The sequence below is a fragment of the Fontibacter flavus genome, assembly GCF_042432905.1.
In the GTDB taxonomy this organism is placed as follows: Bacteria; Bacteroidota; Bacteroidia; order Cytophagales; family Cyclobacteriaceae; genus Fontibacter; species Fontibacter flavus.
Genome location: NZ_JBHLWI010000083.1, coordinates 115,344 through 173,014 on the forward strand (window position 1 = coordinate 115,344; position 57,671 = coordinate 173,014).

Genomic DNA, 57,671 nt, shown 5'->3' on the forward strand with positions numbered 1-57,671 from the left:
AGAAAAACAGGTTAAAATTAAGGAAAGCACGCTTCAATATTTTGGGCAAAAACAAGGAGGACAACCAAAAAGCTGTGTATGCAGAACAATATATACAGGAATTGATCCAAATCGTCCAAAATGAAAGTGACCAATACCTGGATAGAAGTTTAATGATGCTGGTTGATATCAGAAAAGTATCCAATTACCCTTCAGAAAAGAAGCCTAATACTCTTCCTCTGAATTTTGGATATGGAACAATTCCTTTCAAAAGATCTCTGGCCAGCACAGAATACCTTCACGGTCCATATGCAGGGCTTTCTCTGCCATTGGGGAATAAGACTTTCACCAAATTTCTTGGAAACGCTTCCTTTTCCACTGGGGTATTCTTACAAAACTTTGAATCCAGTCAAGGGGACAAAATTTCCGGCGATCTGGTAGGCATACCAGTATATGCAGGCCTAGGATATCGCATGTTCCAGGTATTTAGGCTGAATGTAGGGGCCGTAATGTTGAACTTTGAGCAGGCCAACACCTCAGTGAGTAACACTTACATCCAACCATTTGCGGGAATAAGTATTGAATTCAATCTTTGGTTGGGATTAAGAGATAGGAGGTAATGATGCGAACTTATCTTTTAATCTTAACGGTATTTCTTTCCACCTTTTCAATAAGCAATGGACAACAGAAGGATTTCCAATGGAGGCTTGGCGTCAGTGGTGGCTACAGCAACTATTATGGTGATCTAAGTCCACGTACTATAAAGGGTTTTTCCTCATGGGAAAGCATTCACCATCTACTCTATTTCAATGAGAATTATTTCAAGAAGCCTTCTTTCAAAATTTCATTGGAAAGACAATTGACCCCTACAGTAGGATTGATGCTAAATTACGGTGAATATCACTTTACTATGAGTGACCGGTATATCCGTAGAAATGGAGAGATCTGGTTAAATGCCCCAAACTTCTCCCGAGGCCTGAATTTCCAAAACGAAAGCAGGGACATGGGACTTGCTTTAGTCTTCAAGGCTGATAATGACAGATTGTTGTCTTCCCGTTCTTGGATTGCTCCATATTTCACTCTTGGAGTAGGAAGGATAAATTTTGATGTGAAGGGTGATTTACTGGATGCCGAAGGGCAAAGATATGATTACACGCTACTGGGACCAATTCATGACGGTATTTACGAAACCAGTCTTCCTTCTCTAAATACTGAATCTGATGGAGGCTATAAGACGGTTTCTTTTTACACTAACCTTGGCTTAGGATTTAGGATCAAATTAGGAAAACGTTTGGAGCTGTTTGCGCAAAGCGATTTGATGTACACTTTTACTGATTATTTAGATGATGTCAGTGGTAACTACAGAACAAGCTATGATAATGATTTCCAAGCTTATGCTGCCAAACCGGGCACCAATTCAGTTGATCCTGAAAATCCATATAGAGGAAACTCCGATTTGGGCAATGATTGGATCATATACCATGGCGTAGGGCTAAAATTCAATTTTGGGGCCAGCAAAAAAAGCTTTTCCGCGCCGAGATTAAGCACTTACACCCCTCATTACCAATCTTTTAGTGAACAATCTTTTCCTGTAATAAAAGATTCAAAGGTTAAAAATCTACCAGACAACATAAAGATAGAGTCATTAGAAACCGAATTAGCAAAAACCATCCGTAAACTGGACAGCACCGCCTACATAACCCAACTCTTAAACTGGGAACAACAAATTGCGCAAAAAGAAAATAACCTTCGCGCAATTGAAAACAAAAGGAAAAGTTTGCTGGAAATAGACAGGGTAATGCAAAGTCAAATAGATAGCCTCAATCAGAACAAGATTCTGGATACATCAACCCTGGACTCCCTAAGCCAATGGAGTAAAAAATCCCAGTTTAATCTGAGGTACAGTCTGGACAGCATCAGCCGAAGAGAGAAAGAGTTCCTATCAGAAATTGACAGTATTGCCCAAATGAAACAGCGATATTCAGCCAGTCCTTCGGCTTCATTTGGGAATAATACCATTTCCTCCTCCAACCCTAAAGACACGATATTCATATTTCCGGAAAAAGAGGAGAAATCAATTGTAGCCGGGCAAAAAAACACAGAAAAAGACAGTAATTCTGGTATTTTAAAAACTGAAAAATCAGAAGTCAAGACGCTCCCAAGTGCTCAAAGTGAAAGAAGTAGCAGAAGAGAGGAATCAGTGCTAAGTAATGCTGATCAGCAAGACGAGCTAAAAAGACTGCAACAAGAAAACCAATACTTAAGGTATCAACGAGATCAACTATTGACAAACCTGTCAAATGCACCCTCCACAAGCCAAAGAAGGGATAACTCTTCAGGTCAGGTTGTATATGAACGTCAAACCATAACGGATCAAAGAACTATAAGTGAAACCGAAATTAAAGAAAAGCCAAAAAGAAGGTGGTGGTGGCCCTTTGGTGCAGGCGCTGCCGTAGGAAGCATAGCAGTAAGCTCCCTACAATCTGAAAGCAAAGAAGATTCCACTGATGAATCTGTATTCATCCAAAATGAATTGAGAGAAATAAAATTAGCAGACAGCCTTCAACTCAAAAGTCCTTTAGCGGACAGTTTAGTCCGGTTGGATTTAAAATTGTTGTTCAGTCCAGAAGTAAAGGATTCCCTTACTTTCATTCCAATCAAGGAAAAACTGGATCTTGAGGAGAAGATCCTTCAAGATACAGTTTTTGCAGAAGGCAAAGAAAGAATTAGAATTTTACCCTCCAAAGTGATGGTTTTCTTCAAAGTCAACCAGAGGACTCCTGATAAAACTGAAATCGAAAAACTGACCGAGTTTGTGGATTTCGTTAAAAATAACCCTGAATATCAGTTGGTCCTTTCTGGATTTGCAGACAATACTGGAAATCTACATTATAACTTAAAGCTAGCGGACGACAGAATGAAATCAGTTGGAGAATCTTTGCAGCAAGAATATGGATTAGCATCCATTCAGATCAGGTACGAAACAGGAGGTCAAGTCCTCCGAAGTTCACAGCGCATTTCAAATGATCAGGATCGAAGAGTGGAAGCTAGGGTTGAAAAGATAAATTAAAAATTAAATTGAATTTTTTGCTGTCAATTTCTTTTGTCTATCCAAAATATTCAATGAAAGCTTCCATCCAAAATCAAATCGAAAACCATTTGCCTTTCATAATCTAACTTCTCGCATCTATGACGAAATATAAAACAGAGCGCTGATGATGCAGATTTGGCATGTTTTCGCAGTTTTTTATTCCGAAATCCGATTTTCGACATCCTACTTAATGAATCCCTTAATCCCCTAAACTCCTCAATGGTTCAAAAAAACCACCTATCCACTTCCGATATCAGCCTTTCGAAATTTGATGCTTACTTCTTGTTTATAAACTCTCGTTTCTCGCCTCTAAAAAATATACCCAAGATTCTTATGTATATAATTTTTTTATATATTTAACCATCCAATGCACATAAACACCATGTCGAATAACAATCTGATCAAGGGAAGCCTACAGACCATCATCCTCAAACTGCTGGAAGAGAATGAAAAAATGTATGGCTACGAGATAACCCAAAGGGTAAAAGAACTGACTGAGGGTGAAATCAAAATCACCGAAGGTGCCCTCTACCCTGCCCTGCACAAGTTGGAGGCGGAAGGCCTGCTGACCACCGAAATCAAGCAGGTAGACAATCGGGTAAGGAAATACTACAGCCTGACCAAGGACGGTCAAAAGGAAGTCAGTGCCAAGATGTCCGAGTTGCAGAGTTTTGTAGGAAACCTCCAACGCATCCTAGATTCTGAATGGAAGCCGGGTTTGGCTTAGATTAAACCTTTGAGGTTTTAAAAACCTCGAAGGTTTTGTCTGAACAGAATAGGCTTAACTATTAAAAACATATGGAAAATTTACTAAAAAGAATTACGATCAATCCAGATATCGCGCATGGCAAACCAACTATCAGAAATACACGATATGGTGTTGCGTATATCCTTGAATATTTGGCAGGGGGTGATACTGTTGAATATTTATTAGAGGAATTTAAGGATCTTGAAAAAGAAGATATAATGGCTTGCTTGGCTTATACAGCACAGATGGCAAATACGAAAGGCTTCCAAATCAGTGCATAATAAGGTTTGTTTTGGATAAAAGTATGATTAGACAGTAAACTTAGCCTATTCTTTAATAAACAAGAAAATGTAAAACCTTCGAGGTCTCGTAGACCTCAAAGGTTAGATTCAGACGATGCGCCAACTAACCGACATAGAACTTCAAGAAATCCGCAAAGCCATCATGCGGAAAGAGATATCCTCAGGTGAGATTCTGATGGAGGTGTACGACCATTATATCAGTCACTTGCAGGAGTTTCCCGAAGAAGGATTCAATTCTCAGCTTTTTGATTTGGAACAAAAATTCACCTATGCTTACTGCCATGCACTTCAGTTCCGATTCAACAAGGAGGCCAAAGAAGACATCCACAAAACCCAATGGTTAGTAATTCGGAAATATTTTTGCACATCTAGATGGCTCTATTTGGTGGGGATTCTGGCGATAGTCTATTACATCTCCAGCCAAGCAAGAAATGAGCAGGAATACACGCTGCTTTTGTTGTCTCCTATGATCCTACTTTTTGTATCCAACATTGTTTTCGGTATCCAAAACAGGAGGAAGTTGCGTCCAATAAAAAAAGCATTTAAAGGGATAGGAATTCCTATCAATTCCTCTCTGGCCTCACCTATTTCCGAGCGATTGTCTTTGCCAGTCCTGATGGCCCAAGTGTTTATCTATTTGCTCAAACTGATCTTCACCAACATTGATCTAACACCTTACCTTTCCGCTGGTGCTGGGATGGTGACAGTTGTACTTATAATGTACACCTTATCCGTTTGGGAAGTCTGGGAAATCAAATCTAAAACGGCATTGGTATGAAACTGACCGAAAAAGATATCGAAAACCTGCATTACCATATCAATGGAAAGCATATCCAATATATTGAAGTACGGGATGAAATATTAGACCATTACCTGACAGCCCTGGAAATGGAAGAAAAAAGGTCTTTTGAAGAGGTTTTAGCTGAATTGGATCAGACTTTTTCAATTGGATATTGCAGACAAACCGCTAGAAATTACCTTCAAAATCTAAAGGCAGAGTACGCAGTTCGATTCAAAAAGGAATTATTTGCGTTTTTTACTACAAAAAAAATCTGGCTGAGCTTAGTAGTACTTGGGTTGGTAATAAGCATCCCAAATTGGTTCCCCCAAAGTGGGAAATTGATCCATATTTTAAATAGTATCCTATTGATTTCTATAAGCTTTGAAAACTGGATTATTACAAAGACTTATCCCAACAAGGATCGAAAACACCATTATCGACGTATAGATAAAAAACCTATTTTAGCCATAACCAAAGCAGATTCTCCAAAAGGTTTTGCCATTTTACAGATGATTTGTTTTGTAACTATCATGATTCCTTTGTTTTTATTCAGCGAAGAAAATCTATATAAGCCCCCTTACTTTTATGCGACTACTATTGGGATTTGGTTATTTCTGCTAATGACAATTGTCAGATACCGCACAAAAACCAACCTTTCAAAACCTCAAATAAGCTAATCCCTACTTTCATGAGAATGCTATCTGAAAACGAAATCCAACTAATCAAAGCCCGCTTGGAAAGCCTTAGCCTTTCTTATATTGAAATATATAATGAACTCTATGATCATTATGTTACCGCACTGGAAGCAGTTTCAGAAGAATCTTTTGAAAGCAGGAAAAATGAGCTGGATGAGGAGTTTGCATGGTCCGTGGTACGAGAAATGGAAAAAGAGCTACTGAAAAACGTCAGTGAACAACTAGAACAATCACAATTTGAAGCTTTGAAATTTTGGAAAATGGATTTTTGGAAAGTCTTGGGCATTTTCATCTACACTGCTTTGTTGATTACAGTTTATGAATTTATTAGCCTTGACGTCATGTTGGTTTTTTCTTTCGTACCAGCATTGGGAATTATGATAGCCTTACTTAATCAGTCCGGAAATTACTTCTCATTTTCCCTTGACCCTAATTACTTCAGACCAAGAAATGTAATCCTTCAAGCAGCTTTGGGAAGGTATTCATTGGTACTAAACTTTAGTAATTTCTTTTTCATCTTAACATCTATTATCCTAAGCAACAATGGCTTTGAAAATTGGGCAATGTTATTGGTGCTTCTCTATAGTACGATTTTAAATGTCTATGCACTTTCATTATACGGTTCAATCAATCTCAAAACATTAAAACTGATCAAGCCATGAAACTAAATCACGAACAGCTGGAAACGATCAGGCTAGAATTGTTAAAAGTCAAGATTTATTACACCGACATTCAGGATGAATTACTTGACCATGTAGCTTCTGAGACCGAGCAACTCATGCAGAAAGGCATGGATTTCAACACCGCATTTTCTCAAGCCGCCAAAAAGGTAAACCCGGAAAAATTTCAGATGGATGTACTCATCACTACCCATTTGGCAAAGATGAAGTCAATTTTCAAATCATTCATGGAACCGATGATTTTAATCAAATCCCTATTGTTGGCAGGTTTTATACTGGCTGTTGTGCATGGGATTGGTTTTGATGTACCTTTTGCTATCAAACTTTTAAAAGCTTCTTTTGTAGGGATTGGTGCTGTGTTGATGTTGGCAAGCTTCAAGCTCAAAGCGCTCAATAATTCCAAGCTAGTAGCTTCTTGGAATTCAGCGTGGTTGATCTTCTGTCTTTTCTTGCCTATCACTAATTTCGGTTTGTTACGTTCCGTTGGATTTGATCCTCATACAATCCTGGCATTTACCTCTGTTTACGTATCATTTTTGTTTGTAAACGGCCTCACGCTGACCATCCGTGAAGCACAAAAATTGAAGACGGTATGAAACTGAACAACGAGCAAATCGAGCAACTCAAAAAACTGATTTCCTACAAGGGTTATCAGGAGATTAATGTACAGTACGAAATACTGGACCATGTGGCCTGTAAAGTGGAAGAGTTGATGGAGAATAATCCAAAGCTGACCGTAACCGATGCTTTTCAAAAAGTGCATGCTTCCTTTGGGATTTTTGGGTTTTCAGGACTGGAGGAGTCCTATAAAAAGATGATTGAAAAAAGACTTTGGGGTTATTATTGGAATGAACTCAAGCAACTCTTTACCAGCTACAGAATTATCTTTCCATTGGGGTTGCTTTTTATCTTTTTCCAATCCTCCGCTTTATTGCAGGATTCCAAAGCATGGATCTTGATGATGATAGGCTTTCTGTTCTTTTCATTTATATGGGTAGTAATCCGCTATTGGAATACCCACAAAAAGTATAAAATGTATGCTTCCTATATGGCTTCCAACAGTGTTTTCCAGCTGATTAATTTTGGAGTATTGGTTTGCACGCAGGGACATGCTTTTGTTTACAGACAGGAAGGTGTACAAGATGGCATATTTGCTAATATGCTTATTGGAGCAATTTTGACAGCGATATCCTTTCTTTTCATCAGCATTTTCATTTTACCAAGGGTCTTGGACAGGAGTATTGCAGATACGGAGGGCTTGATCCAGGTTTATGGGGAGGGATGAATCCCTTTATGATTCATGTCAGCCATGCCTATGGCATTATCCACCACCGTTTCCTGCCCTTAACAACGGGTTGAAACCCGTTGTTAAGATGTCGGCCGCTCCGATGGAGCTCAATATCCTTAGGCAAGAATGAAGACATTCCAAATAAAAAGAGCCCTGCTAGAATTGTTGAAAATCTCAGCTATCAGAGCCACCCGCACCAGTGCCAGAGGCACGGCCGACACCTTACCCGTGGGTTTCAACCCACGGATAAACAGGCATCTCACCTACCTAATAAGTCCCGTAGGGATGGATGACATTAAATTAACCGATTAATTCAATCGCAATGCTTCCACGACAACAAGATGATTTTTATTTTTATAGGAGTATCCATTTTGTTTTACCTAACCTTTTTTCAACATGGCCAACACCTACTCCTGCTTGGTAGTCCAAACAGTTTTTGCAGTCAAGTACAGAAATGCATTGATCCAAAATCCATGGAAAGAGGAATTATTCTCTGTAATTGGGAACCTAATCAATGAGACAGAATGTCAATCTTTAATCGTAAATGGCGTATCCGATCATGTGCATTGTTTATTTGGCTTAAAACCAAAACACTCCCTATCCAATGTAATGCAATCCGTAAAAGCAAAATCCTCCAAATGGCTTAATGAATCGAATTACCTACAATCAAGATTTGAATGGCAGGATGGTTTTGGTGCTTTTTCATACAGCAATGGTCAAATAAATAAGGTGTATCATTATATCAAAAACCAAGAAGCACATCACCGTAAGACCGCCTTTTTGGATGAATATGAAATGATGCTAAAAAAATACCGTATTGATTATGATGATAAATACCTTTTCAAATTACCTGAATAATATCGGCCATGCCTATGGCATTTGCTCTACCTCATCCTGCTCTGATCAACGGGTTAAAACCCGTTGCTAATCAATCGGCCGCTCCGATGGAGCTAAATTTTTCTGTTAAATCATATTTGAATCCTTTAGGAAGGAAAGCCTGAGACAAAGATTAAAAACCTCAGGCACCACAGACCGACCCCTAACCTAGTGCCACCGGCACGGCCGACATCTTACCCGTGGGTTTCAACCCACGGATACCCATGCATCACTCCCCAAAAAGTCCCGTAGGGATGGGCGATATACTCTTAAATTTTACTATCAATACAACCCTATCCCTATAAAATCTGCCAAACCTACACCATTTTAACCCGTGAAATCCCGTTGTTAAGATGTCGGCCGCTCCGATGGAGCTATATTTTTCTGTTAAATCATATTTGAATCCTTTAGGTAGGAAAGCCCAAGACAAAGATTAAAAAACCTCAGACACCACAGACCGACCCCTAACCCAGTGCCACCGGCACGGCCGACATCTTACCCGTGGGTTTCATCCCACGGATACCCATGCATCACTCCCCAAAAAGTCCCATAGGGACGAACAACAACTACACCTAATTCTGTCATACCTGCATTCTGCAGAAAGGCTTATGTCATTAGGCCCGAAAAATATTCCTTAACCATCTAAACCTTCCTTTTCTTTCTTCAACCTCTGCATATCGGACACCAATTAAATATTTGGGCAAAAATGGTGGGAATATGGTAAAATGGCTTGGTGACAAGGAAAACCTAAGAATATCTTTACCCCCTGACTTTTCCTGATACAACGCCAACTTTTTTTGAGGAATATCATTGATATCAGCTGTAAAAGCTATGATTAGGTACCCGGGAGCAGCCAGCATGTTTTCACCTGAGACATCAATAGAATTAAAACCATCTTTGAGCTCATCTAATAAAATCGTTTTTGAAGTGAGTTCATTTAATTCACTTAAGGACATGTTTTTAGAAAATTCCGGCTTATCATCTGTATTGAATACCCTCATATAAAGTTTATCAGGATAGCCTTCTCCCTTGAAAAAATGAAAGCTAACGTCATTTAGTTTGATCTTTTTTTTCAACCTGAATGCATTGCCATGAAATTCACCGCTGCTTTCCAAATTCATCATCATGGGCATAAAGCCTTCATTTTTATCAACAGATCCATACAGTTTCAATCCATCCGAACGCTCATGCCAATTGATTTCGCGTTCATTGAGTGGTACTACTTCAACTTCACTTAATTCAAAAATCCGTTCCTCTAATTTTATCAATTGTGTCCCCCTTGTACTTTGGAGGTAAATATTTTGATGATGATAAGCAGAAGCGCTCACATGAACATAAAGAGAATCTATATCTTCAATCAATTGAATCTTAAAATTACCATCCTCATCAGAAATAGCACCAAGATTTTGATAATCAATGGACCTAACGGTAGCAAATGAAACCCCCTTTCCGGTTTGCCTATCTAGTATTTGACCATAAATAGTTTGTTGAGCTACTCCCGGCAGCATGCCTAAAAGCAACATAAAGAAAAATAATACCCATCTCATATTTTCTTCAAGTTTTCGATGACTTTTCTAAAATGATCAATTTGAAAGAATTCATTTCAAATAGAATTTAAATAAAAACAACTTTTCTTTTAAATCAGGAAACTCAACATCACTGGCATTTTTTCCGAAGGGTTTCGAAACCAACTCATAATCATCTTTGGACAAATACCCCACACTATAATAAAATTCGTCCCCTGAGCCATAAGGCACAGGTACATTTACCTCACTGAACATTTCATTCCATGAAACCGAAACATTGTCTCTAAAATCTGATCTATTGACCCTTGCTATGCCATGATTTTCTAATCCACGGTGGTAAAGGAAAAAATAATGGTCACCATACTCCATTCCGTTAAAAGTACAGCACTTTTTTTCAGACTCTTGGATAAAGGAATTTACCTCATAAATATCAGTTGTACTGAGCATCTTTGATGGAATCCCTTCCTCGCTGAAAAAAACCTGAAACAAAGGCATAAATTCACCAGTATTATCCTCATATCTTACCAGCTTCTCTTCCAAGGAGAGGTGAAAAAACCGAGAATGACTGTTGAAAAACCTAGGTTCCATAGAGAATGGAATGACAGGGAATTTTGTGTGCAATATCGGTTCTAGTTTACCTTCTGTTTGCTTGAAGGCTAACACATAACCATCTGGTTCTTTGATTAGATCATCGGGAAACAACAATAGCCCTTCCCCATTTTTCAAATGAGCAATATTGCTGTAATATTTATCAAGCTTTTCTGATCCTATGAAATTGAAATTCGAATCAAAATAAACTAATTTTAGTAAGGATCGATCCAAAACCAACATTTCATTCCTAGCCTCATCAACGCTAAAAATGTAAGGACTATTAAACCCTTCAGGGGCATCATTAACAGAATTAATCTCAGCAATAAAATTTCCTTGAAGGTCAAATTTTACAATCTTCTTACCCTGAGACTCATCCATTAAATAAATGTAATCCCCAACAATTTTGTAAGAATCGATATTTCCTATCCAAAATTCTTCATTGCTAAACTTTAGTTCAAAAAAATCCATGTCCCGAAAGAAATCTTTAAAATTCATTTTAGAATTTTCTTCGGTGAGCTCAACTTTTTCAAACTCAATTGGCTGAATTACTTTCCAGCAAGAGTTTAAAAATATGACCATTATCAAAAGTAAAATCAAGTTTCTGGCCTTCATGATCTTAAATTCTTGTCCACCAATACCCTAAAATTTAAAATTCCTTCCAATTTAGATTTAAATTAAAGTAGTATATCTCGAAAGGGATATCCTACAAAACCTAAACAATATTTACTTAACTACAATTGGACATCTAACAATGACACAATCATGACCAGGCTTATTTTTGCGACCTGACAAACAAAGAATGTCACTACCTGTCCCGGGAACACTTCAAAATTACCAACGCCCCAAAAAAAATCAGTTAAACTAATTTAAAAAGTAAATTCAACTATTTTTATAAATCAAAGCTTTCTTCTGGCTTTTAGCTGTGAAATGTATTGTGGTGTGACATTGAAATAAGTAGCCAGGTGTTTCTGGGGAATCCTTACCCATAACCCGGGATTTGTCTGCTTAAAATATTCCCACCTATCAAGGAAAGTCTTTTTCCCATTAATCAATTTCCATTGAAGATTATGCTGATACTTGATCGTCGAGACCTCTTTAAATACATCGAGTAATACTTGAGGGGGCAAGAAATCCTGTTGGAAAAAGTCCATACTTAAGACCAAGATCCTACTTTCCTCCAATGCCTCTACCGTAAACGAAGATTTGATTTTTCCTCCGAAATAAAATCCGGTTAAATAATAATTACCTTCTGCTATGAATGAATTGGTAAATTCTTCATCTCCGTTTTCATGATATTCTCGCAGCAATCCTGATGCTACCCAAAATAAGTTATTCAAAAGTTGGCCTTGGACAATCAAGGATTGGCCTCTTTTGAGTGAGATGGTATCCATCGAAGAATCAGCTTCTAGACCTGTCAATTTTCTAAAAACAAAATCAAAACCTTTCATAACAAAACAATTAAACAATCACCTAATATATTATTCTTAGTCAATAATTAAAAATTAAATCCAGCAAATAATATCAAATTCATTCCTTCCTGCCAATCACTCAAATCTGCTACTTTAAGAATTTACGAATCTTAAAGAGTTTAACTTGGTAAGCCTTCCTCCAAAAAATGAACAAATCATTAAATCTTAGAGACTTTTGATGCAAATCAGACTGAAACCAAATTTTCTTCCTACCTTTGCAGCCTAATTCAAATTTACAATGCAGAATATTCGGAATATCGCGATTATCGCTCACGTTGACCACGGTAAGACCACCCTGGTGGACAAAATCATCCATGCCTCCAAAATTTTCCGTGAAAACCAACAGTTTGACGATTTAATCCTGGATAACAACGACTTGGAAAGAGAAAGAGGGATTACCATTCTTTCCAAAAACGTATCCGTACGATATAAAGACCATAAAATTAACATCATTGATACTCCTGGTCACGCCGACTTTGGCGGTGAAGTAGAAAGGGTATTAAAAATGGCCGATGGGGTAATCCTATTGGTGGATGCTTTTGAAGGTCCAATGCCTCAAACCAGATTCGTATTGGGTAAAGCCTTAAATCTTGGCTTAACACCTATTGTAGTAGTCAACAAAGTGGACAAACCAAACTGTCGCCCTGATGAAGTACATGAGGCAGTTTTTGACCTGATGTTCAATTTGGATGCCACAGAAGAGCAGTTAGAATTCCAGACCCTTTATGGCTCGGCCAAAAACAATTGGATGGGACCTGACTGGCAAAACCCAACTGACTCCATTCTTCCACTTTTGGACGCCATCATTGAATACATTCCAGAACCTAAAATTGAAGACGGTTCTCTGCAAATGCAGATTACTTCCCTGGATTACTCTTCTTTCGTAGGACGTATAGCCATCGGAAGGGTAAAAAGAGGAACTATCACAGAAAATGCCCAATTGACCTTATGCAAGGCTGATGGTGTATTTAAAAAAGTAAGGGTTAAAGAATTGCATGTATTTGAAGGCTTGGGTAAAAACAAGGTATCAGAAGTACATGCAGGAGATATTTGTGCAGTTACAGGAATCGAGGACTTCGAAATCGGCGATACCATCGCTGCTCTGGAAAACCCTGAACCACTTCCAAGAATCGCCATCGATGAACCAACGATGAACATGCTCTTCACGATCAACAACTCTCCTTTCTTTGGTAGAGAAGGAAAATTCGTGACTTCACGTCACCTGAGAGACAGATTGATGAAGGAAATGGAGAAAAACCTTGCTTTGAGAGTAGAATCTACAGATTCTGAAGATAAATTTCTTGTTTACGGAAGAGGTATCCTTCACTTGTCTGTCTTGATCGAAACCATGAGAAGAGAAGGTTACGAACTTCAAGTAGGCCAGCCTCAGGTGATTTTCAAAGAAATTGATGGCGTTCAGTGCGAACCAATAGAAACCTTGGTTGTAGACGTGCCTGAGGAGACAGCTGGAAAAGTAATCGAATTGGCTACTCAGAAAAAAGGTGAATTGTTGATCATGGAACCAAAAGGTGACTTGCAACATTTGGAATTTAAAATTCCTTCCAGAGGTTTGATCGGTCTGAGAAACAATGTTTTGACTGCTACCCAAGGTGAAGCCATCATGAACCACAGATTTTCCGCATACGAACCTTATAAAGGAACCATTGCCGGAAGAATCAATGGATCCTTGATCTCGATGGAAGGCGGTCAGTGTACTGCTTATGCCATTGACAAATTGCAGGACAGGGGTGTTTTCTTCATTGAACCAGGTGATGAACTGTACACAGGTCAGGTAATTGGAGAACATTCAAGAGACAACGACCTAGTTGTAAACGTGCAGAAAGGCAAGAAATTGACCAACATGCGTGCTTCCGGCTCTGATGACAACACCAGGATCGCTCCTCCAAAAAGATTCTCCTTGGAAGAAGCCATGGAATACATCCAAAAAGATGAATACCTTGAAATCACTCCAAAATCCATCCGTATGAGAAAAATCTATTTGGATGAGAATGAAAGAAACAGAATGGCGAAGAAAGATGCGTAAGAGAAGTGGGAGATTAGAGGCGAGAGTTTAGACTAATCAGTCGAGAGGTTATTATCTTATAGTGATTGAAATATGAATTGCGGAATAATAGAAATAAGCCTTCGGCGAAATAGTAAGATGCGTTTAAAACTATAGATCTCTCTTAAAAGTAAATTTCACGTAAATACAAGACAGACCTCAGAAGTTGAAAGACTTTTGAGGTCTTTGAAGTTTCAGAAAAAAAGAACCTCTCAATTAATCAAACCTGTAAATATCTAACACGACTTCATCTTCATTGAGCCCTTCATAAAAAGAATTGGTTCGGGAAAGGTAAAGCCCATTTTTACCTACAAAAGAATTGTATGGTTTATGAATCTTCCCAGGAAACCGTTTTTCAGTAAGGAAATTAAAGTCTTTATCCAATACAATGATGCTGAAATCATTTTTCATCTGTGGAAATTGGTCAACCAAATCAGAATCATCCATTTCTCTTCCGATTGTAACAAACCTGTAATAAACCTCCCTATAGGCATCGTAAATAATTGAATAGTATGTTGTTTGGGTGACTATTTCCCTGATTTCAATATCATTAGGAGAACCAGAAACCGCGGAATACTTCAGCGGTTTGGCAAACTCACTTTTGGCATAAACTGATTTTAGCTGATTCCAATCATTATCAAAAATCAACAAAGAATCTAATGCAGACCAAGAATAAATCCATAAATTCCCTTGCCTGATTCTTGAATAATTTCCCAAACCTATGGGCCAAACTTTCCCGTGATAAAAATCCGGAACAGTAATCTGATCAATTCTTGAAACCTCATTGGTAACCAAATCGACCCTCACTGCAGGACGAAATGCTTTCATATCTTCATCGGAATTCAAAAAACCATTCAGGCTCATGTCTGAAAAATACAAATTACCATGTTCATAGATAGTCATGTTATTGGCCCTTGAATAATGGTTTACCAAGCTTTTCATCCATTCCTGGGGGCTAGTCCTATCTACCTTTTGTGGACTGAATTGAGTGATCACTTCCCCATTACCATTCAATAGCGAAATACCGTTCAATTGCATTTGATCAAACAAAAAAATTGAATCGGAATTATGATAAAAGAAGCCATATAAAGCACGTATAGGAAACTTTTCATCCTTTACAATATCGATCCTTTTTAACTTTTCCCCCGTTTCCAAGTCATAAAAATCAAATGAGAAATTTACCCTGTTCATCACCAAAAGCAGCTCCATCCCTTCTTCATTGATTACTTGAAATTCAGTGAAATTAAAATCTGAAATGGAATCTATCTCCAATTTGAGTTGCCCAACATTAGTAAAGCTCCCATCAAAAGTTTTCTTTCCAGAATATCCATCTTTCTCCGAACACGCCAATACACTGATTAAGAGGACTATAAATTGCAATAAATATTTATTCATAATTTTAGCTGATACAATGAACATTAAACTAAAGAAATAATAAATAAATTACCAATGTCAATCAATATTTTTTTAGTTTATTGATCAGTCCCTTGCCCATTAGATCCTATAAACATGAAAATATTTTATCAAACCCTAACCATTTTCCTGATTTTGACTGCCTGTTCCAAAAAAACTGACCCAATCAATACTATCTTCCAGAATTACCAAGGAGAAAATCCAGGGGCATCAGTAGCCATCATTCAGGATGGGAAGATCGTTTATCATGAGTCATTTGGAATGGCCGATAAGGAGAATCAAGTGCCAGTCCAGGCAAACTCCAATTTCAGGTTGGCATCTGTCAGCAAGCAATTTACCGCGACAGCTATCCTAATTTTGGAATCAAGGGGTTCGATAGACCTAGATTGGAACTTAGATCAGGTTTTTGAGGAATTTCCAGCTTATGGAAAAACAATAAAAGTCCATCATTTACTAAACCATACCTCAGGTATTTGGGATTATGAAGATTTTGTCCCTGATGATGCCCCCCAAGTTACTGATACCGATGTGCTTGAATTCATCAAAAACCATCCATCGGTGTATTTTGAAGCAGGGACTGAATTCCGCTATAGTAATACCGCTTATGCCCTTTTGGCCCTGATGGTAGAAAAATACTCCCATCAGACTTTTCAGGATTTTTTGAAAACCGAGATTTTCAACCCTTTGGGAATGCAAAACACCCTTGCTTTTGTACCTAACTACAATGAAGTCCCTAACAGGGCTTTCGGGTACAGTAAAGAAAACGGAGCGTGGGTTCGAAAAGACCAAAGCAGCACCTCAGCTGTTTTGGGTGATGGTGGGATATATTCCAATGTACCCGATCTTTTCCTTTGGGACCAAGCCTTGTATGAAGGAAAAATCCTTCACAAGGAAACCATCGAAAAGACATTTATTAAAGGAAAGCTCAATGATGGCAGGGAAATCCCCTATGGCTTGGGTTGGCATATCAAAGAATACGAAGGAGAAAAGGCAATATATCACACCGGCAGCACCACTTCTTTCAGAAATATTTTTTACCGAATTCCTCAGAAGAATTTAAGCATTATCATCCTGACCAATCGAAACATTCCTGAGGAAAATAAAATGGTAGATTTGGCTGAAAAAGTTCTCAAATCTTATATAGCTAATTAATTATTAACGCAAAGCATCACCCTAAGATCGGCTTCATTAACAGCACTTTAAGCTTAAAATCAAGCTCAATCTCTTCATTATACAGATTCGGATTTCTCCAAATTCAAAACCTTAATGCTAAAAAAGACGTGAGGAAATAGAAAACCCAACTATGAAAAACATTCTAATACTCTCCTTTTTTTACGCATTTACGGTTAATGCGTTCGCGCAAACTCAATTAGACAGAATTCACCTAAAAGATGAAATCAAAGAAGTACTGGTAGAAGAAGTGGGATCCAATTACATCAAATTCAAATACCCTAATGAAAACGCTTCTTACACAATCAGCAAACATCAGGTGGATAAAATCATCTTTTCAACAGGAAGGGAAGAAGTCTTTGAATCAGCATTTAAAACAGTGACCTCTGTACACGACTACGAAAATGTCTACATTTCTTATGTTCCTCAGGATGTAGAAGGCCTTAAATCATTGGGTCAGGTATTCTCAAAAGCTACTGGTGTAACGACACTTTCCAGCATCAATAATGTAAACAACAGGGCTGTTAGAAAAGTGAAAATGGAAGCTGCAATGTTGGGTGCAAATGTAGTACTCGTTGGAAATACTTTCCAACGGGGGAATCAGTACGGTAATGAAAACATCCCGGGGAATGCTACCATGACAAGTATTTCCGGAACTGCATATACTTCAAATGCAAAAAACTTCAACCTTGACGAGGTAAAAAATTATTTGAATGATTATCAATATGCCTTTTTCCAAAAAGACCAATTAAACAGGAATGCTTTTGATAAAAGAACTACGGTTGAAGAAATGTATGACAGAAACCTGAATGTTAAACTTTTCCGATTTGACGAAGTCTATGAAAAAGATGGTCAAGTATATGTAAAATCAAGTAATCTAAAATCAAAATCAGGTGAACTAAGGGTTTTGTTCGCCAATGAAGAAAATATCACGCTCGTAGAACAGCATAACAACACCATTTACAACTATTTCCTGCTAAGTGAGAAAGAACCAAGAATAGTTCAAATGATGGCCATCAAAGACAGGAACACAAAGTAATCTTGAGAACCATCTTATTAAATTGGGAACCTAGTAAAAGCCTTACCCGAAAGGGCTATTACTAGGTTCACCATCTTCGCCTAATCTCCTTTCTTCTTTTCATTTGGGCAAAAATGGGTTAAATTCGTGACCCGTTTATTTGGGAATGAATTTTGCCCATAATTGAAAAAAACAATATATGAGAATTGTATTCCTCCTGACCCTGTTTATTTCCGCATTTTCCTTACAAGGTCTTGCCCAAGATCAATTAGCGGAATACAAAAGAGCCAAAACCTTGATGGGTTATGGAAATTATGCAGATGCCATGGAATCGTTTCGTCCTTATATGGATTCGAATAAATTTGGTGGTTTATCCAACTATGCTTCCTATCATTTTGCATGGTCAGCTTATCAAAATGGGCAGTATGTCTTGGCACAAACCATCCTTAAAAACATCTCTGAGCAGACTTCCTGGGCAAAAAAAGATGAAACAAGATACCTGTTGGCCTTAGCTTATTTTCAAGAAGGCAAAAATATTGAAGCCTTGGAGGAGATCGGAAAAATAAGATCTCCAGAAATCAAAAAACAGGCTGAAAACGCCTCATATAATTTCCTACAAAATGTTTCTGTCAGCTTTTTAATGGGAAATATTCGGAAATTCAATGATAACAAAGGCTTTATGCTGGCCCTTAAGGAAAAAATGGAAAAACAAACCATCATGACCAATGAGGAAAGAGCAGTGTATAACCAAATTAAAGATATTCAGACAGGAGGCAATCAAGAAAGCTCAAAAGAATCTAAAAATCCACAAGCTTTGGACATAGCAGTGATTCTTCCCTTCAACTATGCAGGAGGAACAGGTGTAACAAATCTTGGCAATGGTAACTTTGTATTTGAGCTTTACCAAGGCTTGGAATTTGCTGCGAAAGAATTGAAAAAAAGTGGCTTAAAGCTGAACATCAGAACTTTTGACACAGAAAGAAACCTGTCTAAGGTTCAAAATATTTTAGCCGACCCATATTTAAAACAAGCAGATATCATCATTGGACCAATTTACCCAGATGAAACTGAATATGTGATGGCTTTTGCGGAAAGGAACAGCATCCCATTTATCAACCCACTCTCAAATGTCGATGACAAAATGCAGGGCACCAATTTCTCCTACCTTTTCCGCCCTTCCATCAATTCTTTGTCAGAAAGTATCATTCAATTTTCCAGAAAAAACAACACTGGCAAGAGAATCGCCATAGCATACTCAAATACCACTAGAGACGAGCTTTTAGCAAAAAACTTGGGTGAAAAGGCCCAAAAAAACGGATTCACTGTCATCAGAAACCAAAAAGTAGCAGGTAGGGAGATAATTGATCTTTTTGACCAAATCCAATTGAAATTTGATTCAGCTGCAAGAGCGGATATGGTAGTAGTCCTCAGTGATGATCCTAATACAGCTTCACTCGTTTTTGGTTTTATGGAATCACAAAATATTAAGACGCCTGTCATGGTTTTGGACAGTTGGCTCTTTTTCAATTTCGCCAATTATGAAATGTTGACCAGCCAAAACTTCCGGTTTATCGGAAATAACACCATCCGTTTTGACAGTAAAAATCTCGAAGGGTTCAGGGAAAATTTTTATAAGACATATACTAATTATCCCGCATTCAATACTCATTTAGGTTATGAATTAATGCATTGGGTTGCTGGCACTATAAATCCTCAAAAAGGTTTTGACTTCAGAAAAAACCTGGATGCTGCAGGTTTTAATACTGGAAAGATAACCTATGGCTTTGATTTCAACAGACAAAACAACAATACCCATGTACCTGTTTTGAGAATGGTTAATGGTATCTTGGAAGAAAATTAAACTTAGATTCATGCAGATTACAAGAAGTAAAGCGCTATTCGAAAAAGCGAAAAATTATATTCCAGGTGGCGTAAACTCTCCTGTCCGAGCATTCAGGGCTGTAGGAGGTGATCCCATTTTTATCAAAAGAGCAGACGGAGCCTTCATTTATGATGAAGACGACAATGCTTACATTGAATTGATCAATAGCTGGGGACCAATGATCCTTGGACATAACCATCCAATGATTCGGGAAGCCGTCATCAAGGCCATGGAAAACGGGACTTCTTTTGGTGCGCCAACTGCAAGGGAAGTTGAAATTGCTGAACTGATCACGCATATGGTGCCTTCAGTAGAGAAGGTCAGAATGGTAAATTCAGGCACAGAAGCAACCATGTCGGCTATCCGTGTGGCCCGTGGATTTACAGGCAGGGATAAATTCATCAAAATGGAAGGCCATTATCATGGTCACGGAGATTCATTCCTGATTTCGGCAGGTTCAGGAGCTATCACCATGGGCAATCCTGATTCTCCGGGGGTCACTAAAGGTACAGCTAAAGATACCTTACTCGCTCCTTACAATGACCTTGAGGCGATTGAAAAACTCGTAAGAGCAAACAAAAATGAAATTGCTGCCATCATTTTGGAACCAGTTCCCGGAAACATGGGCCTTGCTATTCCACAAAAAGGTTACCTAGAGGGGCTAAGAAAAATCTGTGACAGAGAAGGAATCGTACTGATATTTGATGAAGTGATGACAGGATTCCGCTTGGCCAAAGGTGGTGCCCAAGAACTTTTTGGAGTTTCTCCGGATATGACCACATTGGGAAAAATTATCGGAGGTGGCATGCCTGTAGGTGCATATGGCGGTAAAAGAGAAATAATGGAACATGTCTCTCCTGCCGGTCCTGTCTACCAAGCTGGAACACTTTCCGGAAATCCAATTGCGATGGCAGCAGGGCTAACTATGCTAAATTATCTGAACGAACATCCCGAAGTTTACAATCAATTAAATGAGATTGGCAACAAACTCACTCAAGGAATTCGAAAATCATTGGACAAATTAGGGTTGAAATACACGATCAACCATTTAGGGAGTATGTACAGCCTTTTCTTTACCGGTCAGCAAGTCTTTGACTTTAACTCAGCCAAACAATCCAACACTGTTCTATTTGGAAAATACTTCCAAGAAATGTTGAAAAGAGGGATTTATTTAGCACCATCCCAATTCGAAAGTTTATTTCTTTCAACTGCCCTAACAGATGAATTGATCCAAAAAATTCTACATGCAAATGAGGAGTCACTAATAGCGCTCCATCATTAATCCGAAACCGCAGGTCAAAAACCTGCGGTTTTTTCTAATAATTTCAAAAATTATGAATTAATTTTATACCAATAACCATTTCATGGTTAGATTGAAACATTCTTTTGGTTAAAAACCACTCAACTTGTACATATACTTATTTAAAGTTTGAATTAAAAAAAATGAAGCTATTTGTTTACGGCATCAAAAACTGCAATACCATGAAAAAAACCTTCGATTTTTTAAATGAGGAAGGTATTGCCTATGAATTTATAGATTACAAAAAAACAGCCCCTAACACAGGATTGCTGAAAAAGTTTATCGGTCAAGTTGGGTTGGAATCGCTGATCAACAAACGGGGCACTACCTTTAAAAAATTATCGGATACTGAAAAGATGGCCTTGGAAGACAAGGATTCTGCTGTAGGCATTTTAACCAAAAAAAGCAGCATGATCAAGAGGCCAATTATTGAATTTCCTGATGGAGAATTAGTTTTAGGGTTTGAACCAAATCAAATAAAAAATAAATTCAATCATTAATCATTTAATTTAAATACTCTTCAATATTGATGTTTTGAAATATTTGTGAAATAATTACGATTAAATAGATGATTTGGACAACTTCATAAACTCTTCCTAAGCTTTACAGATTAAATCTGGAATCTTGAGATGCTGTGGAGATGGATGTTAAAAATGAAATTTTTAAAAAACGCATGCTCTTTTTGAATGGAAATTAAAACTAATAGATTATACTTCCTTGATTGGTTAAGGGTTATCTCCATCTTCTTGGTCTTCCTTCACCATGTGGGTATGCCATTCAGTGGGCAAAGCTGGCTTGCTAATTATCAGGAACCAAGCGATACACTTCTAGCGTTCATGATATTTTTTCAGCAATGGAGACTAAGCTTACTGTTTCTAATTTCTGGAGCAGGTACTTATTTAGCATTTTCCAAGAGAAGTTGGCTGCAATATTTTTGGGAACGCACCAAGAGATTGTTAATACCCCTATATTTTGGAATATTCTTTATAAGCCCGCCACAAACCTTTTATCAGTTTTACGATCAATATCAAAGTTATTGGGATCTATATCCCGAAGTTTTCATAAATAGACCAATACTGCATCTCTGGTTTATAAAAATGCTTTACGCATTTTCTGTCGTCATTATCCCCTTTATTCTTTTTTTGAGAGCCGAAAAACAAAACTTCTTTAAAGATAAAATTTCAACATTATTAAAAAATCCTTGGGCTGTTTTTAGCTTAGGTCTGGTTTTCGTCTTGATTATGGTAATTGTAAAGAAATTATTCCCTTATAATGCCGATGCTTTTCTTACCAACTATAGCACAAGTGTTCCTTTCTTTCTTTACTTCACCACTGGCATTTTATTGGCATCAAATGCAAAATCTTGGTGGGGTCTATTTGAAAGGAGGCAGTTTTTCCTATCAATGGCTGTGGCAAGTACAATTGCCTTCTATACACTTTACTTCAATCGAGAGTATTTCGCGTCTTTGGGGATTAGCCAAGAGGTGCTTGAAGTAATTTGGAACAGCATCAGTGGAATCATGGGCTGGCTGGTTATCCTCAGCATCATAAGCTACTCCATTAAATTCCTGAATTTTTCTAATAAATGGTTAAAACCACTTAATGAAGCTATCTATCCTTTTTATATCATTCATCAGACCATTTTAACTGTATTGGCATTTTATATAGTTCAAATGGATCTATATTGGCCCATCAAACTCTTTATGGTCATGATTGGAACACTAATCGGGTCAGCAGGGGTATACAAACTCATTATTTATCCTATAAAGCCTCTTTGGTTTTTCTTTGGCATGAAATCAAAAACCGATAAAACATTCAACAAGTCAAGCAACAAAAAAGAAGTTAGTTCAGAGTTGGTCTAACCCAACCATTATTGATATTAAAAAAGGGCAGATCCATTTTAGACCAGCCCTTTTTCTTATTTAAAATTCACCATATAAGCAGGTAAATTCTCAAGGATATCTGCTGTCATCTTTTGCAAATCATACTCATGCTTCCATCCCCAATCTGCTCTGGCATGACTATCATCAATGCTATCGGGCCAACTATCCGCTATAGCTTGCCTAAAGTCAGGTGCATAACTGATGGAAAAATCTGGATAAGTTAATTTTATGCTTTCATAAATTTCTTTAGGTGAAAAGCTGATAGCAGACAAATTATAGCTCGATCTTATTTTCACATTCTCTTTAGGAGCATGCATCAAATCCAACGTGGCTTTGATGGCATCATGCATATACATCATTGGCAGATACGTGTCTTCACTCAAGAAAGAAACAAAATGTTCTCCTGCAATAGCCTTATGGTAGATATCAACGGCATAATCAGTAGTCCCTCCACCGGGAAGCGACTTATACCCAATCAAACCTGGATACCTTAAACTTCTCACATCCACACCATATTTTTGAAAATAGTATTCACACCATCTTTCCCCTGCCTGTTTGGATATTCCATATACTGTATTGGGCTCTTTTACACAATACTGTGCGGTATTGACTTTAGGGGTGTTAGGCCCGAAAACAGCTATAGAGGAAGGCCAATAAACTTTATCAAGCTTTTCTTCTTTTGCGAGTTCAAGTACAAAAAGCAAACTTTCCATATTCAGATGCCATGCAAAAAGTGGATTCTTCTCGCCTGTTGCCGATAAAACTGCAGCTAAATGATATATTTGCTTGACTTGCTCCTTTTTGACCAGATTACGGACTGAATCTTTGTCCATGATATCTAGAACAGTTGATTTGCAATAATCAAACTTCTCTAAAGCTTTGGGATTAATATCGGTGGCTATTACATTTTCACCACCATACATGTCAGATAAGGCCTTTGTAAGTTCCGACCCCAATTGACCTGCTGCACCAATTATTAAAACTCTTTCCATGTTTGAACTTTCCATCTCCGAATCCAGCCGGACCCTTGATGTTTTTTGATTATATTTGGGACTGAATGGGGCAAAAATAATGAATTCAGATGATGAATTTCATTTATTTCCCCTCAGACTTCTTTTTAATTCCATTCAAACTGTCAAAATATGTACGATACTTTAAAACCCAAATTAGAGAAAGAGTTAAAGGAGATTGAAAATACTGGCCTTTTCAAGAAAGAAAGGATTATTACCTCACCTCAAGCCGCAGAAATCACCATATCAGGCGGTCAAAAAGTCCTGAATTTTTGTGCCAACAATTATCTTGGACTTTCCTCCCACCCTAAAGTCATTGAAGCAGCGAAAAACGCAATTGATACCCACGGATTCGGTATGTCTTCCGTTAGATTTATATGCGGAACTCAAGATATTCACAAGGAACTGGAAGGCAAGATTTCCAAATTCCTTGGAACTGAAGACACTATTTTATATGCTGCCGCATTTGATGCAAATGGCGGAGTCTTTGAACCAATCTTTGGTCCAGAAGATGCCATCATTTCAGATGCGCTGAACCATGCTTCGATTATTGATGGGGTAAGGCTTTGTAAAGCCATGAGATTCCGTTACAAACACAATGACATGGAAGACCTGGAAGCCCAACTCAAAGATGCGGAAGCCAAAGGCACCCAACAAAAAATCATTGTGACCGATGGTGTATTTTCCATGGATGGAACCATTGCTCAATTGGATAAAATAGTTGAATTGGCAGAAAAATACAATGCATTGGTGATGTCTGATGAATGTCACTCAACAGGATTTATGGGAAAAACCGGAAGAGGTGTACATGAATACAGAAATGTGATGGGCAAAATTGATATCATCACAGGTACCTTAGGTAAAGCCCTTGGTGGGGCATCAGGAGGTTTTACTTCAGGCCGGAAAGAAATCATTGAAATGCTCCGTCAGCGTTCCAGACCATACCTTTTCTCTAATACCTTGGCCCCTTCTATCACAGGTGCATCCATAGCAGTTTTTGACCTGCTTTCGGAGACTACCGAGTTGAGGGATAGACTTGAAGATAACACCAAGTATTTCAGGTCCAAAATGACCGAGCTTGGGTTTGATATCAAGCCAGGAGAACACGCTATCGTACCCATCATGTTATATGATGCTGTTTTATCACAAAAAATGGCCGAAAAACTACTGGAAAAAGGAATCTATGTAATTGGTTTTTACTATCCGGTAGTTCCGAAAGGAGAAGCCAGAATAAGGGTTCAGATCTCTGCCGGGCATGAAAGACACCATTTGGATAAGGCTATACAGGCATTTGCTGAAGTTGGCCGAGAACTGGGAGTGATCAAGTAACATGAATGAATAATCAAAAAAGCCTTGAAGTGAACTTCAAGGCTTTTTTGATAGTCAAATATCAAGAATATTTGAAAAAGGGGAAGCAATAAAAAAAGGGGCAAAAGCCCCTTTTATATTTTTTATCCAAGTTTGAATCTGATAGGAAGTCTCATCCTAACCCTCACTGGACGACCTCTTTGCTTACCTGGTGTCCATTTTGGAGCGCCAGAAACTACTCTAAGTGCTTCTTCATCGCAACCTCCACCAATACCCCTAAGGAGTTCAACATCCTGAATAGATCCATCAGTGTTTACAACGAATACCACATATACAGTACCCTCGATCCCCATTCTTCTAGCTTGAGTCGGATATTTAAGGTTTTTCCTCAAATACTCATTCCATGCTTCCATACCTCCTGGGAATTCTGGAGAATTCTCAACCACGTCGAAGATTTCATCAGCTTTCTCAACAACAGGAGCATCTGCGATAACTACCTCTTTGATCACTGTCTCTTCTTTAACGTCCAAGTCAAAATTTACTTCGATTTTTTCTTCAATTTCAACTTCATCTGGAATTTCCTGGATTACAGGCTGCTCTACCGGTGGTGGTGGCGGAGGTGGTTGCTCTGTGATCGGAATATCCAAGAGTTCCTCAAAATCATCGGCTACTTGTCCTAAATCTTTCAAAGGTCCTATATCATAAGACTTATATTCGAAAGCAAAGAGAACAAGACCGACGCTGATGAGGAGACCAAGGTTCAGGAACATTCCTGATTTTTTGGTCAAATCCGCATTTGGCGTCTTTTTAGCTTCCATGGTTGTACTTTATAAAGGTTAATAAATTTTACAATTTAAGAGACAACAATTCTAGCCATTTATTTTTACTTATACAAGCCTGCTGTTTGCCTTGTATAAAATAATAAAACCGATAAAACCAATTATCCCTCCTATAAGATTTGCAGCTATGTCTTCAAACTCAAAAGAGCGGTTAGGAACATACATTTGCAAATACTCTACTAATATAGGAAAAATTATTGTAAATACTAATATATTAGTCAATAAATTTCCTTTTTTTAACTTCTTTTTACCATCCATGGTCCCTACTCGGCACCATAAAAAGGTCAAAATTCCAAAAACACCGAAATGGATGAGCTTATCCGCATAAGGAAACAACGGCACATTTGGAAGACTATTTCCTGGTGTCAATAGGGCTACCAAGATAAAAAGCAGCCAAACTACAGCGGGTAATAATCTTGGTAAATTCAAGCCGATTAAGCTCCTATTAGCTCAGCGTATTCTGCCGCAGTCAAAAGATCTGAAGGTAAATCTCCTGATACTTTTACTTTAATCATCCAGCCTTTCTCGTAAGGTGACTCATTGACCAATTCAGGAGAAGATTCCAATTCTTCATTGAATTCGATAATTTCTCCTTCAATAGGCATAAATAGGTCTGAAACTGTCTTCACGGCTTCAACGGTACCGAACACCTCTCCTGCAGCTACAGTTTCACCTACAGTTTCCACCTCTACATATACGATATCTCCAAGTTCTCTCTGTGCAAACTCAGTAATCCCAATTGTGGCAATACCATCTTCCATTCTTACCCATTCATGGTCTTTGGTATACTTTAATTCTTCTGGTAAGTTCATATTTGAATTCTTTTAAGGTCGTCAAAAATACAAGGATTCATCAAATCAAAAAACCTATTGTGACAAATTAAATCTTAATTGTCCACCAAAGGCTGTTGAGCTACGTCTAAAGGCAGTCGTCACCCTAGGATCATTCACTGTCCTGTCAAAATAAATCTGAATATTTAAACTTTGATTGATGACGTAACCTATAGTAGGACGGATTTGCAAGTTCAGGTTCCCATTTGTTACGGTGCTTACTTCACCAATTTTCCTTTGGACCTGCCTGGTATCTACTACTCTAGTGCTCAGTCTTAATTGAAGATCATTCTTAAGAACTTCCTGTCTGCCCTGAATCTTGAATGGAACCTTAACTCCTGCTTTGGTATACCCAAGATCAAATCCGAAATCCCTGCTGTTCTGTTCTGTCACCTGCGCATTTGAAAAGTTCAATCCGATATTCCTTTCTGTATTGTATTCCATCGTGATATTTAACCTGTCTTTGGTCAACAAATTGACCCCAACCAAAGGGGCAAATCGCTCTGTTAGTATCACTTGATTTAAAATAAAAATTGGAATGTACTGCCCAAACTCATTGGTTAAAGATGCGCCCGGAATATTCCTCACCCTGTTATAAAGCTCTAGTCCATTTTGATACAACAATGAATTGGAGAAATTACTCACTTCAAAAGTAGAGGAATATCCATGGGTCAAATTGATAGATGCAAAATATTCTCTCAAAGCAGGAACTTGTGACAAGCCTTTATAATCTACCCTCCAATTTGGAATAGGGATTTTAGGGAAAGGATTTAAGTTAATGGCGTTGGCATCTTTACCAGAATACGCAGACAAAAATGCTAAGGTCAACACGTCCTGTCCGTTCAAAGCATATTCTCCTCCTGGATTTTGGGCGTTTAGACGGGACTGTATAACAGCCCTATTGTTTTCAAAATCTGTAAATACCGGTGATATATTATTCCTGTCATCCCTCTTAAAAGTGGTTCTGATAATGGAGTGGGTAATACTATATGCTCCCATTCTATTAGGGCTTAATGAATTATAACTACCAGGGTTTTCAATTGAATTCCTGAAAATCTCACTGTATTCTCCCGTTTCTCGCTTCCTTGCTTCAAACGTAATTCTAAAATCTTTGAAAGGTTCCGCTAAGGCATTTACCTGTAAGTTGATGGACTGATTTTGCCTAAAATATTGGGTTAATTCTGGACTTGGAGCCATTAACCCATTGTTAGCCAATCCAAACCTAATATTTGGGTCCTGGCTTCCAAAAATAAACCCAAATCCTGGATTCATGAAACTCCGATCCAAGCCAAGTAAGCCTGTATTTTCCATATATCCAGGCAAAAATGTGCCTTCAACGATGGAATATCTAAAATTGATATCCTTGACCATTGTGAGCAATTTGATCAATTTATTGGTAAATGGAGTACCAATTGTATCCTCAGCATTGACTACTTGCCTACCGGGAATACTTGGCCTTTTTGGGGCATACAATGCTTTTAGCTTTGCATTCTTATTATACAATTTTACCAAATCTATCTTGCCGTTCAGAGATTGGTCCCTGGTGTTTTGAATAACATTCCCCAATGTGTCACGTTGACCAATAGAACCAGTTAACCATGAATAATTGGCAGAATACCTATAATCTACTCCTATCCAATCCAACGCGGCGACTTTATCAAATGGCAATTTGTAATTCATCATCAATTGATGATTATAATTGGTTGTTCTTCCGAAATTCCTCAAATTAACTCTCACGGAATCCCTCGCTTCCTGAGTATCACGGGCGCCTTCCGGCTCATCAATAACTGCCAATACCCTGCTCATGAAATCGACCCTAAGATTTTTTGTTAGATCCCAATTCACATTATAATTCCTGTTGAGGAAAAAACTCTTTTGAAAAAATGGGTCAACACCATCAGTACTTAATTGGTCATTTCTATATTGGGTGCGCATAAACCGCCTGTCCACATCCAATCTAGCAGAAACAGAGGTTGGAGCAAAATTGAAATTCAGGTCCTTGATCAACTTGAAATTATTCCCTCCTGCCCATTCTGCATTTTTGAAAGGCTCAAAATTCAAAGGTTTTGGCTGATAAACATAGGCTACATTCCCAACCTGTGTTTCAAACTCATAACTCTCTGTATTGATGTTACTTTGTTTGACTGATCCATAAGCATAAGAAAAAGAAAAATTACTTAAATCATAAAGTTTAGAGTTCTGTCTTTCAGGGTTTTTGTTTTTTCTAACATTTGAAAACCCAATATTCCTTCTTCTGGCAAGATCCAATACCTGACTTCGATAAATTTCCCTTTCCGCATCGGTCTGAAATTTATCCAAAGCCAGTCTCAGTGGAACATCCGGATTCAATGGGTCATATTCCGGTGTGACCGTTGTGTTTTCAATACTGGCATACATAGGAATGGTCATATTCAAAGCTTCAGGTAGAAGCTTTTCAACATTCACATTTGCCGAAATATCATATTGAGTCGCGGCTACTAAAGATCTTTGTGACAACCTTGTTTCCAAGCCACCAAATCCAACTGAGCTGTGCCTGATGGAAGTAGAAATGGTAGCCACATCAGCAATCTGCGCATTCAAAATGGCATTGGCGGCCCATCCTGTAGACTGCTTAAATCCAGTAACTCTCAATTCATTGGCCCATACACAAACAGACTTGGAGGCACCTCCTGTTTCGCCTGGATTACGGACACCAATCATCATCCCCTGTACCAAAGTCAGCTCCGGCCTGCCCACTACAGTCACCTTATATTGTCTGATATCCTGGCTAAATGCCAGGTTGAGGGGAACCCTTTGATTATCCCTATTGATCTTTACCCCGACGATTTCATCTATGGCAATGTCCAGTTCATTTTCCAATGGCCAGATTTGACGGGGGTCTCTTGTTCCTCTTGGAGTTAACATCAAAGGAACTTCTATTTCATAATAATTATCAGTGTAATCTGTACCTAATCTTAAAAATGCTGTGAGTTCTCCATTTTCAGCGTTTTCGGAATCCGCATGGAAGAACATTTTAATTCTTTCATATTGGATCAAATCTAAGGAACCTGTATTCTTGAAAACAGCTCTGGCGTCTCTAGCCTGTAAATCTTCTACGCAAAGCCTTAATGACTGCTCGTTCAATTGCCTTTCAACAGCTGCAAGGTTATCTCTGTCCCTATTGATACCCGGAGGCAAAACATAAGGACTTTGATTTGGCCCACCTTGACTGTTTTCTTCAATATTTACCACCCCAACAGTCAAATTTGAATTATCCGGTTCGGGAATTTCAAAAAATCCTCTTTCAAATAAAGACTCCTGGAAAACCCTCCACTGACTGGCTACCAACCTAAAATTTGCCATCCTCAAAACAACCGGTTGTTCAAAATCCGTCAGATATGTCCTCATAAATCGAATCGACTTAAATCCAGAGATTTCTCCCTGGACCCTGTCGGGATTTCGAACAGGAATTCTGAACAAATACCAATTGACCTCATCTCCACTTTGGGTGGAAGTCACTTTATCGACAATATAATTTCTACCTACTTCCAATTGACCTGGGCGAAGATCTATCTCATATTCATAATACGCCTCCAATTCATTAATGGTATTATCATTATTCAGATCCTCATTATCTGGAAGGTTTGAACCGGATGGTGTATAAGGCAGATTGACATTGGCGGTGATAGGTGTATTGCCTTCCATTCCGTTGAACCTTTTATGACGTTCAAGAATCTTCACATCACTTTGATCATAACTTTCATCCAAATAGTATCTAAAATTATCAGCCGATGGGTCCGCCACAATTTCCTGTAAAACATTCGGCGCAACATTTAACCTATTGATATACCTATCTCTGAAAAATTCAGCTTCCTGTTCGGAATTCAAACCATCCAAACCAACATCCTGGTTTACCCTCGCTTGAGGGGAATTATCAAAGGCAGGTATCAAAAATTGTTGCCTGGTTATCCTTCCCCATTCCGTAGTGGAAGTAGAAGCAACATCTCCATCCGCAGGAAGTCCATTTTCAAATCCATGTCTTCCATCTTTGATCACATCTTCGGATATCTCACCCAAGTTGAATCTCAGCTTACCTCCTGTGGTATTATTCTGATTAAAAACCCCATCCAATACTCTTCCATTAGGCCCTTGAATAAAAGGATCCAATAACCAAAATTCTATGTATTCAACGTTAGTCCTATCAAAATCCACTTCTGTTGTGATCGCCCTTGTGACACCACCATAATTTTGGCGTGGATTTGGCAATAAACCATCAGAAGTCAATGATGGATTGTAATTGTACATGCCACGTTCGCTAGGAAAATAAGCAAACTCAAAAAGAGGTTCCGGAACGATGATAACATCCCTATCCCTAAATTGAAATATCTCCTGAGGAATTACTCTCCTTACATAATGGTTCTGTCTGTCTTCTCTGGTCAGATTAGCAGGAACACCTGGCCCTCCTTCTCTATAAAAAACATTATCAATATTATACCAAGCTACTCTAGCCCTTCTGTAAGCATTACCTAATCGATCTTCTGTTTGACTACTCAGGTCAAATTCCTCTGTAGGTGTTTTTGGAGTAGCCGCTAACTTCCACGTTTGAGCAGCTGCATTGCCAAGACCAAAAGGTGTTATCGCTGTTTCAAAATCATCCAGATAAACCGTAGGATCTCCCGCAACCCTATTGGACGTACCAGGAAGCAGTTGTGCAAACTCACCACTGAACTGTACCAGTGATTTTTCCTTAGTATTTGTGAAAGGCAAGGCATCGGCCAATTTGGTCAAAAATCTGGATTCATCACTGAAGTTTGCATCCAATCCCCACATACTGTTTCTCAAAGTCTCCGAGCCGGCGGCGATTCTGGTAATATTCGGTCTTTCATTTAGGTAAAGGAAAGTACCGCCTAAGTTTAATTTTTCATTAACCATGTAATCCAGCCTTGTACCCAAGAGACTCCTTGTTTGGAAGGACACCAAATCGGCTTTTTCAAAACTGATGGAAATTCTTTTCCCTGATTGAAGAATAGACTCATTGATGATATTGACCCTACCGATATTGTAATCAACTGTAAAATCAACACCTTCAGTCAAAGGTATATTCCCTGCCATCACAATTACTGAACCTGGGGAAATGTTCAATCCCGGTAATATTATTTCAGAAGCAGATCCGGCTGTCAGCCTTCCTTTTATAAAAAACTTATCATATCGGGTGACCAGTTCAGCGTCAGCCTGTGTCGTCCTGTACAAAGTGTCGAAGACATATTTATCTGCCAGGTTTCTTTCATTGGGCAGAAACAAATTCCTCAATGTCCTACCAAAAGGCTCTAGGACAGGAAAGACCAACAAGCCTCTTTCCGGAAATATCGTAATTCCTGGTACAAAATCGAAATTCCCATCCGGGGCAGGATCATTTTGAGGGTTAAGATTATCCAATCCCATCAACCTGATCAGTGGCCGGTTTCTTAAATTCTCCCCTTCCAATAAAGTGGGGTTATCCAATCCTGTCCTATCATCCCTGTAAATTACCTGCAACTGAAATCCATCCTTCATTACTTGGTTGGCATTGAGGTTATAAATGTTTTTCATCATCAAATCCCAAGTTGGAATATTGATATTGATCCTTGCAGGACGTAGCATCTTCAAAAATATCAATTCATTTTCGGGCCTGTTCTGATAATCTTCTGACAATTCCCCAACCTTAAATACCTGCCCATTATAAGTATATTCATAAGAAACTGCCAACACCTCATCATTTTGCAGCCTTCTGGTTAGGGATATGAATCCAAGTTCCCTGTTAAAGAAAAACTCAGTCGGAGCAAGCTTCCTGGCGCCGCTTACTTGTTCAAAATCTATACCTCTGGTAATCTGTAGAGAAGATTCAATAGCACTTGACCCAGTATCAAAAGGCCTAAAAGAAGGATTACTCGTTAGATTTCCAAACAAGAGGTTGGCATTATTGGATGCTGGAGCTGCTGGATTACCGGTACCGATATTTGGATTGTTTGGTTTAAAAATCCTGCTCCCTTCACCCATGTCCATAAATGCCACAAAATTCCTCAAGGTCTCTGTATTATTTGCCCTATTCATAATGTAAACCTCTACCCTTGTCACATTCACACCAGAGAGGATTTGGGGAATCCCCCTTAACCAACGTTCATAATTCTCTCTAAAAAAATGTCCTAAAAAGAAATGCCTGTTTTCATCATAATTGGACCCTTGGATTTCAAACTGCCTTCCCTGTCCTCCTGCCTCTATGATCAGCTCATCTCTTCTTCCCCTCTGGGTGGAAGCCACTGAGGTCACAAAAAGGTTACCAAACTGCATCTGAGTCTTCACACCAAATAAATTCTGAGCGCCCTGTATGAGACTGTTCTGAACCGGCATACTCACATTTCCTATTTCTATAGACTTAATAATATCTTCCTTAAATCCCTCGTATTCCACTTTCAGCTGGTTCTGGAAATCAAACGAATTATTGGAGTCAAAATTAGCCCCTAACCTCATTTTCTGACCCAGACTACCATTAACCGCCATCTGAATCTGTTGATTAAAGTTGAAATTACCATTCTGTTGCTGACGGATAGGGATAGAAGGGTTGTCTATCCTCCTGAAAATTGCTCCCAGATCAAGGTTTACAAATCCTGTAGGTACGATACTGATCTGATCACCTCCAAAAATTCTGTCAAATTGTGGGGTACTGGTCAATGGTCTATTGATACTCCTACCTGACACAGGGCTTTCCCCATCCATTCCCCTTGATCTACTTCTCCAGTATTCTTGCCTTACTTTGAACTCCTGTAAGGTGGAAAAATCTTCAAAATCATATAAAGCCCCCGAGCCAACTCCAACAGAATCTACTTCTTCCAATATCCTGTACTTCAAAGTTGAATCCATTTCCACCTGTACCCTTTGTTGGTAAAATGGTGTAGGGTAAAAGGGAGAATATTGCGTCTGATATGGGTTTCTACTTGGGAAAAGTGGATTTGTCTTAAGACTTGGCCATAATAAAAATGATGGGGAGACTCTCCTCTTATTCAGCGAATCCAATCTACTGATAGCAACAGAGTCCTGTTCAGCAACTTGTGCAAGAGATTGCTGAAAAGACAAAAACAATAACATCAACAGTAATAATACTGCTGGAAGAGATTTAGCATTGCCTCTTAGAAAAATATGTAGCCCGTACAAAAGACCAAGTATTTAATGGTTTACTAAGGTGTCTTTAAAGATGCTTTAATTAATTCTTCTAAAGAAATTTCTGAGCCTGTTTTTTTCAAGACAGCGGCAATGTTTTTTTCGGCCGTCGCTTTTGGAAATCCTAGAGTAATCAAGGCTTGTAACGCTTCCTCTCTGATTTTATTGTTAACGCCAATAAATCCGGTTTGTACCTGTCCTTGATCTAGGAGAACATCTTTGCGGATTTTATCTTTTAATTCCAATACTATTCTTTGCGCTGTCTTTGCACCTACCCCTTTCACATTCTGGATAGTACGGAAATCTTCCTGTGCAATAGCAGTCTCCAATTCGTCCGAGCTCAGAGAGGACAAAATCATCAAACCTGTATTGGGACCTACCCCTGAAATTGAGATCAGATGCAAAAAAAGCCTCTTCTCATTTTCTTCTTTAAAACCATAGAGGGTGTGGGCATCTTCTTTGATATGCAAATAAGTGAGGAGCATTATATGCTCCTCATCTTTAATTTTTGAATATGTCTGCAAGGAAATCTTGACATGATAACCTACACCTGAAATATCGATAATAACAAAAGTAGGATCTTTGTAAACAAGTTTACCTTTTAAATATGCGATCATAATTGGTCTTGAGTTTGTGCATCTACCACTGCGATAGCCACCATATTGACAATCTCTCTAATGGAGCTACCCAGCTGTAAGATATGAACAGGCTTGTTCATTCCTAAAAGTACCGGCCCAATTGCTTCCGCATGACCAAGTTCAGATAAGAGTTTATAAGCAATATTTCCAGAACTTAAGTCAGGGAAAATCAAGGTGTTTGCCTTGTTGCCGATCAAGGCACTGAAAGGGTAATTTTCAATCTGGATTTCCTCGTTTAGGGCAACATTAGCCTGCATCTCCCCTTCAATTGTCAATTCCGGATATTTCTCTTTGGCCAATGCCGCTGCTTTGGCTGTTTTGGTAGCCACACTTCCTTTCGCAGAACCAAAATTAGAATATGATAGAATGGCAACTTTAGGGTCAATATCAAAGAATCTAACACCATTAGCTGTCAAACCTATGATTTCTACCAATTGTTCTGCAGTAGGGTCAACATTAACTGTTGTATCTGAGAAGAAATATGGGCCTCTATCTGTATTCATGATATACATACCCGCAACTCTATCGATACCCTTTTTAACTCCAATAACATGAAGCGCTGGAAGAATTGTTTTTGGGTAATCTTTGGTAAGACCGGAAATTAAAGCATCTGCTTCGCCCAATTCGACCATCATAGAACCGAAATAGTTCCTGTCCCGCATCAATCTGTAGCATTCTTTTGGAGTCAAGCCTTTTCTCTTTCTCTTCTCAAAAAGAATTCCACCATAATGTTTCAATCTTTCCTCGTCCTCGTACGGATCCACGATTGAAACACCACTAAGGTCAAGGTTATTCTCTTCTATGATCTGATTGATTTTTTGCTTGTTGCCCAAAAGAATTGGAATGGCAACTTTTTCATCTCGCAACAATTGTACTGCCTTCAAGATTTTAACATTATCAGCCTCGGCAAATACTACACGTTTAGGGTCCTTTCTGGCTCGTGTGATAACCCTAAGCATTAACCTTTGATCTATTCCAATTCTTTCTTGCAATTCGAGATTATAAGCTTCCCAATCTGTAATAACAGTCTTGGCAACACCTGATTCCATCGCTGCTTTTGCAACAGCTGGTGCTATGGTCGTGATCAACCTTGGGTCAAAAGGTTTTGGAATCAAATAAAACTTACCGAAAGACATTTTAGCATCCCCATAGGCTTTATTCACGATTTCCGGTACCGGCTCTTTCGCCAAAGCTGCAATTGCTTTTGCCGCAGCCAGCTTCATAGCTTCGTTAATAGATGTGGCCCTAACATCCAATGCCCCTCTAAAAATGTAAGGGAAGCCCAAAACATTGTTTACCTGATTAGGATAATCAGATCTACCGGTAGCCATAATCAGGTCTTCTCTGGAAGCCATTGCCAAATCATAAGCAATCTCAGGATCCGGGTTTGCCAAGGCAAAGACGATAGGGTTTGGCGCCATTTTCTTAATCTGCTCCGGACTCACAATATTTCCTGCTGATAAGCCCAAGAATACATCTGCTCCATCAAGAGCGTCTGTTAAGGTGTGAATATCTCTATCAGTTGCAAATTCTCTCTTGATGTCGTCCAAGTGTTCTCTGTCAATTCTGATCGCTCCCTCCTTATCACACATCACAATGTTTTCTTTTCTTACCCCAAGAATCATGTAGAATCTTGTACAAGAAACCGCTGAAGCGCCGGCACCGTTGACCACCAACTTGATGTCCTCAATTTTTTTATCGACTACTTCAAGCGCATTCAATAATGCTGCCCCTGAAATAATAGCAGTACCATGCTGGTCATCATGCATGACAGGAATTTTCATTTCCTTCTTTAGCGTTTGCTCTATTTCAAAACATTCAGGTGCCTTGATATCCTCTAGGTTTACGCCACCGAAAGTAGGTTCCAGAGATTTAATAATCTGAATCAGTTTCTTAGGATCCTTTTCGTCAATTTCAATATCAAAAACATCAATTCCTGCGAATTTTTTGAACAAGACACCTTTCCCCTCCATCACAGGCTTAGAAGCCTCGGGCCCAATATCACCCAAGCCCAACACTGCGGTACCATTGGAAATAACTGCTACCAGATTCCCTTTCGCTGTATATTTATAAACATTTTCTTTATCTCTCTCGATCTCTTTACACGGTTCTGCTACTCCGGGCGAATACGCTAATGCAAGATCTAATTGGCTGGAAAGTGGTTTGGTGGGTACTACTTCAATTTTTCCTGGTTTTCCTTGGACGTGATAATTCAATGCGTCCTCTTTACGGATTTTAATAGCCATATAGGTTTATTTGTTAAATGAAATCAGCTAGAAAGTCCTTCTTTATTCAAGACCTCTGAAGCCAACAATATAGTTTCGATCTCCCGAATGGCTTCTCTGTGCCCCTCATTGGGATAATAAACAAAGCCCTCCATATAATAGAGTTTGCCGTTCTTATCATCTACAATGACAAAAGCTAAGAATGAACCACCCATACTGAGATTGTTTGTTTTCCAACCCCCGCGGATTTCGACTGCAAAATTATCGTTTATCTTGAAATTAGTAAACACTGGACTTGGATCTACACGCTCCGTTACCAAAAAAGAATTCCTGTTATCGGGGTTCCCATAGATATGCTGCTTAGTAATGGACTCCCTCAACTCTAATAGAGAGGATGGAAATAGCTGCTCCTCTGAAACATAAGCAGTCTCATAAAAAAACAAACTGATATCCGGTTTATCTGACCTAGGAGTCGGCTGCCTCAGCCACAAAAAGTCATTTTCCGCTTTCGCAATTTGATAAGAAGCAGGAACATTGATATTCAAACCAAGCTGTTCTCCTGCAACTTTTGCTTCTGAACTTTTTCTATTGAGGATGACCCTTTGCAATCTTCCTCTTTCCCTAACATGAAAGAGATTCTGCAATTTATTTTTATTGGCTTTTAAATTTCGGATCAGCTCTTCATCATTATTTCCAAACAAATAAATCACTTCCTGTCCCTGCGCGAATTCATCAGCACTCCTCAGTAAATACAATGATGGATCATTAGCTGCTTTTTCTTTAGCTTCTTTACTAAATAACGCATTAATGTTTTGGCTTGCAGATTTTTTATCGTCAAAGGTGGTCACATATACAATGTTCGTGGCCATTTTCAGGATCCTGGTCATACCTCTAGGATCTACTTTACGGACATCAAACATACTTTCATCTCTGATTAAACCCTGCACATCCTCAAGAAAGATATCTTTCAAAGTCTCTCCTACTGGTCCTTCCCACTTGGTAGAATCGATTGCAAGAATAATTTCCCCAATGGAACCTCTGGCTTTGGGCTTAGTGGAGTTTTTTCCCTCTGCATTCTCCTCACATGCTTGAAATCCCGCCACTGAAAATAAAAGGACAATGGCTATGCTTATTTTTCTGATATTCATATGTTTTGAATTTATTACCTCCCCAATTTAGAAATTATTCCTAAGCTTTAAAAAATTTTACTAACAAAATAGTTATCCTATGATTAGTTTCTGCCCCGGCTTGATAGAATTGGTGTTGAGGTTATTTAAACGTTTTATCTGGTCAACGGTAACTCCGTTAAGTTTTTTGGAAATCAACCAAAGAGAATCTCCTGGCTGAACAGTATAATATCTTGGATTATCCCCTGATTGACTGTTGTTATCCGCCAAAGTATTCGAAGAAGGTGCCCTGTTTGAATATATGTGCAGAATTTGCCCCACCTTGATCGTATTGGAAGATAAGTTATTCCATGATTTGATATTCGTCACAGTAGTACCATGTCTTTGGGCAATAGATCCCAACACATCTCCGGATTTTACTTTATAAGCAATTCTTTCAGCATTATTCGGAACTGAAGCCTTTACAGACACAGGTGCAACTGGAGCACTTGCAGTTCTTAACTCTGCGATTCTTTCCGGACTGAGCTTCACTGCGGAAGCGTAGTATTCTTTCTCTTCGGTTATCTGAAAGGCCTTGTTTTTTGGAATCCTCAAAGCAAAATGCTGATGGGAACTTGGCAATAACCTATTCTGGATAGAAGGATTAAGTTCTTCTAAATCTTCAATACAAATAGAAGCCATTGTTGCCAACTGTTCAAGATCCAATTCCTGATTGAAAATTACTTTCTCATAGACAATAGGATATGTGGGGTTTTCAAGTATAAAATTATGCTCTTCCGCATAACGTAACACATACATCATTGCCTGAAACTGGGGAACATAGCTCCTTGTCTCCCTTGGCAAATAATCATATATACCCCAAAAAGTCGTTTTCCCCCCTGATCTTCGGATTGCTTTTCTCACATTACCCGGCCCACAATTGTATGCTGCCAAAGCCACTTCCCAATTTCCAAACATTCTATAAAGAGATTTCAAATACTTTGCGGCTGCTTCTGTAGCTAATTCAGGATCCATCCTGTCGTCAATATCCCGATTCACTTCAAGATTATACATCCTGCCTGTAGCCGGCATAAATTGCCACAAACCCATAGCGCCAACTCTTGATCTTGCTCTTGGATTTAATCCCGACTCAATGATTGCCAAAAACTTGATGTCATCAGGCATATCATGATGTGCCAATGTTTCTTCAAAAAGGGGAAAGAAAATATCTTTCCGCTTTAGTACCATTTTGGTATACTCCCTATTGCGAACAGTGAAATAGTTGATAAAAGAAAAAATCCTATCATTTAACTCGAATGACATTTCTGTATCCATTGCTTTGATACGTCCAGCCACCTCAGCGTATGTAAAATCAGGAATATATTCAAACTGATAGGAAGGAATGATGGTTTCTTCCTCAATTGAAGTATTGTTGATACCAAAAAGCTCCTGACCATGACTCAGATGATTAACCATTAACATCATCGATACTGCGGAAATGATGGAAGGGATAATTTTTTTCATGATCAGGTGCTGTTTTAATTAATTTTTAAATCCATTAAGTAATTGGCAAAAGCATATAGCTCAGCCTCTTTGAAAGAGTTTGCCATAACCTGTATACCTATTGGTAACCCTTGTTTATCTGTGCCATTAGGCAAAGAAAGGGAAGGCACCCCTGAAACTGAAGCTTGTACAGTAAACAAATCTTCAAGATACATGGCTACAGGGTCATTACTATGCTCTCCAAATTTAAACGCTGTTGATGGCGTTGTCGGCATAATAATATAGTCATATTTTGTCAATAAATTCTCTGTGAATTCCTTGATCAATCTTCTTACCTTCTGTGCTTTTGTGAAATATGCATCATAATAACTTGCACTTAGCACAAAAGCCCCAAGCATAATACGCCTTTTCACTTCTTCTCCAAAGCCTTCAGATCTTGTTTTTTTATACATACTTTCCAAATTATGGGCATTTGGAGTTCTGTATCCATATTTCACCCCATCAAACCTAGACAAATTTGAACTCGCCTCTGCCGTGGTCAGGATATAGTAAGTCGGCAATACATATTTCAACAAGGGGAAATGTACTTCTTCAACCGTATGCCCTTCTTGCTTCAATTTATCAAGTACCGCAAGCGTATTCTCTTTTATTTCCGGCTGCAGCGCAGGTGACTCCAATGTTTCAGTCAAAAAAGCAACTTTTGCTCTTTTATCAAAATGCAGTAGTTCAGAATAATGAGGGACAGGCTTTCTTGATGCAGTGCTGTCGAAATTATCAGGTCCAGCCATTATCTCCATGACCAAGGCATTGTCCCTCACATTTCTCGAAAACACACCAATAGTGTCAAAAGAAGATGCATAAGCAATCAAGCCCCATCTGGAAACCCTGGAATAAGTTGGTTTTATGCCAACCAACCCGGTAAAAGCCGCTGGCTGCCTCACAGACCCACCTGTATCAGTACCTAAAGACACTGTACATAAATTGGCCTGAACTGCCACTGCTGAGCCGCCGGAGGAACCTCCAGGAACTCTTGTTTCATCAGCAGCATTCAATACTTTACCATGCACGGAATTCTCATTCGAACTCCCCATCCCAAATTCATCACAGTTCAGTCTACCTATGATTATGGCATCTTCATCTATAAGCCTTTGGACGGCGGTTGCCGTAAACTGAGAGACAAAACCTCCCAGTATTTTGCTGGAAGCATTGACTTCATGGTCTTTGTAAACCAGGACGTCCTTGATGCCTATTACCATACCCGCCAACCTACCGGACTTGCCTGAAGCTATTTTTTCATCCACTTTGGCTGCTTGCTCCAATGCAGAATCCTTATAAACTTCAACGAAGGCGTTGAGATGCGCCTTCGTCTGAATGTTTTGTAGATAATAATTTACTATCGCTTTACAATCGGTCTCCCCATTTTCAAGCGACTTTTTTATCTCGTCAAATGAATGGAATTTTTCCAAGGTATTTATCTTTGGTTCCGTTTAGTCTTTTTTCTTCTTTTCTTTCAGACCTTCTTCTAGGTCATCCTGAATTTCTTTGGTGGCATCTTTGAATTCTCTGATTCCTCTGCCTAGCCCTCTTGCCAATTCAGGGATTCTCTTAGCTCCAAAAAGCAGGAGAATCACCAAGACGATAAGGATAATAGATCCTCCACCCATATTTTGAAAGAAACCCAATGTTGTCATGATGAATTTGTTTAGGATTTTAAATTATTACAAAGATACGCTAGCATCAGTCTAACACAAAAGAAAGCTGCATTCATATCTCTGTTTTTTTATAAATATACGAATTATTTGTTTTATCGCCCTGCTAGCCAAATGGATGGATTCAAAGGCTGCAAGCCTTTCCAGGTCTCAAAATGAACCTCTGCCACGCCTTCCTTATTGGTATAGACCTGACCGAGAACCTGCTTGGCTGTAACTTTTTGCCCTGATTTGACAGAAATGACCTTTAGCTTGCTATACATGGTATAATATTCTCCATGACGGACCACTATTGTCCCCCCATAGCCAGGAATTGTTCCGATTTTGATCACTTCCCCATCAAAGACAGCCCTAACACTTGCATTGGGTGTAGTCTGTATATCCACACCGTCGTTATCCTCAGTAATACCCTTCAGGGTAGGATGCGGATGTGTACCAAATGGTCTTGAAATAAAGCCACTCTCTACCGGCCACGGCAATTTACCCCTGTTTCCTGCAAAAGAAGATGAAAGTGCCGCTGCTTCTGGGGTCAACGGAATACTACTTCCTGATGCTCGTGAAGCTGTGGAATTTGCTTTTTTAGCTTCTGCTTCTGCCTTCCTTATCTCTTCCTCAATGATCGCTTTGATCATCTTATTGAGATTTTCCTGCTGCTTTTTGGCAGCGGCGATCTGTTTCCTGAGATCCTGTTCCTGTTGGGTAAGGGTATTGACAATTCCCTGCTGTTCCTGCTTGGCCTTGTCCAACTGCTGTTTTTGCTGTTGTTCCTGCTGAAGCACTTCCTGTTTATCAGTCTTCTTCTGTTCCAGCATTTTCCGCTGGTCTGCCAGTTCAAGAGTCACCTTTTCAATCTGTTCAACTTGTTTTTTACGGGCATCTGAATATTGCTTGAGATATTTCAATCTCATGTAAAACTGCTTGAAAGTATCTGAACTGAAAACGAAAGCAGTCATAGTCATACCCTGATTCAACTTAGAGGAAGTGTAAATCATTCCGGAATATTCTTCCCTAAGATTCTTCAAATCCTTTTCAAGATTAGTGATCTTGGATTCTGTTTCTCTTATTTCAGTATCCAATAACCGCACTTCTCTATTCAGAGTATTGATATAACTAATCCTGTTCTGAAGCTGCTTATTGACTGCATTGAGCTGACCTACAGAAACTTTCTTTGTTTCTGCTGTTTTCTTTAGTATTTGGTCAAATTCAAGCAATCTCTTTTGGATCTCTGCTTTTTCCCTTTCTAAATCCGCCCTGCTCTTTCTCGTCTGGGCATAGATTTCCTGATGGGAAATCATCCAGACCATTAAAGCAGCAAAGAAAAAAGACAAAGATATTCTCATCGCTAAAACTGAAAAGGAAATGTTAGAAGTGAATCAACTATCTCAATTCTAGTCATTTCCAAATTAATAATGGCAACTTGCTGGCCCTCCGGGGAATTGTAGGACACTTTCAGAAGCATTTTATTTGGGAAAGGCTGATTGCCGATATCTTCAAAGGTAGGATAATTTGCCAATAGTGTTCCTTTACCTGACATGGAAGTGCTGTTCAGCTCTTCAACCTTGCCGTGCCTTGTACTTACCCGGGAATGGTACCTGACATCATCCCTTGTCTGGGTCAATTCAAAGTATTGACCTACACGGATTAACCTATCTCTATAGCTGAATTCATGCGGAATATTGGCATAAATCATATTTTGAATCAAATCTAAACTCAAATTCAACTCATACCTGTCTTCAATTTCCTTGAAGCTCATGTTGATATCCCCTCCATTTAACCTATCCTTAATCCTAACCTTATCCTTGGTAATAGCACCTCTAAATGCCTCTAGTCCTAAACCTGGAGTAACACTGAACCAAATAATACTGTCTTTTTTAGCCCTAAAGTTTATGGTCCCCCTTGTTGTTTTCCCATTTGCTTCTTCAATGACTATCCTACCTCTGACTGTCAAATAGTCAAAATCAAAATAAGTAGGCTCAAATTCCTGCATAACCTCATCGGAAGTATACAGGTTTGGTTTTTTTGCACATCCGATAATTAAAAAGGAAAAAACCAATAAAATCCCTAAAAATAACCTAATCATAATATCTCTGCTCCTTAATTTTCTTGATCAAAAACGCTGAAGTTTCTTCTCCCCCCTCTGCTTTTTTCCAATAGCTTAAAGCCTCCTTTCTGTTACCGAGATGGTAAAGGATGTCGCCATAATGCTCAAGCATCACCCCACTTGGTTTTTCTTCTAATTCAAGGGCTCTTTCCATAAATAGCCTGGCATTCTCATAATCTTTCAATTGAAAGAGCACCCAGGCATGCGTATCGAGATAGGTAGAATTGTTTGGAAATTTTTTAACCAACTGTTCTGACATTCCCTTGGCTTTGTCCAAGTCCTTTTTAGCCAACGATAAGAAGTAGGCATAATTGTTCAACACATGTTCATCATCCGGCTTCGCTGCCAAAACTTCATCATAAGCTCGAAAAGCTTCTTCTTTTTTACCAACCTGATGATAAGCATCACCCAAGGAAGCCATGATCAATAGGTTCAAAGGTTTATTTTTACCTGCATTGTTTTCAATGGCGCTCAATAATGAAGCTACCGCTTCCTCCCCCTTTTTCTGTGCCAATTTTGCAGTACCATCAAAAAACCAAAACTCTGACTTTTCCGGAAATTCATCCACTGCTGTTATGGTATACTTTTCAATATCAGCATAATCTTCTCCGAGTTCAAACATGATGGTGATGATGCCTTGTAAAACCTGGGCATTCGAAGGGGAAACTGTAATTGCTTTTTTATAATAAGTAAGAGCTTCCTTTTTTTGATTATTGAAATATAGCCTGTCACCCAAAATAGTCAAAACATCAGGATCGTTGGGATGATGCTCTTCCAACTCCTTAACCAAAACAGTCATCAATGAATCCCTTCTTGCAGTCTTCATTTCCTGCAATAAATCAGAAAAAGCCTCTGCCTTTACCCTACCTTCAAGATCTGGATTTGAAAAAGCAGCAACCATCAGCCTTTCAGCTGTATCAATATTTCCTTTCTCCTTATACAAAGCATAGGCTGCCAATTGCAGGTCCGGTTGATTGGGATAGGAATCCAAAGAAGATTCCACTAGTTTAATTGCTTGGTCTATCCGCCCATTATTGAATAGTATTTCTACAAGATTTAGCACATACTGCGAATTGCCAGGATGTGCTTCTATCAGCTTTTCCCCTTCTTGTATTGCACTGCTCAGGTCATTCCTTCTGAGCAAAATCCTTTGTTTTTGAATGGTCAATTGTTCTGCCATTCCATAATACTCCTCCGCTCTCGTCAATGCATCCAGAGCATTATCAAAATCACCAGAAGTCAGGTAAAGCGATGCTAAATCAAGGATATAATTTTGATTTTCTTCCGTATTAGACATCAGGTTCTCCAATATCTCAGCTGCTTTTTTTGGGTTACCCTGCTTGGAATATGCTTCAGCCATCACCAAGTTATAATACTTGTTGTCCGGATCGGCCTCAACTGCCTTTAAACCATACTCCATGGCTTCACCCACCCTATTGGCTCGAAGTAGAATCTCTGCAATCTTGAAATTTATAGCTGCCTCATCAGGACTGATTTCTTTTGCTTTTTGAAAATAAAAATACGCGCGGTCAAAATCTTCCAACATCAGGAATCTTTGGCCATCTATAAAAAGACGGGAAGCCCTTGCTTCACGCAGCTGTTCTTTCTTTTCCTTTTTGGAAAGTTTTACCTGGGCAAAACCCGGTAGAACCACCATCAAAGTAAAAGTAAATACTAATATGAACTTAAGATTGATTTTCACTTAACAGTTATTATGCGTTATATGGCTTCTGATTTGAGCTTTACGGAAGAAGCATTCCAATAGTTCTCTTTAAGGCAATAACACAAACTTAATGCCTTTTTGTTCGTATTGTCAAAATGTCAATACCTCTTTCTTTCATAAAGGCTAAACTGTAGGTCCATTCTTATGATTTCCCTGTACTTCCATAGCCTCCCGCACCTCTTTGGGTTTCTGAAAGCACTTCCACTGCCTCCCATTTTATCTGTTCATGCTTGGCCACTACCATTTGGGCAATCCTTTCTCCATCCTGAACAACAAAAGGTTCATTGGACAAATTGACTAAAAGGACTTTCACTTCACCTCTATAGTCGGCATCAATTGTACCAGGAGTATTAAGGACTGTTAGTCCATGCTTATAAGCCAAACCACTTCTTGGACGCACTTGTGCTTCATAACCTTCAGGTAACTCAATAAAAAGGCCTGTACCAATCAATTGCCTTTCCAATGGACCAATGGTCACCGGAACTTCTAAATTAGCCCTCAGATCTAATCCAGCAGCTAATGGTGTCTGGTATTCGGGAAGTGAATGCTTGGACTGATTGATGACTTTTACTTTCATGATTTTCTTTTATTAAACTGACTTTTGAATTCTTCTACCTGCTTTTTTTCAAAAAACAAAACTACGATAACAAATAGAATCACAAGTCCATTTTTCAACATAAATTGAATGACAGGAATTTCAAATTCCATATAAAAACCCAAATAACTCAGGCTAAAGCCTAAAAAAAGATAAAACAAACCTTTGGACAATTGATAAGGAATGGGGAAGTATTTTTGCCCGTACCAATAACAAACCACTGACATGATAAAATAACTGGCTAAAGTACTGAGAGCGGCCCCCATATACCCAAACACCGGCACAAGAAGAAAGATAACCAGTACTGTGACTATAGCGCCAAGTAAAGTGATATAAAAGGAATATTTGGTTTGATCTGTAAGTTTAAACCATATACTGAGGTTAAAATAAATCCCTAAAAAGAGATATCCCATCAATAAAACTGGGACAATATTAAGTGCTTCCCAATACCCTGGGTCTCTAAGGAATATTTTACCGAGAATATCCAAATTGACAGAAATAAGCACCATTAAGGTCGAACAGAAAATCACAAAGGCATGCATCACCTTGGCAAAAAGTTCAGGACTGTTTTTATCTGTAGACTGATTAAAAAAGAAAGGTTCTGCGGCATATTTAAAAGCCTGAATCACCAAATTCATAAAAATGGCCAGTTTGAAATTGGCTCCAAAAACTCCCCCGGCCTCCCTGGAACTCAAGCCTTCATAAAAATTATCAGGGAGCAGGTACTCAAATAGTCCTCTGGAGAACACTTCATTGGTCACTCCCGCAAGCCCCATAAACAGCAAGGGCACAGCATAATGCCACATAGGTTTGATAACTGCTTTTTCAATCCCAAATGTAAACTTCCCGGAAAGCTTAAATAACCAGGGAACCATCAAGGCATTTGCTATCAAATTAGAAAGCAAAATATAATCAACCCCCCAATTCGGTTTATAAATGATTCCTATCAGGTCCTTAAGAACAGGAAAAATATCGCCTGACCAAACATGAAAGCAAAAAACGATAAAGAAGATATTGAAACCTACATTTAAAAGGATATTGGCCAGTTTGGTAAGTGCGAATTGCAGTGCTTTATTTTCCTTTCTAAGCTTTGCATAAGGTATCGCCAAAACCGCATCTATCACCAAAATCCAAGCCATCCATCTAAACAGATGTTCTTGCCCTTCATATCCAAGCCATGTGGCCAATGAAGCTGAGCTCAAATAAATAATTGCACCCATGGATAAGGCACTTGTGATCAGCAAGGATTGGATTTGGGCATAAACTTTCTGTGGATCAAGACCTTTTCCTGTTGCAAAACGGAAATAGGTAGTCTCCATCCCGTAGGTAAACAAAATATTCAAAAAGGCAATAAATGCGTAAATGGCAGTGAAAGAGCCTAAAGACTCCTTGTCCAAATAGGCAGTATATATGGGCAGAAGTAAAAAGTTAATGGTTTTGCCAATAATACTGCTGATGCCATAAATGGCAGTTTGCCCTGCTAGTTTCTTGAGTTGGCCCATTTCAAAAAAGAAAAGGGGAATTACTCCCCTTTGAATACCGGTTTTCTTTTTTCAAGGAAAGCTCTCGTGCCTTCTTTATAGTCACCTGATTTGACACATCGGGCAAAACTGTTTGCCTCTGTTTGGTAACCATTTTCTTCCTGAATATAGACAGCATTGACACAATCTACAATCATCCCTATTGCAAGAGGAGCTTTGCTCATTATTTTTTTCAAAATTTCTTCCGCCTTAGTCATCGCTTCTGCCTTTGTTGGCAGCACATGATTGACAAGCCCAAGTTCTCTTGCTTCCTCAGCCCCGATCATATCACCTGTCATCATCAATTCATTTGCTTTACCCCTTCCAACCAGAAATGTCAGACGCTGCGTACCACCGTATCCGGGGATTATCCCCAAATTCACTTCAGGCTGACCGAATTTGGCATTTGCGGTGGCTACCCTTATGTGACAGGCCATTGCCAGTTCACAACCACCACCAAGTGCAAAGCCATTGACCACTGCAATTACTGGCTTGTGGCAATTTTCGATCAAACTGAAAATTTCCTGACCGTTTTCAGCGAATTTTCTCGCATTTAACTCATTGAGCTCAGCAATTTCACTGATATCTGCTCCAGCGATAAATGCTTTATCTCCAGAACCCGTTATGATTACTGACTTAATATCTTTGTTATCAGCAACTTCATTGAAAATATTCCTAATTTCTTCCAATGTTGCGAAGTTGAGTGCATTCAGCTTAGACTCTCTATTAACAGTCAAGTACAAAATGCCTTCTTTTTCTTCGGATAGGATGTTATTGCTATCAGCCATAGAAATAGTTGATTGTTGGAAATCAAATATACAAGCAGTACGTACATTCCCAAAGCATTTCTAAGAAAAACACAACAGTCTGCGCACTTACCTTTGATTTACAGCCATTTTGGGGATTTTGCAACTACAATCATTATTCTGCTAAATTAGAATAGTTTTACCGGCCAAATCTGCCAAATTTTGCTATTTTTGTGGACTTTGAAATTTCAATAAAATCAATTTTACATATGTCCTCAAAAAGAAAAATAACCGTAGCCTACGGAGATGGTATTGGACCGGAAATCATGAAAGCCACCCTTAACATCCTAGATGCGGCAGGTGCACAACTGGAGTATGATGTGATCGAAATAGGTGAGCAGGTATATTTAAAAGGGATCAGCTCCGGCATGGAACCAAAATCTTTTGCATCCCTCAGAGAAACTAAAGTATTTTTAAAATCCCCAATTACCACCCCTCAAGGTGGAGGTTTTAAAAGTCTTAATGTCACGACCCGTAAATCTTTTGGCCTTTTTGCCAATGTAAGACCTTGTAAGGCTTATTCACCTTTCATCAAAACCCATTTCCCTAAGACAGACATGGTCATCATCAGGGAAAATGAGGAAGATCTTTATGCAGGCATTGAACACAGGCAGACACAAGAAGTGTATCAGACGCTGAAATTGATCTCCCAACCAGGTTCTGAAAAAATCATCCGATATGCTTTTGAATATGCTAAAAAATATGGCCGTAAGAAGGTCACTTGCATGACAAAAGACAACATCATGAAGCTGGCAGATGGTCTGTTCCACAAAACTTTTGACGAAATCGCAAAAGAATACCCAGAAATTGAGACTGACCACAAGATTATTGATATCGGTTCTGCTTTGATCGCTGAGAGACCGGAAATTTTCGACGTAATTGTAACCTTGAACCTTTATGGTGATATCATTTCAGATATTGCTGCTCAAGTAACCGGTTCAGTTGGTCTTGGCGGATCTGCCAACGTTGGCGAAGAGGTTGCTATGTTTGAAGCAATTCATGGTTCTGCTCCGGATATTGCCGGTATGGACATTGCCAATCCATCAGGATTGCTAAATGGTGCTATCATGATGTTGGTACATATTGGCCAACCTGAGATTGCTGAAAAGATTGCCAATGCCTGGATGAAAACATTAGAGGACGGCATTCATACCGGAGATATTTATCAGGAAGGTATTTCTTCTAAAAAAGCAGGCACGCAGGAATTTGCACAGGCGATCATTGAGAGATTAGGCCAAAAGCCAAGCAATATGGTTCCTGCTACTTTTGACAAATCCTCCACAACACCTTTGAGCATCAAATTGAAGCCTGTCAAAAAAGCTAAGAAAGAATTAATTGGCGTAGATATATTCATTGACTGGGACGAGGACAACAGAAACCCTGATGTCATCGGTGAAAGACTCAGGAAAGCAGACGCCAATGGACTTAAACTTCAGTTGATCACCAATAGGGGTGTAAAAGTGTTCCCTGACGGTATGCCTGAAACTTTCTGTACTGACCACTGGAGATGCAGATTCAAAACTGCCGAGCAGTCTGTCATCTCACATGAAGATGTCATTGACCTGCTCAAACAGGTGAAAGACCTAGGCTTTGATTTTATCAAAACCGAACATCTTTATGCATTCGACGGTGTGAGAGGATTTTCCCTTGCCCAAGGCGAATAAATTAAAAGAAAAATCAATACAAAAAAACAACCCAGGCCGAAAGACCTGGGTTGTTTTTTTTAACATCAACTCGGATTTTTATTCCCACTCAATAGTTGCAGGTGGTTTTGAAGAAATATCATAAACGACTCTATTTACACCTTTTACCCTATTGATGATTTCATTGGACATTTTGCCAAGGAATTCATAAGGCAGATGTATCCAATCTGCAGTCATACCATCTACTGAACCAACAGCACGAAGCGCTACCACCTTTTCGTAAGTCCTCTCATCACCCATCACTCCGACGGATTGAATAGGCAACAAGATGGCTCCTGCCTGCCAAACCTCGTCGTAGAGTCCATGGTCTTTAAGCCCCTTGATGAAGATATGATCTACTTCCTGAAGTGTTTTAACTTTCTCAGCAGTGATGTCTCCTAAAATTCTGATTGCTAAACCAGGACCGGGGAAAGGATGTCTTCCAATAATAGTTTCGGGAATATCCAGTGCTCTACCTACTTCTCTTACTTCATCTTTGAACAAAGTATTCAAGGGCTCCACTACTGAAAGCTTCATGAAATCAGGCAATCCTCCAACATTGTGGTGAGATTTGATGGTGGCAGATGGACCCTTCACTGAAACTGACTCGATCACATCAGGATAAATTGTCCCCTGACCTAACCACTTCACACCTTCAATTTTATGCGCTTCATCATCAAATACCTCAATAAATACCCTTCCTATCGCTTTACGCTTTGCTTCGGGCTCTGTCAAACCTGACAATGCATCATAGAACCGCTGCTTTGCATCGACTCCGATTACATTCAATCCCATGTCTTTATAGGAATGCAACACTTCTTCGAATTCATTTTTTCTCAAAAGCCCATTATCTACAAACACACAGGTAAGGTTATCTCCTATTGCTCTGTGAATCAAGGTGGCAGCCACAGATGAATCTACCCCACCTGACAAGCCCATGACCACCTTGTCATTGCCAAGCTTAAGCTTAAGTTCTGCCACAGAGGTGTCGACAAACATGTCTGAAGTCCAATCCTGGGAACATCCGCAAATATTGACCACAAAATTTCTCAACAGGTTTTTCCCTTCAAGTGAATGGGTAACTTCCGGGTGAAACTGAATGCCATAAGTTTCCTCTCCCTGCACTTTAAAAGCCGCTACCTGTACAGAAGATGTACTGGCAATCACCTCAAAGCCCTCCGGTAATTCTTTGATGGTATCTCCATGTGACATCCAAACTTGAGACCCATGGGTCATTTCTTTAAGAAGGTCATAATGCAGGTCAATGTGATCCAGATTTGCACGGCCATATTCCCTTATCTCGGAAGGGAGAACTTCTCCTCCATACTTGTGGGCCAATAATTGGGATCCGTAGCAAACGCCCAGTACAGGAAGTTTACCTCTCAAACTATCCAAATCAATATCAGGGGAACCCTCATCTCTGACCGAGCAGGGACTTCCTGACAAAATCACACCTTTAATATCTGGAGTGATTTCAGGAATTTTATTAAATGGGTGAATTTCGCAATAAACATTGAGTTCCCTGACTCTTCGGGCGATGAGCTGCGTATACTGGGAACCAAAATCAAGAATGAGTATCTGTTCTGCCATGTGCAAAGGTACACAGCCTCAATAAAATGAGAAAAGATTTTCGAATATTTTCAGAAGATTATTTTGCAATTGAATCTAGCTTACCTTAATACCTTTTAACGGCAAAGGCTTTCCTTGGATTTTCCATAAGCATCTTGTTTATTTCAGCACTTGAAAACCCATTTTCTTTCAGCTTGGGCAGCAATTCATCAAAAAGTCCGGTATACCCCTTGAAGTCTCCTTGATCCATTTTCCCAGGACTGTACCAACCAGCATCATGTGAAATCAAAACCCTATCAAGACCTAGTTGATCTCGAAAAAACTCCAACCTTTCCAAGTGCCCCTGTACATCCCAAACAACCCCATCCAAACTGATCCAAACACCTTGCTTAACAGCCAAGCGATAATTCTCAAAATCCTGTTCATTTTGGGCGTGAACCCAAACAAAGTTTTGAGGGTCCACTTTCATTGATTTTAATAGTTCAATTTGAGGATTTGCAGTCTTCCAAATCCCGGTATGAGAAACTATCAACAAGCCCGTTTGCAAATGCGTAAGCGCAGCTGCTTTTACCAGTTTTTGATCCATTTCAGAAAGAACAGCTCCTTCATTCACGGAAATTTTAATAAATCCAGGCTTAATCCCTGTGTCCCCAATTCCTTCAACAAACTCTTTTACCCATATGTCCGCAAGCTCTTCTGCAGTTGCTTCTTTGGCATATGGAGGAAGGTATTTCCCGGAAACCGCACCATAAAAGCCAACATTGGTCAAAAATTGCATGCCTGTCTTCTCAGAAAGCATTTTTAAAAGTTCAGGATCCTTGCCCAAAAATGAAGGTGTACATTCCACCATGGTTCTTACTCCTCTTTTTTTTGCATCTTCTATATACGGAGTCAGAAAAGAAACCACTTCATCCTTATCCCATCTATGAAAACCTGTAGAATCCGCTCCAATAAAATCCACCAGAACATGCTCATGAATTAAAGTAATCCCCATCGCATCAGGTTTAATATCACCTTCGACAGTTATTATTTTAGTACTAGTGTTTGTTGCTGAAGGTCCGCAAGAAGAAAACCACCATAAGAAAAGCAGCAGGAAATGTGTTTTTTTCATATCATCCCCAATTTAATAAAAATCGTTTAATCCTCATCCAGGCTACTGCTCTCACCTTGAAAGAGCGTTTTGAGTTCTACTGCATGAATTTTTTCAACTTCTTCCAAGTACCTCCCAAACACCGCAGTACTTCCATGTGTCAGAAAAACTTTTTCTGCCCCCGTGCCTTTTATGGCTGAAATGAGACCTTCCCAGTCTGCATGATCGGATAGAACAAACCCGGAATCAACAGCCCTCCTTCTTCTTGTTCCACGGACACTCATCCATCCTGAACAGACTGCCGTTCTGTAAGGCGCAAACTTCTTCATCCAAGAGCTGCCAATAGCAGAAGGAGGGGCAATAATGATTGCACCCTTAAATTTTGACTTGGGCATTTCAGCAGTAACTTTCGGCGCATCCAACACTTTTACTTGATTCGCTATTAGTGCCTGATTGGTATTCCATACAGAACCATGCACAAAAACTTCCCCAATACTCGCATCCAAATGGTTTAACACCCTTTGGGCCTTTCCTAAAGAATAAGCAAAAATCACAGAGTTTCTGTTATTTTCAGCATTGTTCTTCCACCACTTATTGATTTTTCCAAAAACCTCATCTTGAGCTTCCCACTTGTAAACAGGCAATCCAAAAGTACATTCCGATATAAATTCATGGCATCGAACAGGTTCAAATGGAACAGACAAGCCATCATCTTCCAGTTTGTAATCACCGCTCACCACGGCAACCTTCCCTTTGTATTCAAGTCTTATCTGAGCAGATCCCGGAATATGTCCTGCCGGGTGAAAAGACAACTTAACTCCATTTATCTCCAATGATTCCCCATACCCAATGGTCTGCAAAGAAATATCCTGACCAAGACGAAGCTTCATTACATTTTCTGAATGGTGATGTGCCAAGTAATGCTTCATCCCCCATCGGAAATGATCTGAATGGGCATGGGTTATCACAGCTTTGTCCACAGGTTTCCAAGGATCAATAAAAACATCAGCCTGAGGACAATAGAGTCCTTGCGGTTTAAGCTCCAAAAGTTTTTTTTCTTCCAAAATGGACCTTCAATGATTAGATCTAAAATTTAATCAAATTTCCACCAAATCCCGTCCCGGTTTGGGATAACTTAATCTGCCTATTTTTTGTCCCAAATGGTACTCATCCAAACCAGTTACTGTTACTGTTCCCAAGGCGTTTAGATCGAGTGAACCATCCATCCTCACCCCCTTCTCATCAACCCAAATATGTTCTATTGCTCCTACAACCAAAACAGTCCCATTAGCCTTAATGACCTGGGTTTCTTCTAATTTACACCCTATTTGTAAAGGACTCCCTTTTACAAATGGCGCAAAAAAATCCAAGTAATATTCTTCTCCTATCCCTGTTGCTTCAAATTCAGATCCCTCATACCTAGCTGCCGTTTGGTGGGCTTGACGATAAAAACCCTCTGTAACATGATTTAATGTAAAAGCAGCAGTATCAAGAATATTTTCAAGTGTATGCCTCTCAACTGAATGTGGTCTGAACAAAACCCCTACTAACGGAGGAGTCGCACCTATATGAAAAACCTGCGAAAAAGGTGCGAGGTTAGTTAGTCCCTCTTTACTTTTCGTTCCTATCAGATTAAGGCTCTTATATCCTGACAGGCTATTGATCAAATCTCTTCTGTAAAAAGACTCAGCCTCCAATATGGAGGCCTTATCAAAATGTTTCATCATACTAAGATCGCTTGTTCAATTGAATCGCAATATTTAATGTCCAAAAGATGGATGATGTTATCTGGATTGTTTTTGAGAATTTGTTCTTTGGCGATCATCACCATTTTTTCAAACCACTTTTCTTCCGGAAGAATCTTTCTGTGCTTGTCAATACCCAATTCAAGCATCTTATTCTTCCAATTAAGAAAATACCATTCCATGCTAGGCTGGTGAAAAGCTCTTAAAGCCCTTTTATCAAAGATAAACTTATCAAATTTTCCCTTCTCAACTATCCCACTGATTTGATTGAAAGTATCCTTGAAGTCTTCTATTGGAATATAATCTGTCAGCAATTTACAAATGATGATGCCTTTTTCAGAATTGGCGTATACTTTGGCATATCTCAAGTCTAACAATAACTCAAAATTATTAAGCTCCATTATTTCAGCTGTTGTATTCATGATACTGTTGGTGAATTGGATTAATGAAATGAACGGTTTTTCAAGTTCTTCCCGTTACTTACTTCCTCCTTAAAACTACCCAGATTCTCTTCTAAACGAATCGCATAATCCAAGGTTGTCTTGATCAGTTCCTGTTGGGACTGGATCTGCTCTTTTAACCTTTCTAATTCCTTATTCATATTTTCCAGCTTGGCTTCGTATTCTTTCTTCAGCTTTTCTTTTTCAAGTCTTGCTTTTTCCAATTCTTCCTTGAAAATCAAAAATGATTCCGGTGGAGTCCTCATATTCTCGTACTTTAAACTCTGGGAGTATACCCTTATTAACTACACTAATTCTTGCCCTATTGTTTAAACAATTTTTCAAATGCCCTTTATTGAAGACATCCCTCCATCCAAATGAAGTACTTGGCCTGTCATCCAAGATGCCCCATCTGAAAGTAAAAACAAAGTAGCTGAAGCGATATCCTCAGGCTGTCCATATCTTCCTAAGGGATGTCTCTTACTGGACGCTTCTTTCTTATCTTCATTACCCAATAATTGGGCAGCGAGTGGGGTGTCGGTAAGTGATGGGGCAATAACATTAACCCTGATTTTAAAAGGTGCCCACTCAGCAGCTAGAGACTTTGCCAATCCCTCCACTGCCCCTTTTGCACTGGATATAGATGCGTGAAAACCCAAGCCAACACTCACCGCAACCGTGCTGTAAAGCACTACTGATGCAGATGGAGATTTTTTCAGTGATTTCATACAGGCCTGTAATACCTTGACAGCACCGAGTACATTGACTTCATAATCTGACCTAAAATCAGCCACACTGAACCTATGGAAGGGTTTGAGATTTATGGTACCCGGGCAATACACTACACCGTCCACTACATCTGGCAAACCCTCTATTGCATCAAAATCATCTCTGACATCCAACGAATTGCCTGCCTGTCCACTTCTGGAGTATGCAAAAACATTTGCACCTGCATGTTTCAGTTCCTCAACTACAGCTTCACCTATACCGGAGTTTCCACCTATGACTACAACGTTCTTATTTTCCATAATTCCACTTTATTTATTTAATCAAATGACTCAAATAATGTTTAAAAAAGGACAAAAAAATAAGACCGGAACATGCTGTCCGGTCTATTCTGGTTTAGTTTTCAATATAATTCTTATAAACTGATATATTTCATGAATTCCCTTCGGGTATTTTCGTCAGTTTCAAATTTACCGCTGTAAAAAGAAGTAACCGTGGAACTGTTCACATCCTGAATACCTCTAGAAGAAACACACATATGATGTGCATCAATAATCACCGCAACATCTTCGGTTCCTAGGATCTGCTTCAGCTCATTCCCGATCTGCATGGTCAGTCTTTCCTGAACCTGAGGTCTCTTTGCAAAATATTGGACAATCCTGTTGATTTTAGATAATCCAATTACAAAACCATTTGATATGTAAGCTACATGAGCTCTTCCATATATTGGCACGAAATGATGTTCACAGTTGGAGTAAAAGGTAATGTCCTTTTCTACCAACATCTCATTGTATTTATACTTATTCTCAAAAAGTTTGGCGTCAGGCTTGTTTTTTGGATCAAGGCCACTGAAAATTTCCTTGATATACATTTTAGCAACTCTTCTTGGTGTGCCCCTCAAACTATCATCGGTGAGATCCAAACCCAAGACGTGCATAATTTCTCTAAAATGCTTTTCGATCAATTCTATTTTGATCTCATCATCCATCTCAAAGGCATCTTCTCTAAGAGGTGTATCATGGGAGGTTCCAATATGCTCATCCCCTAATTCATCTATGTTTTTGGAAAAATCAATTCCCGCTGTATTCAACAAAGTTTCTTTCTGTTTCATATAATCGAATTGTTAGATCGTATTTAGTTTCAATTTTTGCCCTTAGAATATTCCAAATAACCACAGCAATATTTTCCGCCGTTGGATTGAGATGTTTGAATTCATCGGTATCTAGGTTTAAATTTTTATGATCAAATCTGTTGAGTATATTTTCCTTAATCAGGTCGCTAAGGATTTTCATATCATATACGTACCCTGTATGCTCGTCCACTGGTCCTTCAAGTTTCACAATCAACTCATAATTGTGTCCGTGGAAGTTGGGATTATTACATTTTCCAAATATTTCCTGATTTTTCTCATCAGACCAATTTGGATTGTGCAACCTGTGCGCAGCATTAAAATGCTCTTTTCTGTAAACTGCTACTTTCATCGTTTATCAAACAGTAATGCTTTTATTTTTGTTTAATTATTTTTTATTTTCTTTAAACAAATAAATTAAAGAATTGATTTTCAATGCTTTTCATATTCAACTAGAGACTGATTTTCCAAGAGCCTAATAAACACCAAATTAGCTTCAATCAGTTCCAATCTGCAATCTCTGTTTTTTTACTGTAGTGAAATCCCAATATTAAAATTATTTTTACAAAATCATGTCGTTGATTTGCAGATCACTGCATTTGGAACTTTTTATTCCAAAATAACATTTGTAAGAGTAATGAAAAAAATCACCTTATTCATCACCCTATTCATTAGCGGTACCTTTTCAAGTACATTCTTAGTAAGCAGTTCTCCCGCGATTCATCATGAGGAGCGTTCACTTGAAGACCATATCATAGAAATGGTCAGTACCAATGTTTCAAATGCTGAAAAAGATCTCCCACAAAGAGATGTTTTGAGTTATGGCATCAAAGGTTATTTCAAACTGCAGGAGGAAGGAAAAATTCCCCAAGGAAAGCCTTTGACCGTTATTGATTTCACGCTGCCGTCTTCAGAGAAACGCATGTGGATTATAGACATGCATGATGGATCTATACTTCATCATGGACATGTTTCCCATGGAAGAAATTCCGGAGATCTTATGGCGCAGAAATTTTCAAACATCAGCTCCTCTTACATGAGCAGCCTTGGATTTTACCTGACAGCTGAAACCTACCAAGGTAAACATGGTTATTCCCTTCGACTTGACGGTCTGGAAAGGGGCTTTAATGACAAAGCAAGAGACCGGGCCATTGTGATCCATGGTGCAGATTATGCCAAAGAGGAATTCATCGTACAAACAGGAAGATTGGGAAGAAGCCTTGGATGCCCTGCTCTTCCTCATGAAATTGCAGCAGAAGTCATTGACATGATCAAAGATAAATCTGTGCTGTTTATTTTCGGAAATGATCAGGAATATTTACAAAAATCAAATATCCTAAACTCCTGATCAATAAACCCTTACTTCTTGAAGAGCCTTAAATATTTCACCATCTCTGGAATAAAGGTCTCTTCTAAAGAAATAATCCCCCTTGCTGTCTGCCCAATAGGT

52 protein-coding genes (2 of these 52 cut by a window edge) are annotated in these 57,671 nt (G+C 39.0%); 21 read left to right on the plus strand and 31 right to left on the minus strand.

Features of this window, described 5'->3' with window-relative positions; translation table 11 throughout:
• The 11 genes from ACFFIP_RS18595 to tnpA all read left to right on the plus strand — a co-directional run.
• On the plus strand, positions 1 to 599 hold the 3' portion of the coding sequence (locus ACFFIP_RS18595) for a hypothetical protein (RefSeq protein ID WP_382389283.1). It extends 565 nt beyond the left edge of the window; only the last 599 of its 1,164 coding nucleotides appear in the window; its start codon lies beyond the left edge, outside the window; it ends in the stop codon at positions 597 to 599.
• Entirely contained in the window at positions 599 to 3,049 is a 2,451-nt protein-coding gene (locus ACFFIP_RS18600) for an OmpA family protein (RefSeq protein WP_382389284.1), read from the plus strand. Before ACFFIP_RS18595 ends, ACFFIP_RS18600 begins: the two co-directional genes overlap by 1 nt.
• A gap of 403 nt (positions 3,050 to 3,452) precedes the next feature.
• Positions 3,453 to 3,797 carry a PadR family transcriptional regulator gene (locus ACFFIP_RS18605; RefSeq protein ID WP_382389285.1) on the plus strand — a complete coding sequence of 115 codons (345 nt, stop codon included), beginning with the start codon at positions 3,453 to 3,455 and terminating at the stop codon, positions 3,795 to 3,797.
• 71 nt (positions 3,798 to 3,868) lie between these two features.
• Complete coding sequence (locus tag ACFFIP_RS18610) at positions 3,869 to 4,099, plus strand: DUF433 domain-containing protein (protein WP_382389286.1); 231 nt, start codon at positions 3,869 to 3,871, stop codon at positions 4,097 to 4,099.
• 115 nt (positions 4,100 to 4,214) lie between these two features.
• Positions 4,215 to 4,898: a hypothetical protein gene (locus ACFFIP_RS18615; protein WP_382389287.1), complete on the plus strand. Its 684-nt coding sequence runs from the start codon at positions 4,215 to 4,217 to the stop codon at positions 4,896 to 4,898.
• Positions 4,895 to 5,578: a hypothetical protein gene (locus tag ACFFIP_RS18620; protein WP_382389288.1), complete on the plus strand. Its 684-nt coding sequence runs from the start codon at positions 4,895 to 4,897 to the stop codon at positions 5,576 to 5,578. The genes ACFFIP_RS18615 and ACFFIP_RS18620 overlap by 4 nt, the downstream gene beginning before the upstream one ends.
• Before the next feature lie 11 nt (positions 5,579 to 5,589).
• A complete protein-coding gene (locus ACFFIP_RS18625; protein ID WP_382389289.1) occupies positions 5,590 to 6,258 on the plus strand; it encodes a hypothetical protein in 669 nt (222 codons plus the stop codon).
• The gene (locus ACFFIP_RS18630) at positions 6,255 to 6,872 is read left to right on the plus strand and encodes an HAD family hydrolase (RefSeq protein WP_382389290.1); all 618 of its coding nucleotides are present in this window, start codon (positions 6,255 to 6,257) and stop codon (positions 6,870 to 6,872) included. Before ACFFIP_RS18625 ends, ACFFIP_RS18630 begins: the two co-directional genes overlap by 4 nt.
• Complete coding sequence (locus tag ACFFIP_RS18635; RefSeq protein WP_382389291.1) at positions 6,869 to 7,561, plus strand: hypothetical protein; 693 nt, start codon at positions 6,869 to 6,871, stop codon at positions 7,559 to 7,561. The genes ACFFIP_RS18630 and ACFFIP_RS18635 overlap by 4 nt, the downstream gene beginning before the upstream one ends.
• A gap of 129 nt (positions 7,562 to 7,690) precedes the next feature.
• Complete coding sequence (locus tag ACFFIP_RS18640) at positions 7,691 to 7,876, plus strand: hypothetical protein (RefSeq protein ID WP_382389292.1); 186 nt, start codon at positions 7,691 to 7,693, stop codon at positions 7,874 to 7,876.
• Between the two features lie 84 nt (positions 7,877 to 7,960).
• Positions 7,961 to 8,422: an IS200/IS605 family transposase gene (gene tnpA, locus ACFFIP_RS18645; RefSeq protein WP_382389293.1), complete on the plus strand. Its 462-nt coding sequence runs from the start codon at positions 7,961 to 7,963 to the stop codon at positions 8,420 to 8,422.
• Positions 8,423 to 9,054: 632 nt separating this feature from the next.
• On the opposite strand, the gene ACFFIP_RS18650 is transcribed toward tnpA, so the two are convergent.
• From ACFFIP_RS18650 to ACFFIP_RS18660, 3 genes are all read right to left on the minus strand, one after another.
• On the minus strand, positions 9,055 to 9,987 hold the full coding sequence (locus ACFFIP_RS18650; protein ID WP_382389294.1) for a carboxypeptidase-like regulatory domain-containing protein: 933 nt from the start codon (positions 9,985 to 9,987) through the stop codon (positions 9,055 to 9,057).
• Between the two features lie 51 nt (positions 9,988 to 10,038).
• Complete coding sequence (locus tag ACFFIP_RS18655) at positions 10,039 to 11,169, minus strand: DUF4934 domain-containing protein (RefSeq protein WP_382389295.1); 1,131 nt, start codon at positions 11,167 to 11,169, stop codon at positions 10,039 to 10,041.
• Between the two features lie 284 nt (positions 11,170 to 11,453).
• Positions 11,454 to 12,005, minus strand: coding sequence for a Crp/Fnr family transcriptional regulator (locus ACFFIP_RS18660; protein ID WP_382389296.1), 552 nt, complete (start codon positions 12,003 to 12,005; stop codon positions 11,454 to 11,456).
• Between the two features lie 259 nt (positions 12,006 to 12,264).
• Here ACFFIP_RS18660 and typA point away from each other — a divergent pair, with 259 nt between their 5' ends.
• Positions 12,265 to 14,070: a translational GTPase TypA gene (gene typA / locus ACFFIP_RS18665; protein WP_382389297.1), complete on the plus strand. Its 1,806-nt coding sequence runs from the start codon at positions 12,265 to 12,267 to the stop codon at positions 14,068 to 14,070.
• Between the two features lie 234 nt (positions 14,071 to 14,304).
• Here typA and ACFFIP_RS18670 read toward each other — a convergent pair whose 3' ends face one another.
• Positions 14,305 to 15,483, minus strand: coding sequence for a DUF4221 family protein (locus ACFFIP_RS18670; RefSeq protein ID WP_382389298.1), 1,179 nt, complete (start codon positions 15,481 to 15,483; stop codon positions 14,305 to 14,307).
• A gap of 114 nt (positions 15,484 to 15,597) precedes the next feature.
• Here ACFFIP_RS18670 and ACFFIP_RS18675 point away from each other — a divergent pair, with 114 nt between their 5' ends.
• From ACFFIP_RS18675 to ACFFIP_RS18700, 6 genes are all read left to right on the plus strand, one after another.
• Positions 15,598 to 16,653 (plus strand): serine hydrolase domain-containing protein, encoded by a 1,056-nt coding sequence (locus tag ACFFIP_RS18675; protein ID WP_382389299.1) that lies wholly within the window; start codon positions 15,598 to 15,600, stop codon positions 16,651 to 16,653.
• A 151-nt stretch (positions 16,654 to 16,804) separates the two neighbouring features.
• Positions 16,805 to 17,710 carry a hypothetical protein gene (locus ACFFIP_RS18680; protein ID WP_382389300.1) on the plus strand — a complete coding sequence of 302 codons (906 nt, stop codon included), beginning with the start codon at positions 16,805 to 16,807 and terminating at the stop codon, positions 17,708 to 17,710.
• A 178-nt stretch (positions 17,711 to 17,888) separates the two neighbouring features.
• Positions 17,889 to 19,550, plus strand: coding sequence for an ABC transporter substrate-binding protein (locus ACFFIP_RS18685; protein WP_382389301.1), 1,662 nt, complete (start codon positions 17,889 to 17,891; stop codon positions 19,548 to 19,550).
• A 10-nt stretch (positions 19,551 to 19,560) separates the two neighbouring features.
• Positions 19,561 to 20,853 carry a glutamate-1-semialdehyde 2,1-aminomutase gene (hemL, locus tag ACFFIP_RS18690; RefSeq protein WP_382389302.1) on the plus strand — a complete coding sequence of 431 codons (1,293 nt, stop codon included), beginning with the start codon at positions 19,561 to 19,563 and terminating at the stop codon, positions 20,851 to 20,853.
• Between the two features lie 161 nt (positions 20,854 to 21,014).
• Entirely contained in the window at positions 21,015 to 21,371 is a 357-nt protein-coding gene (locus tag ACFFIP_RS18695; RefSeq protein ID WP_382389303.1) for a Spx/MgsR family RNA polymerase-binding regulatory protein, read from the plus strand.
• 186 nt (positions 21,372 to 21,557) lie between these two features.
• Positions 21,558 to 22,733, plus strand: coding sequence for an acyltransferase family protein (locus tag ACFFIP_RS18700; protein ID WP_382389304.1), 1,176 nt, complete (start codon positions 21,558 to 21,560; stop codon positions 22,731 to 22,733).
• 56 nt (positions 22,734 to 22,789) lie between these two features.
• On the opposite strand, the gene ACFFIP_RS18705 is transcribed toward ACFFIP_RS18700, so the two are convergent.
• On the minus strand, positions 22,790 to 23,746 hold the full coding sequence (locus ACFFIP_RS18705) for an NAD-dependent epimerase/dehydratase family protein (protein WP_382389305.1): 957 nt from the start codon (positions 23,744 to 23,746) through the stop codon (positions 22,790 to 22,792).
• A gap of 150 nt (positions 23,747 to 23,896) precedes the next feature.
• Here ACFFIP_RS18705 and kbl point away from each other — a divergent pair, with 150 nt between their 5' ends.
• A complete protein-coding gene (kbl, locus tag ACFFIP_RS18710; RefSeq protein WP_382389306.1) occupies positions 23,897 to 25,093 on the plus strand; it encodes a glycine C-acetyltransferase in 1,197 nt (398 codons plus the stop codon).
• Between the two features lie 122 nt (positions 25,094 to 25,215).
• On the opposite strand, the gene ACFFIP_RS18715 is transcribed toward kbl, so the two are convergent.
• From ACFFIP_RS18715 to ACFFIP_RS18790, 16 genes are all read right to left on the minus strand, one after another.
• Entirely contained in the window at positions 25,216 to 25,890 is a 675-nt protein-coding gene (locus ACFFIP_RS18715) for an energy transducer TonB (RefSeq protein ID WP_382389307.1), read from the minus strand.
• Positions 25,891 to 25,959: 69 nt separating this feature from the next.
• Positions 25,960 to 26,340 carry a VanZ family protein gene (locus ACFFIP_RS18720; protein ID WP_382389309.1) on the minus strand — a complete coding sequence of 127 codons (381 nt, stop codon included), beginning with the start codon at positions 26,338 to 26,340 and terminating at the stop codon, positions 25,960 to 25,962.
• A 5-nt stretch (positions 26,341 to 26,345) separates the two neighbouring features.
• Positions 26,346 to 26,723, minus strand: a complete 378-nt coding sequence (gcvH, locus tag ACFFIP_RS18725; RefSeq protein WP_382389310.1) for a glycine cleavage system protein GcvH — start codon at positions 26,721 to 26,723, stop codon at positions 26,346 to 26,348.
• Between the two features lie 54 nt (positions 26,724 to 26,777).
• Positions 26,778 to 33,908 (minus strand): T9SS outer membrane translocon Sov/SprA, encoded by a 7,131-nt coding sequence (gene sov / locus ACFFIP_RS18730; protein ID WP_446685336.1) that lies wholly within the window; start codon positions 33,906 to 33,908, stop codon positions 26,778 to 26,780.
• A gap of 23 nt (positions 33,909 to 33,931) precedes the next feature.
• Positions 33,932 to 34,531, minus strand: coding sequence for a Holliday junction branch migration protein RuvA (gene ruvA, locus ACFFIP_RS18735; protein WP_382389311.1), 600 nt, complete (start codon positions 34,529 to 34,531; stop codon positions 33,932 to 33,934).
• Entirely contained in the window at positions 34,528 to 36,798 is a 2,271-nt protein-coding gene (locus tag ACFFIP_RS18740; RefSeq protein ID WP_382389312.1) for an NADP-dependent malic enzyme, read from the minus strand. The genes ruvA and ACFFIP_RS18740 overlap by 4 nt, the downstream gene beginning before the upstream one ends.
• A gap of 23 nt (positions 36,799 to 36,821) precedes the next feature.
• Complete coding sequence (locus ACFFIP_RS18745; RefSeq protein ID WP_382389313.1) at positions 36,822 to 37,925, minus strand: DUF4837 family protein; 1,104 nt, start codon at positions 37,923 to 37,925, stop codon at positions 36,822 to 36,824.
• A gap of 72 nt (positions 37,926 to 37,997) precedes the next feature.
• Positions 37,998 to 39,407, minus strand: a complete 1,410-nt coding sequence (locus ACFFIP_RS18750; protein WP_382389314.1) for a lytic transglycosylase domain-containing protein — start codon at positions 39,405 to 39,407, stop codon at positions 37,998 to 38,000.
• Between the two features lie 14 nt (positions 39,408 to 39,421).
• Complete coding sequence (gene gatA, locus ACFFIP_RS18755) at positions 39,422 to 40,852, minus strand: Asp-tRNA(Asn)/Glu-tRNA(Gln) amidotransferase subunit GatA (RefSeq protein ID WP_382389315.1); 1,431 nt, start codon at positions 40,850 to 40,852, stop codon at positions 39,422 to 39,424.
• Between the two features lie 21 nt (positions 40,853 to 40,873).
• The gene (tatA, locus tag ACFFIP_RS18760) at positions 40,874 to 41,077 is read right to left on the minus strand and encodes a twin-arginine translocase TatA/TatE family subunit (RefSeq protein WP_382389316.1); all 204 of its coding nucleotides are present in this window, start codon (positions 41,075 to 41,077) and stop codon (positions 40,874 to 40,876) included.
• 113 nt (positions 41,078 to 41,190) lie between these two features.
• Positions 41,191 to 42,435: a murein hydrolase activator EnvC family protein gene (locus ACFFIP_RS18765; protein ID WP_382389318.1), complete on the minus strand. Its 1,245-nt coding sequence runs from the start codon at positions 42,433 to 42,435 to the stop codon at positions 41,191 to 41,193.
• A gap of 2 nt (positions 42,436 to 42,437) precedes the next feature.
• The gene (gene lolB1 / locus ACFFIP_RS18770; RefSeq protein WP_382389319.1) at positions 42,438 to 43,175 is read right to left on the minus strand and encodes a lipoprotein insertase outer membrane protein LolB1; all 738 of its coding nucleotides are present in this window, start codon (positions 43,173 to 43,175) and stop codon (positions 42,438 to 42,440) included.
• A complete protein-coding gene (locus ACFFIP_RS18775; RefSeq protein ID WP_382389320.1) occupies positions 43,168 to 44,898 on the minus strand; it encodes a tetratricopeptide repeat protein in 1,731 nt (576 codons plus the stop codon). Before ACFFIP_RS18775 ends, lolB1 begins: the two co-directional genes overlap by 8 nt.
• A 163-nt stretch (positions 44,899 to 45,061) precedes the next feature.
• The gene (dut, locus tag ACFFIP_RS18780; protein ID WP_382389321.1) at positions 45,062 to 45,496 is read right to left on the minus strand and encodes a dUTP diphosphatase; all 435 of its coding nucleotides are present in this window, start codon (positions 45,494 to 45,496) and stop codon (positions 45,062 to 45,064) included.
• Positions 45,493 to 47,016 (minus strand): oligosaccharide flippase family protein, encoded by a 1,524-nt coding sequence (locus tag ACFFIP_RS18785; protein ID WP_382389323.1) that lies wholly within the window; start codon positions 47,014 to 47,016, stop codon positions 45,493 to 45,495. The genes dut and ACFFIP_RS18785 overlap by 4 nt, the downstream gene beginning before the upstream one ends.
• A gap of 20 nt (positions 47,017 to 47,036) precedes the next feature.
• Entirely contained in the window at positions 47,037 to 47,822 is a 786-nt protein-coding gene (locus ACFFIP_RS18790) for an enoyl-CoA hydratase/isomerase family protein (protein WP_382389324.1), read from the minus strand.
• 227 nt (positions 47,823 to 48,049) lie between these two features.
• Between ACFFIP_RS18790 and ACFFIP_RS18795 the strand changes: the two genes are divergently transcribed.
• A complete protein-coding gene (locus ACFFIP_RS18795; protein ID WP_382389325.1) occupies positions 48,050 to 49,504 on the plus strand; it encodes an NADP-dependent isocitrate dehydrogenase in 1,455 nt (484 codons plus the stop codon).
• Positions 49,505 to 49,582: 78 nt separating this feature from the next.
• Here the strand turns inward: ACFFIP_RS18795 and guaA are convergent, their stop codons facing one another.
• The 9 genes from guaA to ACFFIP_RS18840 all read right to left on the minus strand — a co-directional run bounded on the left by guaA (position 49,583) and on the right by ACFFIP_RS18840 (position 56,573).
• A complete protein-coding gene (gene guaA, locus ACFFIP_RS18800) occupies positions 49,583 to 51,112 on the minus strand; it encodes a glutamine-hydrolyzing GMP synthase (protein ID WP_382389326.1) in 1,530 nt (509 codons plus the stop codon).
• An 85-nt stretch (positions 51,113 to 51,197) separates the two neighbouring features.
• Positions 51,198 to 52,202 carry a phosphotriesterase family protein gene (locus ACFFIP_RS18805; protein ID WP_382389328.1) on the minus strand — a complete coding sequence of 335 codons (1,005 nt, stop codon included), beginning with the start codon at positions 52,200 to 52,202 and terminating at the stop codon, positions 51,198 to 51,200.
• A 26-nt stretch (positions 52,203 to 52,228) separates the two neighbouring features.
• Positions 52,229 to 53,245, minus strand: a complete 1,017-nt coding sequence (locus tag ACFFIP_RS18810) for a ligase-associated DNA damage response exonuclease (RefSeq protein WP_382389329.1) — start codon at positions 53,243 to 53,245, stop codon at positions 52,229 to 52,231.
• A gap of 33 nt (positions 53,246 to 53,278) precedes the next feature.
• Positions 53,279 to 53,908: a flavin reductase family protein gene (locus tag ACFFIP_RS18815; RefSeq protein ID WP_382389330.1), complete on the minus strand. Its 630-nt coding sequence runs from the start codon at positions 53,906 to 53,908 to the stop codon at positions 53,279 to 53,281.
• The gene (locus ACFFIP_RS18820) at positions 53,905 to 54,348 is read right to left on the minus strand and encodes a hypothetical protein (RefSeq protein WP_382389332.1); all 444 of its coding nucleotides are present in this window, start codon (positions 54,346 to 54,348) and stop codon (positions 53,905 to 53,907) included. Before ACFFIP_RS18820 ends, ACFFIP_RS18815 begins: the two co-directional genes overlap by 4 nt.
• A gap of 20 nt (positions 54,349 to 54,368) precedes the next feature.
• Complete coding sequence (locus ACFFIP_RS18825) at positions 54,369 to 54,632, minus strand: hypothetical protein (RefSeq protein ID WP_382389334.1); 264 nt, start codon at positions 54,630 to 54,632, stop codon at positions 54,369 to 54,371.
• Positions 54,633 to 54,707: 75 nt separating this feature from the next.
• Positions 54,708 to 55,394, minus strand: a complete 687-nt coding sequence (locus tag ACFFIP_RS18830; RefSeq protein WP_382389335.1) for an SDR family NAD(P)-dependent oxidoreductase — start codon at positions 55,392 to 55,394, stop codon at positions 54,708 to 54,710.
• A gap of 113 nt (positions 55,395 to 55,507) precedes the next feature.
• Complete coding sequence (folE, locus tag ACFFIP_RS18835) at positions 55,508 to 56,203, minus strand: GTP cyclohydrolase I FolE (RefSeq protein WP_382389336.1); 696 nt, start codon at positions 56,201 to 56,203, stop codon at positions 55,508 to 55,510.
• Positions 56,163 to 56,573, minus strand: coding sequence for a 6-pyruvoyl trahydropterin synthase family protein (locus ACFFIP_RS18840; protein WP_382389337.1), 411 nt, complete (start codon positions 56,571 to 56,573; stop codon positions 56,163 to 56,165). Before ACFFIP_RS18840 ends, folE begins: the two co-directional genes overlap by 41 nt.
• Positions 56,574 to 56,858: 285 nt before the next feature.
• Between ACFFIP_RS18840 and ACFFIP_RS18845 the strand changes: the two genes are divergently transcribed.
• The gene (locus tag ACFFIP_RS18845) at positions 56,859 to 57,569 is read left to right on the plus strand and encodes a murein L,D-transpeptidase catalytic domain family protein (RefSeq protein ID WP_382389338.1); all 711 of its coding nucleotides are present in this window, start codon (positions 56,859 to 56,861) and stop codon (positions 57,567 to 57,569) included.
• On the opposite strand, the gene ACFFIP_RS18850 is transcribed toward ACFFIP_RS18845, so the two are convergent.
• Positions 57,570 to 57,671 carry the 3' portion of a L,D-transpeptidase family protein gene (locus ACFFIP_RS18850; RefSeq protein WP_382389340.1) on the minus strand. It continues 1,587 nt past the right edge of the window, so only the last 102 of its 1,689 coding nucleotides appear in the window; the start codon falls outside the window, past its right edge — the gene reads right to left on this strand; its stop codon occupies positions 57,570 to 57,572.

Excerpts from the sequence above, each read along its gene's own strand:
- ACFFIP_RS18785 (WP_382389323.1), bottom strand. The coding sequence starts at position 47,016 with ATGGGCCAACTCAAGAAACTAGCAGGGCAAACTGCCATTTATGGCATC.
- ACFFIP_RS18610 (WP_382389286.1), top strand. The coding sequence starts at position 3,869 with ATGGAAAATTTACTAAAAAGAATTACGATCAATCCAGATATCGCGCAT.
- ACFFIP_RS18805 (WP_382389328.1), bottom strand. The coding sequence starts at position 52,202 with ATGAAAAAAACACATTTCCTGCTGCTTTTCTTATGGTGGTTTTCTTCT.
- ACFFIP_RS18740 (WP_382389312.1), bottom strand. The coding sequence starts at position 36,798 with ATGGCTATTAAAATCCGTAAAGAGGACGCATTGAATTATCACGTCCAA.
- ACFFIP_RS18650 (WP_382389294.1), bottom strand. The coding sequence starts at position 9,987 with ATGAGATGGGTATTATTTTTCTTTATGTTGCTTTTAGGCATGCTGCCG.
- ACFFIP_RS18715 (WP_382389307.1), bottom strand. The coding sequence starts at position 25,890 with ATGGAAGCTAAAAAGACGCCAAATGCGGATTTGACCAAAAAATCAGGA.
- ACFFIP_RS18830 (WP_382389335.1), bottom strand. The coding sequence starts at position 55,394 with ATGGAAAATAAGAACGTTGTAGTCATAGGTGGAAACTCCGGTATAGGT.
- ACFFIP_RS18655 (WP_382389295.1), bottom strand. The coding sequence starts at position 11,169 with ATGAAGGCCAGAAACTTGATTTTACTTTTGATAATGGTCATATTTTTA.
- typA (WP_382389297.1), top strand. The coding sequence starts at position 12,265 with ATGCAGAATATTCGGAATATCGCGATTATCGCTCACGTTGACCACGGT.
- ruvA (WP_382389311.1), bottom strand. The coding sequence starts at position 34,531 with ATGATCGCATATTTAAAAGGTAAACTTGTTTACAAAGATCCTACTTTT.
- ACFFIP_RS18670 (WP_382389298.1), bottom strand. The coding sequence starts at position 15,483 with ATGAATAAATATTTATTGCAATTTATAGTCCTCTTAATCAGTGTATTG.
- lolB1 (WP_382389319.1), bottom strand. The coding sequence starts at position 43,175 with ATGATTAGGTTATTTTTAGGGATTTTATTGGTTTTTTCCTTTTTAATT.
- ACFFIP_RS18630 (WP_382389290.1), top strand. The coding sequence starts at position 6,255 with ATGAAACTAAATCACGAACAGCTGGAAACGATCAGGCTAGAATTGTTA.
- tnpA (WP_382389293.1), top strand. The coding sequence starts at position 7,961 with ATGGCCAACACCTACTCCTGCTTGGTAGTCCAAACAGTTTTTGCAGTC.
- ACFFIP_RS18635 (WP_382389291.1), top strand. The coding sequence starts at position 6,869 with ATGAAACTGAACAACGAGCAAATCGAGCAACTCAAAAAACTGATTTCC.
- ACFFIP_RS18765 (WP_382389318.1), bottom strand. The coding sequence starts at position 42,435 with ATGAGAATATCTTTGTCTTTTTTCTTTGCTGCTTTAATGGTCTGGATG.
- ACFFIP_RS18815 (WP_382389330.1), bottom strand. The coding sequence starts at position 53,908 with ATGATGAAACATTTTGATAAGGCCTCCATATTGGAGGCTGAGTCTTTT.
- tatA (WP_382389316.1), bottom strand. The coding sequence starts at position 41,077 with ATGACAACATTGGGTTTCTTTCAAAATATGGGTGGAGGATCTATTATC.
- ACFFIP_RS18820 (WP_382389332.1), bottom strand. The coding sequence starts at position 54,348 with ATGAATACAACAGCTGAAATAATGGAGCTTAATAATTTTGAGTTATTG.
- ACFFIP_RS18750 (WP_382389314.1), bottom strand. The coding sequence starts at position 39,407 with ATGAAAAAAATTATCCCTTCCATCATTTCCGCAGTATCGATGATGTTA.
- folE (WP_382389336.1), bottom strand. The coding sequence starts at position 56,203 with ATGAAACAGAAAGAAACTTTGTTGAATACAGCGGGAATTGATTTTTCC.
- ACFFIP_RS18605 (WP_382389285.1), top strand. The coding sequence starts at position 3,453 with ATGTCGAATAACAATCTGATCAAGGGAAGCCTACAGACCATCATCCTC.
- ACFFIP_RS18845 (WP_382389338.1), top strand. The coding sequence starts at position 56,859 with ATGAAAAAAATCACCTTATTCATCACCCTATTCATTAGCGGTACCTTT.
- ACFFIP_RS18795 (WP_382389325.1), top strand. The coding sequence starts at position 48,050 with ATGTCCTCAAAAAGAAAAATAACCGTAGCCTACGGAGATGGTATTGGA.
- ACFFIP_RS18625 (WP_382389289.1), top strand. The coding sequence starts at position 5,590 with ATGAGAATGCTATCTGAAAACGAAATCCAACTAATCAAAGCCCGCTTG.
- hemL (WP_382389302.1), top strand. The coding sequence starts at position 19,561 with ATGCAGATTACAAGAAGTAAAGCGCTATTCGAAAAAGCGAAAAATTAT.
- gcvH (WP_382389310.1), bottom strand. The coding sequence starts at position 26,723 with ATGAACTTACCAGAAGAATTAAAGTATACCAAAGACCATGAATGGGTA.
- dut (WP_382389321.1), bottom strand. The coding sequence starts at position 45,496 with ATGAAAGTAAAAGTCATCAATCAGTCCAAGCATTCACTTCCCGAATAC.
- ACFFIP_RS18680 (WP_382389300.1), top strand. The coding sequence starts at position 16,805 with ATGAAAAACATTCTAATACTCTCCTTTTTTTACGCATTTACGGTTAAT.
- kbl (WP_382389306.1), top strand. The coding sequence starts at position 23,897 with ATGTACGATACTTTAAAACCCAAATTAGAGAAAGAGTTAAAGGAGATT.
- ACFFIP_RS18825 (WP_382389334.1), bottom strand. The coding sequence starts at position 54,632 with ATGAGGACTCCACCGGAATCATTTTTGATTTTCAAGGAAGAATTGGAA.
- ACFFIP_RS18840 (WP_382389337.1), bottom strand. The coding sequence starts at position 56,573 with ATGAAAGTAGCAGTTTACAGAAAAGAGCATTTTAATGCTGCGCACAGG.
- ACFFIP_RS18600 (WP_382389284.1), top strand. The coding sequence starts at position 599 with ATGATGCGAACTTATCTTTTAATCTTAACGGTATTTCTTTCCACCTTT.
- ACFFIP_RS18695 (WP_382389303.1), top strand. The coding sequence starts at position 21,015 with ATGAAGCTATTTGTTTACGGCATCAAAAACTGCAATACCATGAAAAAA.
- ACFFIP_RS18705 (WP_382389305.1), bottom strand. The coding sequence starts at position 23,746 with ATGGAAAGAGTTTTAATAATTGGTGCAGCAGGTCAATTGGGGTCGGAA.
- ACFFIP_RS18640 (WP_382389292.1), top strand. The coding sequence starts at position 7,691 with ATGAAGACATTCCAAATAAAAAGAGCCCTGCTAGAATTGTTGAAAATC.
- ACFFIP_RS18615 (WP_382389287.1), top strand. The coding sequence starts at position 4,215 with ATGCGCCAACTAACCGACATAGAACTTCAAGAAATCCGCAAAGCCATC.
- guaA (WP_382389326.1), bottom strand. The coding sequence starts at position 51,112 with ATGGCAGAACAGATACTCATTCTTGATTTTGGTTCCCAGTATACGCAG.
- ACFFIP_RS18685 (WP_382389301.1), top strand. The coding sequence starts at position 17,889 with ATGAGAATTGTATTCCTCCTGACCCTGTTTATTTCCGCATTTTCCTTA.
- ACFFIP_RS18745 (WP_382389313.1), bottom strand. The coding sequence starts at position 37,925 with ATGAATATCAGAAAAATAAGCATAGCCATTGTCCTTTTATTTTCAGTG.
- ACFFIP_RS18660 (WP_382389296.1), bottom strand. The coding sequence starts at position 12,005 with ATGAAAGGTTTTGATTTTGTTTTTAGAAAATTGACAGGTCTAGAAGCT.
- ACFFIP_RS18790 (WP_382389324.1), bottom strand. The coding sequence starts at position 47,822 with ATGGCTGATAGCAATAACATCCTATCCGAAGAAAAAGAAGGCATTTTG.
- ACFFIP_RS18700 (WP_382389304.1), top strand. The coding sequence starts at position 21,558 with ATGGAAATTAAAACTAATAGATTATACTTCCTTGATTGGTTAAGGGTT.
- ACFFIP_RS18675 (WP_382389299.1), top strand. The coding sequence starts at position 15,598 with ATGAAAATATTTTATCAAACCCTAACCATTTTCCTGATTTTGACTGCC.
- ACFFIP_RS18620 (WP_382389288.1), top strand. The coding sequence starts at position 4,895 with ATGAAACTGACCGAAAAAGATATCGAAAACCTGCATTACCATATCAAT.